We start from the raw sequence: 57671 nt of genomic DNA, 5'->3' as shown, positions 1-57671 counted from the left end.
GGTGGTAAGGTGTGGATCCGGATTTTCCCAGACAAACCGGTCACGAAGAAGCCGGCGGAAACCCGCATGGGCAAGGGCAAGGGATCGCCGGAGCTGTGGGTGGCGGTGGTGAAGCCGGGTCGTGTGATGTTTGAGATCGAGGGCGTGCCGAAGGACATTGCCCAGAAGGCGCTGGGGCTGGCTGCGGCCAAGCTTGGCGTGAAGACCAAGTTTGTGTCCCGCGAGGAGGCGCACACCGAATGACGAAGGCCACGAATATGCGCGAGTTGAGTGCGCAGGAAGTCTCGGCGCGGATTGCCGAGTTACAGGAAGAGCAGTTTCGCCTGCGGTTTCGTGGGGCGACGGAAGTATTGAGCGATCCGCTGCGCCTGCGGGTGATTCGCCGCGACATCGCGCGGCTGAACACGGTGCTGCGCGAGCAGAAGGCGCAGCCGGCGACGGCTGGCAAGGCGGGGAAATAAATCATGGCTGAAACGACACAACCCGGCTCGGCGCTGTCGCGGAATACGCGGAAGACGCGTATGGGCGTAGTGGTGAGCGACAAAATGGAAAAGACGGTGGTCGTCGCGATTGAACGTCGCGTGGCGCACCCGGTGTATGGCAAGATGATGACGCGCACCAAGCGGTTGAAGGCGCATGATGAAGAGAACAGCGCCAAGGCCGGTGACACCGTGCGGATCGTGGAGACTCGTCCGCTGTCGAAGGACAAGCGGTGGCGTGTGGTCGAGATCGTTGAACGCGCGCGCTAAGGGGAACCGACAATGATCCAGCAGGAATCGGTAGTCAAGGTAGCGGACAACTCAGGCGCGAAGACCGCCCTGGTGATCCGCGTACTCGGTGGAACGCGTCGTCGGTATGCGCGCCTCGGTGACGTCGTGATTGTCGCCGTGAAGAATGCGCTCCCGAACGGTGCGGTCAAGAAGTCGGACGTCGCGCGCGCCGTGGTGGTGCGCACGGTGAAGGAGACGCGGCGCAAGGACGGGTCGTATATCCGATTCGACGAGAACGCCGTCGTAATCATCGACGACAAGGGCGAGCCGCGGTCGACCCGTATTTTCGGGCCGGTGGCGCGCGAGCTGCGAGAGAAGAAATACATGAAGATCGTATCGCTGGCGCCGGAGGTCATCTAACATGCGGATCCTGACTCATCGCAAGACGCGCGGCAAGCGGAATCGCACGCGTCATGAGATCAATGCTGAGCGCCAGCCGTTGCACGTGCTCAAGGGCGACGTCGTGCGCGTGGTGCGCGGCGACGACAAGGGCAAGGAAGGCAAGGTGATTCACGTCTACCCGAAGACGGGGCGCGTGACTATCGAAGGCATCAATATTGTGAAGAAGCACCGTAAGGCGCGTCGTGCGGAAGAGACCTCCGGGATCATTGAGATGCCGGCGCCGATGGACGCTTCGAACGTGATGTTGCTCGACCCCAAGTCGGGCGCCCCGACGCGCACTCGCGCGCGGATCGACACCGATGGCACGAAGGAGCGTATCAGCACGAAGTCGGGCGACGCAATCGCTCGGCCGAAGCGCTGATCGAGGACTGAGCAATGGCCACTACTGAAAAGAAAGAAAAGAAGAGCGGCGGCAAGAAAGGCGCCGACAAGCAGCAGACGCAGAAGGCGCACGCGGGTGTAGACCTGCCAGTGCCGGCTCCGCGTTTGCGCGGCTACTACACGACCACGGTGCGCGGGAATCTCGCGAAGCAGTTCGGACTGATGAACATTCATCAGATTCCGGATCTCGAGAAGATCGTGCTGAACGTGGGCCTCGGCGAAGCGATCAAGCAGCCCAAGCTGCTCGATGGCGTGGTGGACGAACTGGGGATCATCGCCGGCCAGCGCGCGACGCGAAAGAAGGCGAAGAAGTCGATCGCCAACTACGGGTTGCGTCAGGGGCAGGAGATCGGTGCTTCGGTCACACTGCGTGGCGCGCGCATGTGGGAGTTTCTCGACCGGTTTATTACGACGGCGATCCCACGCATCCGCGACTTCCGCGGGCTGAGCACGCGGTCGTTTGACGGCCGCGGCAACTACAGCATGGGCGTGAAGGAACAAATGATCTTCCCGGAAATCGAGTACGATCAGGTCGAGCAGATTCACGGCATGGACATCACGTTCGTGACGACGACCGAGAAGGATGATCAGGCGTTCGCGCTGCTGCGCGAGCTAGGCATGCCGTTCCGCGGGGACGACAAGCCGATCGTGGTGCAGGCGAGCTGACCGAACCGACTTCACGAGACTAATAACGATGGCCAAGAAAAGCAGCATTGAGAAGAACGAGCGTCGGAAGAAGCTGGTCGCGAAGTTTGCGGTCAAGCGCGCCGCGCTTAAGGTCGTGATGGTGAGCACCAAGGCCAGTGACGCAGAGAAGCGTGCGGCGCAGGTGGCGCTGCAGAAGCTTCCGCGGAACTCGGCGGCGGAGCGTGTGCGCAATCGTTGCTCGATGAGCGGCCGGTCGCGTGCCTACATCTCCCACTTCGGATTGAGCCGCATCGCGTTCCGGGACATGGCGCTGATGGGACTGATTCCGGGCGTGCGCAAGGCGAGCTGGTAGTAGGGCAGTTGGTCGTCGGTCGTGTATGGTTGACCGTTCACGGTTATCCGTCACCCGTATTCGACGGAGCAGGATGTGTGACGCAGGACGCACCACCCGCAGGTCCATTCACTCCTAGAAGTCCAGCCAAACGTTGGCTGGAAACCATAGGACCAGGGGTATCTCAATGAGCATGACTGACCCGATTGCCGATATGCTCACGCGGATTCGCAATGCTTGCGGATCGAAGCACCGTCGCGTGGACATGCCGGCATCCAAGATGAAACTCGAGATCGCACGGTTGCTGAAGGAGAACAACTTCATCACCGATTACAAGACGGTCGCGGCCGAGGACGGCAAGCCGTTGCTTCGCGTGCATTTGAAGTACGCGCAGGGCGGTCATCCGGTGATTCGAGAACTGCAGCGGGTGTCGAGCCCAGGTCTGCGTAAGTATGTCGGCGCAGCGGAAATCCCGCGTGTCCGGAACGGCCTCGGCGTGGCGATCCTCAGCACCTCCAAGGGGCTGATGACCGACCGCGAGGCACGTGCCCAACGCACCGGCGGCGAGTTGCTCGCCGTGGTTTGGTAGGGGGACGCCGCATATGTCGCGTATTGGAAAGCATCCGATTCCGATCCCAGCGGGCGTCACGGTGGCCATCAATGGTCGTATCGTGACGGTCAAGGGACCGAAGGGCGAGCTCATCCGGACGTTTCATCCGGAAGTTGGGCTTGCCGTGCAGGGGACGGAGGCGCTGGTCACGCGCCCTTCGGACGAACCGAAGCACAAGTCGTTGCATGGCCTGTCGCGCACGCTCCTTGCCAACATGGTAGAGGGGGTGACGAAGGGCTACAGCAAGACGTTGGAGATCACGGGCGTAGGCTATAAGGCGGAAGTGAAGCCGTACGGTCTGCAGCTGGCGCTCGGATTTTCGCACCTGATTGAGTTCAAGGCGCCGAAGGGGATCAAGCTGACGGCACCGGTTCCGACGCAAGTGTTGGTGGAGGGAGCGGATAAGGAGATCGTCGGTCAGGTAGCCGCCGAGATTCGCGCGCTCCGCAAGCCTGAGCCCTATAAGGGCAAGGGCGTCAAGTATGCCGGCGAAGTTGTCCGGCGGAAGGCCGGTAAGGCGGGAGGTAAGTAATGCCTGGTTTGAGAGTACCCAAGACGCGCTCCGGTCTGCGCACACGCCGGCACATTCGTGTGCGGGCGAAGGTTCACGGTACGGCGGAGCGTCCGCGCCTCGTCGTGTTCCGTTCCGACAAGCACATCTCGGCCCAACTGGTGAACGACGACGCGCAGCACACGTTGCTGACGGTCACGGACAACGGGTTTACGGGGAAGAAGTCCGAGAAGTCGGTGGAAGTCGGGAAGAAGATCGCCGAGAAGGCCAAGGCCGCCGGCATCAGCAAGGTCGTGTTCGACCGCGCTGGTTATCAGTTTCACGGCCGCGTGAAGGCGGTGGCCGATGGTGCCCGCGAAGGCGGGCTGGAGTTCTAAATGGCTGACGAAACGACGACAACGACGACGGGATCTGCCGAAGCGCCGCGCACGGGTGGTAGCGCGCGTTCGGGCGGCAGCGCGCGTAGTGGCGCCAACCGTAACGGTCCTCCGGGCCGTGGCGGACGTGGCGGCCCAGGCGGCGGCCGTGGTGGTCCTGGTGGTCCTGGTGGTGGAGCCGGCGGTCCTGGTGGCGGTCGCGGCCGTGGTGGCCCGGGTGGTGGTGCGCCGGGCGGCGGACGTGGCGGCGAGGGACGTGGCCGTGGTGGTGAGCGTGGCGGCGCCCCGGGTGCCGATCGCGGAGAAGGGAGCGATCTCGTTGAGAACGTGATCGCGATCAACCGCGTGGCCAAAGTGGTGAAGGGCGGCCGTCGCTTTTCGTTCAACGCGCTGGTGGCGGTGGGCGATGGGCAGGGCAAGGTCGGCATCGCAACGGGCAAGGCGAACGAAGTGTCGGAAGCGGTCCGTAAGGCCGTGGACGGGGCGCGTCGCCATATGGTGTCGGTGCCGATGACGGGCTCGACGATTCCTCACGAAATCGTGGGCAAGCATGGCGCGGGCAGCGTTTTGATGAAGCCCGCCGCTCCTGGCGCCGGCGTGATTGCCGGTGGTGCGGTGCGCGCGGTGATGGAGTGCGTGGGGATCAGCGACATTCTGACGAAGTCGCTGGGCTCGACGAACCCGCACAACATGGTGTTGGCGGCGATGAACGGACTATTGTCGTTGACGACGGTCGAGCAGATCGCGCGTGAGCGCGGTGTAGAAGTGTCGTCGCTCGGCTACCGGTCGCGCGCTAAGGTGAAGGAGGCTTCGCATGCCTAGGACATTTGTGTGGCACCGCCAGCGCGGTCCCAAGACGACCCCGCCCAATACCCTCACGGAGGGGAAGGTGCGGATTAAGCAGGTGAAGAGCGGCATCGGACAGACGGCGCGTATGCGCGCGAATCTGGAAGCGATCGGTCTCCGGCACCATCAGTCGGAGGTCGTGCACCCGGATTCGCCGGCGCTTCGCGGCATGATCAAGCGGGTCCGTCACCTGGTGACGGTCACCCCGGTCGAGGACTAACCACGTGACGACAGAGAAAATTGGTCTCCACAACCTGATGCCGGCTCCGGGTTCGCACCGGAACCGCAAGCGTCTTGGCCGCGGCCCGGGTTCGGGCACGGGTAAGACGTCGGGCAAGGGACATAAGGGTATCAAGGCGCGTTCGGGCCACCACGGTCACGGTGGTAACAAGCCGCATTTCGAAGGCGGCCAGATGCCGATGACGCGTCGCGTGCCGAAGCGCGGCTTTACGAATCCGTTCCGCGTTGAATCGCAGATCGTCAAGCTGTCGGATCTCACGCTGCTGCCGCAGGGTGCTGAGGTGACGCAGGAGACGTTGGCGACGGCGGGACTGATCAAGGCGTCGAAGGGTCCGGCGAAGTTGCTCGCGACTGGCGAGTTGACGCATGCGGTGACGGTGCGTGGAATCAAAATGAGCGCCACCGCTCGCGAGAAGGTTCTCGCGGCCGGCGGACGCGTCGAGGAGTAACATGGCGCAGGCCAATCCCGCTTCGGCGCTGACGAATATCTATCGCACGCCGGAGCTCTGGCAGAAGATCACCTTCACGTTCCTGTGCTTGGTTGTCTACCGCATCGGGTCGCACGTGGCGGCGCCGGGCGTGGACGTGCAGGCGATGGTGGACTTCTTCCTCAATCAGCAGAAGGGCGGGGCCGGCGGTTTCTTCGGCCTGTATGACATGTTCGTCGGCGGCAACCTGAGCCGTGCGCAGATCTTTGCGCTCGGCATCATGCCGTACATCTCGGCCAGCATCTTTGCGCAGATCGCGGGCGCGGTGTTGCCGCAGGTGGACAAGATGCAGAAGGACGAAGAGGGTCGGAAAAAGATCACGCAGGGGACGCGCTACGCGACCGTCGTATTGGCGCTGGTGCAGGCGTGGGGCTTCTCGCTGTTCACGGAAAGTGTGCAGGGTGCCGTGAGCACGCCGGGCTTTGGCTTCAAGTTGCAGATGACGCTGGTGTTGACGACGGGTGCGATTTTCGTGATGTGGCTTGGTGAGCAGATCACGGAACGCGGGCTCGGCAACGGCGCGTCGCTCCTCATCTTCTTCTCGATCGTCGAACGCTTCTGGCCGGGCATTGGGCAGACGGTTGGCTTTGTGAGCACGGGCGCGGTGAACGTGCTTGGGCTGATTGCCATTGGCTTCCTGATGTTGGGTGTGGTGGCCGGCGTCGTCATGATCACGCTCGCTGCGCGCCGCATTGCCATCCAGATTCCGCAGCGCACGATGGCCCGTGGCCGTCAGCGCGAGGCGGCGAAGAACTTCATTCCGCTCCGCATCAATAGTGCCGGCGTGATGCCGATCATCTTCGCGCAGTCGTTGATCGTGGTGCCGGGCGCGTTGGCCCAGTTCAGCGGCAACGAACGCCTCAAGGATTTCTCCGATTACTTCCAGCCGGGGACGTGGCTGTATTTCGCCCTGTCCGCCGTGCTGATTCTGTTCTTCACGTACTTCTACACGTCGATCATTTTCAACCCGATCGATTTGGCGGAAAACCTGAAGAAGCAGGGCGGCTTCATTCCGGGCATCAAGCCGGGGTCGAAGACGGCCGAATACATCGATCAGGTGGTGAGCCGCATTACGTTCCCGGGCGCCATCTTCCTCACGATCATCGCGCTCCTGCCGATCTGGATTGCGGATCTCGTGAACGTGCCCTTCAAGTTCGGCGGCACATCGCTGCTGATCGTGGTGGGCGTGGCACTCGATACGATGGCGCAGATGCAGCAGCACTTGTTGCTGCGCAAGTATGACGGGTTCATGAAGAAGGGACGTGTCCGGTTCCGTGGCCGTCAGGCCGACGGGTCCTGGCAGTAGGAACGACACTATGATCGTCGTGCTGCTCGGACCTCCGGGCGCCGGCAAGGGGACGCAGGGGGAGCGCATTGCCGCTGCCCTCGGCGTCCCCAAGATCGCTACGGGAGACGTGTTGCGCGCCGCCGTGAAGGCGGGGACGCCCCTTGGGCTCGAAGCCAAGGGCTACATGGACCGTGGCGATCTGGTGCCCGATGTGGTGATTCTCGGGATCATGAAGCAGGCCTTGGCGGCGCCGGAGCAGGCGCGCGGCGTGGTGCTCGACGGCGTGGTGCGCACGGTGCCGCAGGCCGAGGGACTCACGGCGGTACTCGCCGAGCTGAACCGACCGCTCGACGTCGTGATGTTGTTCACGATTGCCGAAGATGCGTTGGTGGCCCGGTTGTCAGGCCGTACGGTGTGCGACGGCTGTCAGACGCCGTTCACGGGACGTGCGCCTGGTGAGACGCACGCCGAGTGCGCGCAGTCGCCCAAGGGGACGCTGGTGCGTCGCAAGGACGACGAACCCGATGCCGTGCGGAACCGAATGCGTGTGTATGAAGCGCAAACGGCGCCGGTGGTAGCGTGGTATCGCGCGCACGGCGCCAACATCGCCGAGATCAATGCGCTGGGCGCGTTGGAAGAGGTGCAAGCGCGTGCCCTGAAGGCTGTCGGCAAGGGCTGAGTGATGGTCCAGCTAAAAAGCCCACGCGAGCTCGAGACGATGGCCGCGGGCGGCAAGATCATGTTCGCCGCGCATGAAGCGGTGCGCGCTGCGGTGCGCCCAGGGGTGAGCACGCTCGACCTCGACCGCGTGTGTGAAAACTTCATTCGCTCGCACGAAGGGGCGACGCCGTCATTCAAGGGACTCTACGGGTTTCCGGCATCGATTTGCGCGTCCATCAACGAAGAGATTGTGCACGGGATTCCGTCGGCCAAGCGCGTGCTGCGCGAGGGCGACATTATCTCGGTGGACATCGGCGTGTTCTTTGGCGGCATGCACACGGATTCGGCGCGCACGTGGCCAGTGGGACCGGTGGATGCTGACACCGAGCGGTTGCTGCGCGTGACGGAGGCAAGTTTGGAAGCGGGAATCGAGGCCTGCGTGATTGGAAATCACATTGGCGACATTGGCGCGGCGATCGAGGGGCTAGTGGTGAAGGGGCGCCTTACGGTGGTGCGCGAGCTCGTGGGGCACGGTGTTGGTTTTCAGATGCATGAAGAGCCGCAGGTGCCCAATCACGGAAAACCGAAGCGCGGCATGAAGCTGGTGGCTGGGCTGACGCTGGCGATTGAGCCGATGGTGAATCTCGGCACGGCGGCCACGCGCACGTTGTCGGACAAGTGGACGGTGGTGACCGCTGACGGCAAGCGCAGCGCGCACTTCGAACACACGGTCGCGATTACCGAGCAGGGGCCGCGGGTTCTCACTCGCTAGTTGCTGCGCGGCGCCAGCCGCACGGTGTCGCGGTGGTTGCGTGCGTCAGGACGACTGCGAGCGGCGGTCGAGGATGGCGAACGGCACATACAAAATGATGCAGTTCAGAATGCCGATGCCGATCATCGGTACTAGGTAGAACGGCCATGGCCCCAGCGCATCGAGTAGGCTCGCGGTAGGCGGCTTGTGCAGCGTGAACATGTAGTTGCTACCGACGGCGACGTTCACCACGGTCACGAGCGCCATGTACATCACTGCGCCGGTCACGACGCGTCGCACGGAACCCGGTCGTGGGCGGAGCCCTTCGACGAAGGTGAGGTAGAGTGCCGTGATGATGATGAGGCCGTGCGATGCCATGGTTTGCACGGCGCGGAAGTGCGGAAGCCCATAGGCGCCGGCGTCAGGCGTGAGGATGCCTTGTAAAGGCCCGCCGATCCCAAGGAAATAGACAAACTCGTACGCGACGACGTCGAGCGAGAGCAGCGCGTACACCGACAGCCAGATGAGCGCGGTGCAGAGATGCAGCGGGAGGTTTGCGTCGAGTGTCCATTGCGCATACTCGAGGCTCCACCAATGCCACGAGAGCTCGGCGACCGCCAAGGAGAGGGCGAGGCCGACGCGCACCCGTCGGCGTGTGATGTGATGGCTGCCGCGGAGACTGATGAGCGCGATGGCCAGTGCCGCGAGGAGGGCGAGCGAGAGCAGGTGGGCTCGTCCGAAGAGTTCGAACGGGGCCCCGTGATAGTCGGCGACGAAGTAGTCGCGGAGGTTCACTGCGCGCGCTCAGTCACCGATGGCGCGCTCCACGGCAGCGGTCGCGGTCGCGGCTGCGGCGGCCGTCTCGGCCACGAGGCGCGCGGCCTCGGCCGCGAGCGCGGTGCCGGCCGATTTGTCGGACATGGCGGCAACGTTGATGCGCACGTTGTACGCGGCGCCGCGGCACGCGGCATCAGCGAGGAGCGCGGCCACACCGGCGTCACTTACGGCGTTCGTATTGCCCTTGGTGGCGCAGGTGACCGCGAGTGCGGCGACGGCGGCGCAGGCGCGCGCGGTCTCGAGTGGCACCTCGGCGGCGGTGATGAGTGCACGCAAGATGGCAGCGTCGCGTGCCGCCTGCTCGCTCGGCGTTTCCTTGGGAAGCTTGTACGCGTTGCTGACGAGCGCGTAGGCGTCGGAGTCTTTGGTGACGAGCGCGGAGAGTTGGTTGCCTAGGGTAACGGCGGCGAGCGCGAGCTCTTTCATTTCTGGCTCGACGGCCGCGTACTTTTTTCGCCCCACGGTGAGTCCGGCGACCATCTGCGCGAGCGCGGCGGCAAGTTGACCGGCGAGCGCGCTGACGGATCCGCCCCCTGGGACGGGCGCACCGCTGGCGACGGCGGCGACGAATCCGCTGAGTGATTCGCCTCCACCGATGGCGGCGCGCACTTTGTGCTCGAGCACCATCGCCGTGCTGAAGTTTGGCAGGCGAATGTAGCGCGCTGCGGTTTCGAAGAGGACGCGTTCGGGGACCAGTCCGATGAGTTCGCTCTTGGTGGGCGTGACGCCGCGCGCTTCGGCTTCGGTGCGCACGGCGTCGTAGGCGCGGTAGAGCGGGGTTTTGTCGGTGTCCACGAGATTCATGGAGACCTGCGCCTGGCCATCGACCTCGAGGCCAAGGCCTTTGACGTAGCGCAGTCCACCGCTGGAGCCGCGCACGGCTTTGGCGACGTCCTTGGCCACCTGCACGTTTTCCTTGCCGCCGAGATAGACGTTGTACGCCACCAGAAATGGACGCGCGCCAATGACGGTGGCGCCAGCGGTTTTGTGAATGGCGTTGGGGCCGAAGTCGGGAACGCGGTTGGTGTTCTGCCCGATTTCCTGTTTGGCCAGTTCGAACTCACCACGGCGCACGTCGGCGAGATTTTCGCGATCCGGGCGCGTGGCGGCGCGTTCGTAGAGGAAGACGGGGATGCCGAGTTCTGTGCCGACGCGTGCGCCGAGTTCGCGTGCGAGGGCGATGCAGTCGTCCATAGTGGCGCCGTCGAGCGGAATGAAGGGGCAGACGTCGGTGGCGCCGATGCGGGGGTGTTCGCCGCTGTGGGTATTGAGGTCGATCAGCTCGCAGGCTTTGGCGATGCCGCGGAAGGCCGCATCGACGGCGCGGTCGGCTGGGGCGACGGCGGTAAGGACGGTGCGGTTGTGACTCGGGTCGCTGCTGACGTCGAGAATGGCGACTCCTTCGACGGCGGCGATAGCGTCGCGGATTTGGGCGACGATCTCAGGGCGGCGGCCTTCGGAGAAGTTGGGGACGAACTCGACGAGTTTCATTGGAAAGGCTGGGGCGAGTAGACGGTGGACCTATAGACGGTCGACGGTACGCGTTTGGTGGCTGAAGGGAGAGCTGCCGGCACGGTACCGCCTCTAAACGTGGACGGTCTACGGTCTACCGTCTACTGCCTACTCGTTATTGCTGTCAGTCGGCGGCTATCGTCGCTGTGAGCCACTGGTGCATAGCCGCGTTCCCCGCGATCACCCCCGTGTGCGCCACGGGGCAGGGCTCCCCCTGCAGGTTGGTGGCGATGCCACCGGCCTCGCGGACAAGGAGGATGCCGGCGGCGATGTCCCACGGCGAGAGGATGTTCTCCCAAAAGGCGTCGAACCGTCCGCAGGCCACGCTGGCGAGGTCGATGGAGGCGGCGCCGGGGCGCCGGACGCCGCTTACGCCGGCCATCACGCGGCTCATTTGGGCTTGGTAGGGGGCGATTTCGGCGTGGACCTTGAAGGGGAATCCCGTGCCAATGAGTGTCCGCTGCGGGTTGCTGGTGGCCGACACGTGGCAGGGCTCGCCATTGAGCCGAGTGCCGCCTCCGAGGGTGGCGGTAAACTCCTCGCCGCCTGGGATGTCGATGACGACGCCGGCGACGAGGATGCCGTCGCGGAGGACGCCAATGGAAACGGCGTACTCGGGGTAGCCGTGCAGGAAGTTGGTGGTGCCGTCGAGGGGATCCGCGACAAAAACGAGCCCGCTCGCCTGCTCGTCCGGCCCGATCTGGTTGGCGGTTTCTTCGGCGAGGAAACGGGCCTGTGGGGCGTGGGCACGAACGGTGTCGAAAATTCGCTTTTCCGCCGCGAGGTCGACTTCACTCACAAAATCGGTGGCGGATTTCTCCTGCCAGACGATCGCCCCGCGGCGTGGCGTGGCGTCCCGAATGACCGAGGCGGCGTCACGCGCGGCGGCGACGGCAATGGCGAGCAGGGACGCAGGTGATTGATCGGTCATTGAACGATGCCTAGGTTTCACGTATGTCACGGATCTTCAGCGGTATTCAGCCTTCGGGCGAACTGCACATCGGAAACTATCTCGGCGCCGTCAAGAACTGGGTGGCGCTGCAGGATCAATTTGAGTCGTTCTTCTGCGTTGTGAATTATCACGCCATCATCGCGCCGTACGCGCGGGAAGATCTGGAGCGGCGCACGCACGAAATGGCGGTCGGTCTGTTGGCGTCGGGGCTCGATCCGGCGCGATGCACGATCTTTGTGCAGTCGCAGGTACCGGAGCATACCGAGCTCGCGTGGATTTTCAATACGGTGACGCCGTTGGGGGAGTTGGAGCGCCAAACCCAGTACAAGGACAAGGCCAGTCGGCAGGAGCAGGTGATGGCTGGTCTGTTGAACTATCCGGTGTTGCAGGCTGCGGACATTCTCCTGTATCGTGCGGACATCGTGCCGGTGGGGGAAGATCAGGTGCAGCATCTCGAGCTGTCGCGTGTTGTGGCGCGCAACTGGAACTCGCGATTCTCGCCAGCCACGCCGTACTTTCCCGAGCCGCAGCCCCGTCTCACGGCGACGCGTCGCATTGTGGGGCTGGATGGGCAGGCCAAGATGTCGAAGTCGATTGGCAATACGGTCGGGCTGCTGGAGACGCCCGAACAGATCTGGGACAAGTTGCGCGGAGCCGTCACGGATCCAACGCGCCAGCGGAAAACTGACGCGGGCGAGCCTGAGCGTTGCGCGACGATTTATCAGTTACACCGCGCGTTTTCGCCTGCAGAGACCGTGGCGGAAGTTGAGGAGAACTGCCGGGGCGCCAAGTGGGGATGCATTGATTGTAAGAAGTCGTTGCATCAGCACATGGTCGCCGAGCTGACGCCGATTCGTGAGCGCGCGGCGGAACTGGCGAGTGCGCCGGCCCAGGTGACGGCGCTGCTCGATGCTGGCGCACAAAAGGCGCGGGCGGTGGCGCAGGAGACGATTGGCGTGGTGAAGGATCTGATGGGATTGCCTCGCGCGGTATAGCTCACCGAGCGGCCACGCCGCTCACGGGGAGGCGACATGTTCATACTGGACCCGCAGCTCCCATCAGTGGACACGATGGTGTCAGCGTTTCGCCTGGATTTGGCAATGCGGCTCGGCTTGGCGGTTCTCGCCGGCGGCGCCATTGGGTTGGAGCGTCAGATTGCGGGGAAACCCGCTGGACTACGCACAAACATTCTGATTTGTCTGGGTTCGGCGTTGTTGATGGATTTGTCGATTCACCTCGGCGATGCGGTGGGCGGCGTTCGAATTGGTGATCCGGGGCGAATCGCGGCGCAGGTGGTGACCGGCATCGGTTTCATTGGTGCGGGAACGATCATGCAGGCGCGCGGCACGATCACCGGGCTGACGTCGGCGGCGACGATCTGGGTGGTGGCGGCGATCGGCTTGGCTATTGGCGCTGGGTTTTATGTGGAAGCGCTCGGCGCCACGGCGATGGTGATGCTTGTGCTGATGGGGCTCGGGCGCGTGGAGCATTTGTTGCTACGCACGCGGCGATCGATTTCGGCCACGATTCGCACACGCAAGACGTTGTCGCTCGACTGGATGACGCGGACGCTGGCGGATGACGGCATCCGGATTCGCTCGGCCGAAGTCTTTGACCACGCCGATGACCGGGTGTTTGAGCTGTGGCTGCATGGTCCCGCTCGGCAGTTTGAGGTGATTCGCGGGTCGTTGCCGAAGCACGCGGACGTGCTACACGTGCATCTCGACTAGTGGTGTCGGCCGACCCCGGCGATGGTGATTTCCCTCGTGAAACGCTGGCGCCGTGGTGTCGTTTGTGGCACTTTCCATTGATGTTCCCCCTCGTAGCCGGACCGGCTGGACCCTAATGGAAAAAATCATCAAAGCGGCGGTGGATCGCGGTGCCAGCGACCTGCACATTAAGGCAGGCGATGTGTTCCGCGCGCGCATCGACGGCAAGTTGGTGCCGCTGACGAAGCAGGCGCTGACGCCGGAGCAGACCAAGTCCATCGCGCTACGGCTGATTCCGAACGACGAAGACCGTGCGCGCATTGAAAAAATTCAGGACTACGACTGCTCGTGGGGCGCGCCAGGCATTGGTCGGTTTCGGGTCAACATCCTGCGGCAGCGATCGAGCTTCATGATCGTGATGCGGGTGATTCCCTTTGAGGTGCCGACGATTGAGAAGCTGGGGCTTCCGTCGGTGCTGCAAACCATTGCGGACGCCGATCGTGGCATGGTGCTGGTGACTGGCGTGACGGGCTCGGGCAAGTCGAGCACGATGGCCGCGCTGATCAATCACATCAACGCCACCAAGCACAAGCACATTGTGACGCTCGAGAATCCGCTGGAGTTTTTGCATCGCGACATTCAGTGCTCGGTGACGCAGCGCGAGATTGGCGTAGACACCGAGAGTTTTCGCATGGGCCTCCGTGCCGCCCTGCGCCAAGATCCGGACGTGATTCTCATTGGCGAAATGCGCGACCCGGAAACGATCGATACCGCGATGAAAGCGGCGGAGACGGGCCATCTGCTGATCTCGACATTGCACACGCCGGATGCGCAAAGCACCGTGCTGCGCTTGCTTGCGATGTTCCCGCCGGAGGAGCAGGATGTGGTGCGGATTCGGCTCGCCGAGTCGTTGCACGCCGTGGTCTCGCAGCGATTGGTCCCGCGCAAGGACGGCCATGGTCGCGTGGCCGCGCTCGAAGTGATGATCGTGACTCCTGCCATTCGCGAGTTGATTTTGGACAAAGATCGCACGGGCGAAATTCGCGACGCGATCGCTGAGGGGCGCGAGCAGTACGGGATGCAGACGTTCGATCAGCATCTTGCTGATTTGGTGCAGGCCGATTTGGTGGAGTTCGAGGTCGCCGCGACGGCGGCGGCCAAGCCAACAGAATTTGAATCGAAGATGAAGACGTTCCGCCGCCGGCCGGCTCCGAAGCGCAAAGGCGCCAAGGAAGCCCCGGATGCCGCCCCGATAGACACTACACTGGACGATTGATTCCATGATTGCTCTTCGCGGGGTCTTCGGACCCGTGGTGTCGAATTTCGTGCATGGGTCGGAAGATCTCGATGTGGCAGCCTTCCGCTCGAATATTCGCGCGCACATGTCGGCGGGGCTCGCGGGGGTGCTGGTGTGCGGCTCCACGGGCGAGGCGACGTTGCTCTCTGAGGATGAGCGTCGCGCGGTGCTCGATGCGGCGCGCGCGGAGACGCCTGCGGGCCGGCTGGTGTTGATGGGGGTTGGCGCAGAGTCCACGCGCCTGACGATTCAGCGATCGAAAGACGCGAAGCGCGGCGGTGCCGACGCGGTGTTGGTGGTGGCGCCGCACTACTACTCCAACGCGATGTCGCCCGAGGCGCTGCGTACGCATTATCGACGTGTGGCGGACGCGAGCCCCCTGCCGGTTGCGCTGTACAACATTCCCAAGTACATGCACTTCAAGCTGCTGCCGGAGCTCGTGGCGGAGTTGGCGCAGCACGAGAACATCATCGGGATTAAGGACAGTTCTGGTGATCTGGAGCTGTTGGCCGGTTACCTGCAGTCGAAGAGCGAGACGTTTGCCGTGCTGACGGGCAATGCGGGGCAGATCGCGCCGGCGATTGCGGCTGGTGCTGGCGGGGGGATTGTGGCGGTGTCGCTGTTTGCCGGGGCGCAGTGCGTGGCCGTCTATGAGGCGGCGGCTCGTGGCGATGCGGCGGCCGCTGACGCGCTGCAGGCGCCGCTCAAGGGCGTTGCCGCGCAAATCGTGGGTGAGTTGGGCGTTCCCGGCGTCAAAGCCGCTCTGGAGGCCGTGGGGCTCGCCGGCGGCACGGTGCGTGGGCCGTTGCTGAATCTCGACGCCGAGCGCGTGGCCAAGGTGCGTAGCGTATTGACGGAGGCGGGGATCGCGGTTCGTTCGTAGGCGCTCGGCCGGTTGTTACAATGGCGGCTGGAGGAGGGGTTCCAGTCGCCACGCGGAGGAGGGAGCCGACGTTGCGTTGCGTTCGCGATGGTGGAGACTAGATTTCTGCAACGCCCCGCGGATTGCGCCGGGGCGTTTTTTTGTGCCCGCCAGCGCGCACTGCGCCGACGCTCTCTAGCCAGCCAGGTCCATGTTCGATTCCAAAATCCGCACGCTCGTGGTGGTCGGCGCCCAATGGGGCGACGAGGGAAAAGGCAAGTTGGTGGACGTGCTGGCGCAGGGCGCCGACTGGGTGGTGCGGTATCAGGGTGGCGCGAATGCGGGCCACACGGTGCACGTCGGCGACAAGTCGATGGTGTTGCGTCAAATTCCGAGCGGAATTCTGCACCCCGGCGTGCGATGCGCAATTGGCAACGGCGTGGTGCTCGACCCCGAGACCATGTTTGCTGAAGTCGATGACATGGTGAAGGGTGGCGTGGATGTGCAGGGGCGCTTGTACATCAGCGACCGCACCCACCTCGTGATGCCCTACCACAAGCTGGTGGACAAAGAGAGTGCCGCGAGCAAAGCGATTGGCACCACGGGGCGCGGTATTGGCCCTGCGTACGAAGACAAGATTGCGCGGCGCGGAGTGCGCGTGCTCGACCTGCGGCACCCGGCGCGGTTGCGGGCGCTCGTGGAGAAGGGATGCGAGCACGCGAATCATCAACTGGCGTCGTTTGGGTCCGCGAAGCGCGCCGATGTAGAGTTCACGATTGCGGCGCTGCAGAACATTGCGCCGCGCGTGCTGGGCATTGCCGAGGATGTTGGGCTCGCGGTGCATAAGGCGATTCAGCGTGGCGCGGCCGTGCTGCTCGAAGGGGCGCAGGGCTCGCTGCTCGACGTGGATCACGGCACGTATCCGTATGTGACGTCGAGCAACACGACGGCGGGCGGCGCGAGCACGGGCATCGGCATTGGTCCGCGCGCCATCGACGCCGCGCTCGGCGTGGTCAAAGCGTATACCACGCGCGTGGGGGCCGGTCCGTTGCCCACCGAGTTCGACGAGGCGATGAGCGAGCATATCCGGACCCTTGGCAACGAGTTTGGCGCTGTGACCGGCCGACCGCGTCGGTGTGGATGGTTTGACGCGGTGGTCGTGCGCTACGCGGTGCGGGTGAACGGGTTGTCGGCGTTGGCCATCACGAAGCTCGACGTGCTCGACACGTTGGAGAAGATTGGTCTGTGCACGGGCTATGAGATCAACGGGGAGATGGTTGAGGAATTCCCTGGTGATATTGCGGATCTTGATGACATCAAGCCCCGCTACGAGTGGTTTGACGGATGGCGGAGCTCCACGGCCGATGCGCGTCAGCTGTCGGATTTGCCGTCGGGTGCGCGTGCGTACCTCGACCGAATTCAGGAGTTAGTGGAATGCCGCGCACGGTACGTGTCGGTCGGCACACGACGCGACCAGATTCTCGAAACGGCGTGAGGCGCATGGCGCGGCAGCGCGTCGCGTTGAGCTGCGCGTGTCGGTGCGCGCTGGAGTGCGCGCGGCGATGAGCGCCGCGCAGATGGAGTCGCGGGAGCGATGGCCCGTGTGCATTATCGGCGCCGGGCCGTGCGGTTTGGCGGCCGCGGTCGCGATGCACGCCGCGGGGATTCCCGCGGTGGTCTTTGACGCCGGCTCGGTGTGCAGTTCCATCGCCGGCTACCCGACGTACCTCTCGTTCTTTTCCACCGCCGAGAAGATCTCTGTTGGCGGGCTGCCATTTCCGGTGGCCACGGAGAAGCCCACGCGCCGCGATGCGCTGGCCTATTACCGCGCGGTGGTGACGCACTTTGGTTTACGGGTGCGGCAGTACGAGCCCGTGGAGCGCGTTTCGCATGATGGGGCGCAGTTCGTGGTACGCGCGCGGCCGCGCGGCGGCGAACCGACCGAGGCGTGCGCGTCGGCGGTGGTGGTGGCGACCGGATACTTTGGCACCCCGAACCGGATTGGCGTGCCCGGTGAGGATTTGCCGCACGTGACGCACACGTTTCTTGAGGGGCACGAAGCCTTTCAGCGAACCGCGCTGGTGATCGGGGGCGGCAACTCCGCCGTGGAGACGGCGCTCGATTTGTATCGCGCTGGCGCCGCAGTGACGGTGGTCCACTTTGGCCCAACGTTCGACAAGAACATCAAGCCGTGGGTGCTGCCGGATTTTGAAGGGCGCGTGCGAGAGGGGAGCATTCGCGTGCTGTGGAACGCGCGCGTGGAGTCTATTGCGCACGCGTCGGCGCAGGTGCGCGTGGAGGGGGCGGTGACCACGGTCGATGCACAGCACGTGTACGTGATGACCGGCTACACGCCTCGCCCGGAGTTGCTCGAGGGCCTCGGTGTGACGGTTGACGCCACGACCGGCGTGCCGGTGCATGATGCCGCGACCATGGAGACGCCCACGCGTGGCGTGTTCATTGCAGGGGTATTGGCGAGTGGTTTTGACGCCAACAAGATCTTCATTGAGAACGGACGCGATCACGGAACCTTGATTGCGCGTGCGCTGGTGGCACGCGCTGCGGCGCAGGCGTAGCATGAGCGCCACGCCTAAGCTGTCGATAGGTATTCCGGCCTATAATCAGGGGGAATATCTGCGCGAGACGCTGGCGTCGCTCGTGCATCAGGTTGACGCGTCCACCGAGATTGTGGTGTCGGAGAATCATTCGACCGACAATACCCCCGCGGTGCTTGAGGAGTTTGCGGGGCGTGTGCGCGTGGTGCGTCCGCCGGTGCATATGCCGATGATGGCGCACTGGAACTATCTCGTGCCGCAACTCGAAGGGGACTGGTTTGCGCTATTGTCGAGCGATGATCGGGCGACGCCGTCGTATGTGCGCGCGCTTCGCAGTGGCATTGCGCTCGATCCCTCGGCGGTGCTGGTGCGAGGCGCCTTTGACGTGATTGATGGCGTAGGGGCGCGACTCAAGCGCCAGCGCATTCTGAGCAATCGAGCCGTGGCGCATCCGCCGCGCACCTTCCTTGAGCAGGTGGCGATCAATAAGACGAGCTTTGCGGCGTTCGCGTTCAAGCGTGCGGCCTATGACCAGCTGGGCGGCTTTGATGCGTCGTTCCACCTGTGGGGCGATTGGGCGCTCTGGCTCAAGGCGAGTCCGTTGGGGGCGTTCGTGTACGTGCCGGAGGTGATCGCGGAATACCGCGTAAACCATCGCCCTGGTCAGTTGAACGCGCGTATCCGGCTTGAGCTGGAAGACGAAATGGGGATCTGCCTTCGGGTGGAGCCTGAGGTGGCCGCATTGCTGGGTTCACACGCGGCGGCGGCGCAGCGGGCGGTGGCAGTGTCTTCGCGCCGGCGGTTCGATGTTCGGCTCGACCAGATCAGTCGGTGGATTGGTTCGGAGCGGTGGGCCGAGCTCGCCGCGCTTGTGCGGCCGTGGGCGGCGTCGGTGGGGGGGGAGGATCGGCTCGCGATGCTGGAGTCTGGGCGACCGGTGTTGCGCCGCGATCTGCTCGGCGCGTTGCGGTCGCGGGTGCGCGACGTGATCGGGCGCTGGATCGACTGAGTCGGGCGCGTTGCGGCGGCGCCTGGCGTCGTGCGGTGATCGCTTTCTGTTGCGCGACTCGTTGAGCGGTTACCACACCACGTGTCGTGAGTGCTAGCCGACAGTGACGTAGGAGTCATAGTTTCTAATGTCTCTTACGGAGTCGCCGATGCGCCGATCAATTGCGCTGCTCGCTGTCCTCTTGCTGTCCGCCGCTGCTCTGCCTGCTCAGGCACCGCCCGGTCCCGACCCTACACTCGCTGCGCGCATCAAGGAGCGCTACGTGAAGCGCGAAGTGCGCATTCGCGTGCGCGACGGGGCGCAGCTCTTCACGTCGATCTATGTGCCGCGCGACACGACGCGCCGGTATCCGGTGCTGATGTCGCGGACGCCGTACTCGGTGAGTCCGTATGGTGCGGATTACAAAGCGGCGCTCGGACCGTCCGGCAATACGAAGTGGGTGGATGACGGCTACATCTTTGTGTATCAGGATGTGCGCGGCCGGAATTTTTCCGAAGGCGTGTTTCGCGACATGACGCCGATTCTGGAGAAGCACGACAAGCCGACCGATGTGGACGAAGGCACCGATGCGTTTGATAGCATCGACTGGCTCGTTAAGAATCTTCCCACCAATGGGAAGGTCGGGTTGTACGGCACGTCGTACCCCGGGTTCTATACCAGCGCCAGCTGTTTGTCCCGCCATCCGGCGCTGGTGGCCTGCTCACCGCAGGCGCCGATGACCGACATCTGGATGGGCGACGACAACTTTCACGGCGGCGCGTTTCTGCTGGCGCACAACTTCGGGTTCTACACCGGCTTTGGCCGTACGCCGCGCAATGAGCCTGGCCCCGATGCGCGTTACCCGTTCTCAATGGGAACACGCGACGCGTACCAGTTCTACTTGGGTCTTGGACCGCTCGGCCCGGGAACACGAAAGACGTTGGACTCTGCGACGGCACCGCTCTGGCAGAGCATTATCACGCATCCGTCGTACGATGCGTTCTGGAAAGAGCGCGACGTGCGGCCGCATTTGAAGGATGTGAGAGCTGCCGTACTCACGGTGGGCGGATTTTACGACACCGAAGATCTGCACGGTCCGTGGTGGGTCTATGGCAGCATCGCGAAGCAGAGCCCCAGCACCAGCAATCGCCTCGTGGTGGGACCGTGGTCGCACGGCGGGTGGAGTCGCGGCGACGATGACGTGCTCGGCACGTTGCGGTGGAAGTACAAGACCGGCCCCTACTATCGCGATTCGGTGGAGTATCCGTTTTTCGCGCACTATTTGGCGGGGGCGCCGGATCCCAAACTGCCGAACGTGCTCGTGTTCCGCACGGGTGGCGACAAGTGGGACGGCTACGATACGTGGCCGCCCAAGAGTTCGAAGCCGTCCGCGCTCTATCTGCACCCCGGTGGCAAGCTGGCTTTTACGCCGCCCGCTGCCGGTGCGGCGTTTGATGAATACGTGAGCGATCCGGCCAAGCCGGTGCCGCTCGTGGAGCGCATTGAGAACAACGGCATGCCGCGCGACTACATCACGGCCGACCAGCGCTTTGCGTCGCGGCGTCCTGATGTGCTCACGTATCAGACCGACGTGCTCACCGAGGACGTCACGCTCACAGGGCCCGTAAGCCCAGTGCTACATGTGAGCACGACGGGAACCGATGCCGATTTCATTGTGAAGCTCATTGACGTCTTTCCTGATTCGGCGGCGAACTGGCCTGGCGACGTGAGTGGCTTCACCGTGGGTGGGTACCAGCAGTTGGTGCGCGGCGAGCCGTTCCGTGCGCGTTACCGCCGCTCGTGGGAGAAGCCGTCGGCGATGGTGCCGAACGCGGCCGACTCGGTGAAGTTCGAGATGCCGTCGATCCACCACACGTTCAAGAAGGGGCATCGGATCATGGTGCAGGTGCAGAGCACCTGGTTCCCGCATATCGATCGCAATCCGCAGAAGTTTGTGCCGAATATCTTCGAGGCCAAGGCGAGCGATTTCCAAAAGGCGACGATGCGCGTGTATCACACGCCGAAGCAGCCGACGCGACTGGAGCTGCGCACGCTGCCGTAGGCAACGCCTTGTACGCAGCTCACGCTGCGAGCGCGACGTACAACGAGAAAACTGCCCGCGGTGCCGTCCTGGCACCGCGGGCAGTTTTTGTTTCGGACGGTAACGACTACTTCTTGGGGTCGAGGATCTCGGTGATGCGATCGACGACATCCGACCAGTGTGCCTTTTCCACGGCGGCGGTCGCAGTGGTGGCCGACGCACGCGCGTCGCGCTGAATCTCACGCAGCTGCGCCCGGGCGAGGGCGGGCAAGTCGCTCGTCGGGACATTTGGCGCGGTCACAAATGGAATGACGCGTGCTGGGGCACCACCACCTGCGCCACCGCCGCGTCCGCCCTCTGCGCCACCAGCGGTCGCCGCCGGCGGATTGATAAGTGCGCCGAGTCGTGCGAGGTACACGCGCTGCAGTTGACGCCGGTTGGCATCGGGGTTTGCGGCGCCCCACACCACTTTTTTGAGATCGCTCAGATACTCTGGGAGCGGATAAGCATTGACGACGTCGTACCGCTCAGATTCGGCGAGTCGTCCGAGGCGTGTGGTGCTCAACAGCGACGTGATGAATCCCGCTTGCCGTGTGGCGAGCGTACCGTTGGGGCCAATACGTGTGATGATTTCCTTTGGTGCGAGCCAACCCTGCGTCGCAATGGCGTTCTCGGCGAGGAAGGCGAGCGCGGCCTTTTGCTTGGCCTTGGGGACCACGCTGAAGACGGCGCCGGCAATGTCAGCCGTCTTGAGGTCGACGTTCACGCCGCCGATGACCGTGGTGACGTGCCCCATCATGCCGGCCCAGCGGCCGACGGACTCTTCGTACAGCTCCTGCAGGTCATCGTAATCTTCGCCGGGCTTGGTCGTCCAGTTTACCAACTGCGGGATCATTTTCTTGTAGTTCATCACGCCGTAGTTCGTGGCTTTTACCGGATCGTCGCCGAGGTCCTCGGTTTGATTGCGCGGATCGCCGCTGCCGAGTTGCTGTGCGACATAGCGATACGGAAACGGTCCCGACTGATTGGTGAGCCAGCGATTAAGCGTGGGCTTTTCGGCCTCGGCCGACGGCGCGGCGATCACGCGGTAGCCCCAGTTAATGGCGAAGTTGTCGAACGGTCCGACGCGGCGAATGAAATCGTTGGTCTTGAGTCCGTCGCCGGGTTGCGCAACGTAGTTCTGTCGTGCGTAGTCCATAATCGTGGCGCTCACACCGTACACGCTCGTGAAGCTGGGCGAACGCAGTGAGTCCACCGGGAATGATGCGGACGCGATCATGTTGTGCTGCAGGCCGAGGGCGTGGCCAATTTCGTGCGTGATCACTTGGCGCATCGTCTCGCCTATCAGCTCTTCGGGAATGTCGAGCGAGCGGGCGGCCGGGTTGGCGGCGCCGGTTTCCATCATCAACCAGTTGCGGTACGAGCGCATGTGGTTGTGATACCAGGTGATCTCGGAGTTGATGATTTCGCCGGAGCGTGGGTCGTGCGTGTGCGGTCCCGTGGCATCGCGGACGAGTGATGCGGCCCACCGCACCATTGAGTAGCGCGCGTCGTCTGGATCGAAGTCGGGGTCCTGCGCTTTGGTGGGCGCGTCCTTGGCGAGAATCGCGTTTTTGAAACCGGCCTTCTCAAATACCTTTTGCCAGTTCTCCACGCCTTCGCGTACGTAGCGCCGCCACCGTAGCGGCGTGGCCGGATCGAGATAGTATACAATCGGCTTGACCGGCTCCACGAGCTCGCCGCGCGCATAAGCAGCAGGATCCTTGGGTTCGAGGCGCCAGCGCGTGATGAACTCCTGCGAGGCGGCTTTTTGTTCGTCGAGTCCGTAGTTCACGCGCCCGACGGTAAAGAAGCCAACGCGCGCATCGAAGTTGCGCGGACGCATCGGTTCCTTGGGGAGGAGGACGATCGACTGCCGCGTCTCCATGGTGAGCGTGCCGCTGTTGGCGTCGGTGGGCGGCGTGGCCGCGTCGAACGTCTGCACCTGCCGCACTTCGATGTTGATCGGGAAGCCGCGCATGCCGCTGATGTAGCTCCGCGCCGGATCGAAGCGCCGAACGCCATAGGTGCGGCGCTGGTTCGCGTTCAGCCCCGAGGTGGCGGGGTTGTCGGTGGCAAAGAAGTCGGTGACGTCCACCACGTACGACGTGCTGTCCTTGCCGAACGCCGCAATGGGGAAGGCGCCGAGGATAGCGCCGTAGTTGTTTTGCGCAACGGACTTAGCGATGGGGAGTCCTTCGGCCGCGACGGCTTCATGGGTCTGCGTCTTGATCAGGATGCGATCTGCGGCGCGTTCCCACCGGACCATACGCTCGTTGAGCGAGCTGCCGGCACTTTGAAAGCCGCCGGCCCCGGCGGGCACGCCTGCGACGCGCGTGACCATCAGGAAATCGCGGCCCATCAACGAGTCGGGCACTTCAAAAAAGTACCGGTCGTCCACGCGGTGCACGGTGACGCCGCCCTTTTCCGTGTGCGCACGGGCGGTGATCACCTGTGCGTAGGGGCGTGGTCCCGCGCGTCGTGCTGCGGCTCCACCGGCTGGGGCCGGTGTGTCGCCGGCGGCCGCGGCCTGTGCGGCGGGTGGAGTGACGGGAGGGTTCTGTGCGACGGCCGTCGAAGCGGCGGCCATCAGCGCGAGCGTAAGGTGGGGAAGGCGCATCAGGGACATCTCGGCTCCAAAAAGAGGGAGAAGCTGTGTTTGTCGAGAGTACGGGCGGGCCGCGGCGTTCGCTGAACGGGAACGCCGCGGCGGGGCGGGGATTACGCGCCCAGATTTCGCAGCGACAACACGCCGGGAATGGCGCGTAGGGTGTCGGTCATCGCGGCCGGAATCGCGCCGTCAATGTCAATGATGGTGTAAGCGAGATCGCCGCGCGATTTGTTGAGCAAATTGGCGATGTTGAGCTGCGCCGACGCAACAGCGGAGGTGATCTGCCCGACCATATTGGGCACGTTCTCCGTAGCGAGCGTGAGGCGCGTGGCGCTGGCGGTGCGCGGCATGGACGCTTCGGGGAAGTTCACGGAGTGTCGAATATTGCCGTGTTCGAGGAACTCACGCAGCGTGTCGGCGACCATAATGGCGCAGTTCTCCTCGGCTTCCTCGGTTGAGGCCCCAAGGTGTGGCAATGCAATCACGCGCGCGTGGTTTCTAACGGCGTTCGTGGGAAAATCGCAGATGTAGCTCGCCAACGTGCCGCGATCGAGCGCCTCGAGTAACGCAGCGGTGTCCACAATGCCGGCGCGCGCGAAGTTGAGAATAGCGCCGCCGTCGCGCATCAACTTAAGGCGCGCCGCGTTCACGAGGTTCTTGGTGCCTTCCACCAGCGGCACGTGCAGTGTGATCATGTCGGACCGGGCGAAGAGATCGTCGATCGACGAGGTGCGCTCGACCGCCGACGACAGCTGCATCGCACGCTGCACGGTGAGTTCGGGGTCAAAGCCGATGACGTGCATGCCGAGTCGGTGCGCGGCGTTTGCCACTTCCACGCCGATGGCCCCGAGTCCCACCACGCCGAGCACGCGGCCCGGGAGTTCGTGTCCGGCAAATTTCTTTTTCCCTTTCTCCACCGCTTTTTCGAGCGTCTCGTCGTCGCCCTCGAGCGCTTTGACGTAGCCCCACGCCTGGCAAATGTCGCGTTGTGCGAGAAAGAGACTGGCGATGACCAGTTCCTTCACGGCGTTCGCATTCGCGCCCGGTGCGTTGAATACCGGCACGCCCCGCTTGGAGAGCTTTGCGACGGGCACGTTATTCGTTCCCGCTCCCGCGCGGCCAATGGCGCGCACGGAATCGGGAATGACCACCTCGTGCAGATCTGCCGAGCGCAACATGATCGCGTCCGGTGTGGCGGCATCCGGCGCGGTGACGTAGCGGTCGGTGGGGAGTCGGCTGAGGCCGCGCGCGGAAATGTTGTTGAGCGTCTGGATCGTGAATGCGGTCATGCGTGAGTCCGTTCGAATTGTTGCATGAGGGTGATCAACGCATCGACGCCCGCGACGGGCATGGCGTTGTAGATACTCGCGCGCATGCCACCAACAGAACGGTGGCCTTCGAGCGTGACGAGGCCCGCCGTCTTGGCTTCGGCAAGGAAGGTCTTGTCGAGGTCGGGCTTGGCGAGCGTGAACGGGACGTTCATCCAGGAGCGTGCATTCTTGGCGACCGGATTGGCATAGAACGACGACCCGTCGATGGCCGCGTAGAGTTTGGCCGCCTTGGCGCGGTTGACCTCACCCATCGCGGCGAGTCCCCCGTGCCGTTTGATCCACTGAAACACGAGCCCTGCGAGATACCACGTGTACGTGGGCGGCGTGTTGAGCATCGAGCCTTCCTTAGCCATCGCCGCATAGTCGAGCACGCCAGGAATGTCGGCGCGCGCGCGGCCGAGGAGGTCGTCGCGGACTATGACCACGGTGAGTCCGGCGGGACCGATGTTCTTCTGCGCGCCGGCATAGATCACGCCGAACTTCGACACGTCGATCGGGCGCGAGAGCAGCGTGGACGACATGTCGGCCACCAGCGGCACGTCGCCGCTATTGGGGATGTCGTGGAACTCCACGCCCCCGATGGTTTCGTTGGGCGTGTAGTGCAGGTACGCGGCATCAGGCGACCGCGACCACGAGGCGACGTCGGGAATCGACGCGTACGGTTCGCCCGCGTCGGCGGCAACATGCACCGCCGCGTAGCGCTTGGCCTCGCTCATCGCCTTCTTCGACCACGCGCCCGTGTTGACGTAGTCCACCGTCTGACCGGCCGCCGAGAGATTCAGCGGCACGGCGGCGAATTGCATGGTGGCGCCGCCCTGCACGAACAACACTTTGTAGTTCGCCGGCACCGCGAGCAGTTCGCGCAGATCGGCTTCCGCTTGTTCGGCAATCGAAATAAACGCCTTGCCGCGGTGACTCATTTCCATGACGGACATGCCGGTGCCATGCCAGTCGAGCATTTCGGCACGGGCCTGTTCCAGCACCTCGACGGGCAACGCTGCGGGGCCGGGACTGAAGTTGAAGACGCGCATTACCAGATCCTCGCGCGAATCAATTCGGGCCGCACCATCGCGTCGCCGTCTTTGCACCCAAATGCCGCCTTGAACTCCGGCATGTTGGCCAGCGGGCCGTCCACACGCCATTTGCCAGGCGAGTGCGGGTTGGTCTTGAGGTTCTGCAACTCGGCTTCGGGGCGCTGCAGTCCGCGCCAGATTTGCGCCCACGCGAGGAAGAAGCGCTGTTCCTGGGTAAAGCCGTCGATCTTTGCTTTGGGCTTGTTCCCGTTGGCTTTCTGCATGGCAAAGTACGCGACCGTGAGTCCGCCGAGGTCGGCAATGTTCTCGCCGAGGGTGAGGCGACCGTTCACGTGGGACTGATCGTCGACCACGGTATAGCCGTTGAACTGTTCCACCACGAGCTGCGCTGCCGATTTGTATTTGGCCGCATCTTCTGGCGTCCACCAATCGCGGAGATTGCCGGTGGCATCGAACTGCCGGCCGGAGTCGTCGAAGCCGTGGGTCATTTCGTGGCCGATCACGGCGCCGATGGCGCCGTAGTTGACGGCATCGTCGGCTTTGGCGTCAAAGAATGGCGGCTGCAGAATGCCCGCAGGGAACTGAATCTGATTGAGCGACGAGCTGTAGCTCGCGTTCACAGTCGGCGGCGTCATACTCCACTCGGCGCGATCCGGCGCGTGCCCTACGCGCTTCCAGCTGCGCTCGGAGTTCCACTCGCCCACGACTTTTTGATTGTCGTAGTACGAGCCTGTTTTAATCTCGAGCGTCGAGTAATCGCGCCACTTGTCGGGATACGCAATCTTCCGCAGGAAGGCGTCGAGTTTGGCGACCGCCTGCACCTTGGTGACTTCGCTCATCCAATCGAGCCCCTTGATGCGGTCACGCAGGGCGGAGACGAGGTTGTCCACCATCTTGGTGGCGCGTGCCTTGGCCTCGGGGGTGAAGTTGCGCTTGATCCAGTCCTGCCCCACGGCCTCTCCGAGCGCGCCGCTGGTGGCGGCGGCGCACATCTTCACGCGCGATTCCTGCTGGAGGACGCCGCTCGTGATTTGTTGCCAATGGAACGCTTCAGCGCGGAAGGCGCCGCTGAGCGAGGCCATCGCACTGTTGGTGGCATGCCAGCGGAGATACGCTTTCCAGTCCTCCACGCCAGTGGCGGGGAGGAGCGAGTCGAGCGCGGTAAAGAAGGTGGGGGTGCGCACGTTCACGTCGCCGACGTTCTTGCCGCCCTGCTGCTTGATATAGCGCGCCCAATCCAGATGCGGCGTCATCTTGCCGAACTCGGCGAGCGCCATCTTGTGATAGGTGGAGTTGGGGTCGCGCATGTCGGCCTGCGGAATCGAGATTTTCGCGAGCGATGTCTCGAGCGCGAGGATCGAGGCCGCGCTGGCCTTCGATTGGGCGTCATTCTCGCCCAGCAGTTTGAGCGTACGCGCAACGTGCTCGACGTAATCGGCGCGGCGCTTGACGGCCCGCTCGTTGGTGCCGAGGTAGTCTTCGCGATTGAGGACGAGACCGCCCTGATTGGCGGAGACGATCACCATCTTGCTGTTGCGGGGATCGGTGGACGGCCCGAGGGAGAAGGGCGCGAGTCCGCCGCCGCCCCCACGTCCGCCACCACCACCCGCGCCGCGGAGGCCGAAGGTCTTCACCACGTCATCGGTACTTTTGATGGCCGCGATGGCATCGAGGTGCGCCTTGATCGGCTTGAAGCCGGCCTTTTCCATGGCCACGGTGTCGAGGCAGCTCATGTAGAAAGTGCCGATTTTCCATTCGTTGGTGCCGGCTTTGGTCTCGCCGCCGCGCACCAGCTTGGCGTCGTCATCCACAATGTGCTGGACGACCTCCTGATTTTTGTCGCCGAGCATGCCAAAGGCCCCAAGCCCCGACTTGTCGGGAGGGATCGTCTGTTTGCCCAGCCAGCTGCCATTGGCAAACTGGTAGAAGTCGGTGCAGGGGGCGCAGGTGGTGTCGAGGTTGGCGCGGTCGAGGGGCTTAGACTGCGCCCGCTGGGCCAGAGCCACGGAGGAGAGCACGGCCGCGAGGGTGGCGGCGGCGAAAAAGCGACGGAACAGCATAGTCGGACTCACACGTTGGAGGCGGGTGAACGGCTGGTTACCAGCCTGAAGCTGGTGCAGGCCGGGGATGCGCGCAAACCCGAGGGCTTCCGGGGTGGTCAGAACCCCCCTCCCGGAGCGAGATTTCAGCTATGTCTTCCTACCCAGATGTGATGGACAAACTCGTGTCGCTGGCCAAGCGACGCGGCTTCATTTTTCAATCCTCCGAGATCTACGGCGGCACCGGGTCCGTGTGGGACTACGGCCCGCTCGGCGTCGAGCTCAAGAACAACGTCAAAGCGCGCTGGTGGCAGGCGATGGTGCGCGAGCGCGACGACGTCGAAGGGCTCGACGCGTCGATCCTCATGCATCCCAAGGTGTGGGAGGCCAGCGGTCACGTGAGCGGCTTCTCGGACCCGCTGGTGGACTGCAAGGCGTGCAAAGCGCGATTCCGTGCCGACAAAATCGGTGACGCCGTGTGCCCGCGAAAGCCGAGCAAGAAACCCGGCGAGCACGGCGACTGCCAACTCACCGAGCCGCGGCAGTTCAACCTGATGTTCAAGACGTTCATGGGACCGGTGGAAGAGTCGGCGTCCACCGTCTACCTGCGGCCGGAAACGGCGCAGGGAATTTTTGTGAACTTCCTGAACGTGCAGCAGGCGACGCGCCAGAAGGTGCCGTTTGGCATTGCGCAGATTGGCAAGGCGTTCCGCAATGAAATCACGCCCGGAAACTTCACCTTCCGCACGCGCGAGTTCGAGCAGATGGAGATGCAGTTCTTCGTCGACCCGGTCGCCGCAGAAGGCAAGCAGACGGATATGGAGTGGTTCGAGTACTGGAAGGCTCAGCGCATGGAGTGGCACCTCTCGCTCGGACTGACGCGCGACCGGCTGCACTTCCATCAGCACACCGAACAAGAACTCGCGCACTACGCCAAGGCCGCGTTCGACATTGAGTTCGACTTTGGTGGCTCGCTCGGCTTTCAGGAAATCGAAGGCGTGCACCACCGCTCGGACTTTGACTTGGGTCGCCATCAGGAAGCCTCTGGAAAGAGGCTCGAATACGTGGATCAGGTCGCGAACCGCAAGTACATCCCGCACGTGGTGGAAACGTCGGTGGGCGCCGATCGCGTGACGCTGGCGATTCTCGTGAATGCGATGCGCGAAGAAGCGGTGCCAGGCGAAACCGAAGGACGCACCGTACTTGGCTTTCACCCGGCGCTCGCCCCGATCAAAGCCGGCGTCTTTCCGCTCACCAAGAAAGACGGGCAGCCCGAGATGGCCGAGAAGCTGGCGGCCTCGCTACGCAAGAAGTTCCCTGTGTTCTACGACGACGCTGGCGCCATTGGCCGCCGGTACCGCCGGCAGGACGAAGCGGGCACGCCGTTCGGCATTACGATCGATCCGGAATCGGCGACGAACGATTCGGTGACCATCCGCTTCCGCGACGATATGGGGCAGATTCGCGTCGGCACGGGGCAGGTGGCGGAAGTGATTGGGCGGTACCTCGCGTCGGATATTTCGACGGCGGAAAGCACAAAGGTGCCGGCGGCGTGACGCACGCCGACCCGCTGCGTACGCGCGCCGAGGCGTTCCTCGAGGACGTCTCGCGCGAGTATCACGCGGCGCATGCGGGGCACAAGTCTGGGGCGGATCTCCAGCCGATCTACGAGCGTCACAAGGATGCCTTCGGTGACGAAGCGTGGGCGGACGCAGTGGCGCAGTGGCGCGAGGCCACGCCCGGTAGCGAGGAGCATCGGTCCGCGCGGATGATTGTGGACTGGCTGCTCGAGTCGCGCGTGGGTCGTGCGATGGCGCCGCTGGAAGAAAAAGAATTCGCGTGGGAAGCTGCGGCCATCGTGCGCCTTCCTGATGGCACCGAGGAGCCGTACTCGCGCGTGGCGATCACCATCGCCAACACGCGCGAGACGGACGCTCGACGCGCGCTCGATGACGCGCGCGCGAAACTGGTGCTCGCCGAGTTTGCGCCGATGCGGCGGGAGCGCATGGCGCGCGAGAAAGGGCTGATTGAAGATGCCCGCCTCGTGGACGGTTACACGCCGACGCTCGAAGCGCTCTCCGGCACGTCGATTTCCGCATTGCGTGCCGAGTGCGAGCAGTTTCTGCGCGATACGCAGTCTATGTGGGACGACGTCCTCCCCGAGTTTCTGAAACGTGTGCTCGGTATTGCGCCGGGCGAGGCGACGCGTGCCGATGCCGTGGCGCTGATGCGCGCGCCTGAGTTTGACGGTGCGTTTCCGGCTGACGCCATGGAAACAGAAGTGCGCCGCCACGTTACGGAAATGGGGATCAGTCCCGACGCGCATGGGCGTGTGCGTTTTGATACGGCGGAGCGGCCGGGGAAGCGGGCGCGCGCCTTTTGTTCGCCCGTGCAGATCCCCGACGAAGTGCACCTCGTGATTCGTCCGCACGGTGGCCAGAACGATTGGCAGACGCTTATGCACGAACTGGGGCACGCGCTGCACTTTGCGAATATGAGCCGAGAGCTCCCCTTTGAGTTTCGCTGGTTGGGAGACAACTCAATCACCGAAGGGTACGCGATGCTGTTTGACCACCGGCTGCAGGATCGAGGGTGGTTGCTGCGCTATTCGCGTCTCGAGAAGTCCGATCTTCCTCGCTATCTACGTTCGGCGGGTTTTGAGGAACTGCAGTTCTTGCGCCGCTACTGCGCCAAGCTGATTTACGAAACGCAGATTTATGACGGTAGCGTGCCCTGGAGCGCGCTTCCTGATCTGTATGTGGAAACGCTGAGCGGTGCCACGGGCTTTCGGTATCAGGCGTCGGACGCGTTTCTCGACGTGGATCCGCGGTTCTATGCGGCGCGTTACCTCCGTGCTTGGCAGCTACAGGCGTTGTTGAATGAATCGCTGATTGGGCGCTTTGACGCTGATTGGTGGCGCAATCCGCGCACCGGACCGTATCTGGTGGGCGAATTGTTTGGCTGGGGCCAGCGAGAGCTAGCCGAAGAACAGGCGCAGCGCGTGACCGGCAAGCGGTTGAGCTTTGCGCCACTCGTTCGCGCGATTGAGCAGATGCTGGGCTGATTTTCGAAACACACACCACACGTTCACCACGTAGCTCAACACGTCAGGAGCAGGCGATGACGACGTTTTACTTGAATGGCCAGTACGTGCCACGCGAACAGGCGCTGATTCCCGTGGAGGATCGCGGGTTCATTTTTGGCGACGGCATTTATGAAGGCGTGCGTTACGCGGCCGGCCGACTGTTTGAGTGGGACGCGCACGCGGAGCGTATGGTGAACGGGCTCGCCGGATTGCGCATTCCGTTTGGCGCGGAGCAGGTGGCCGCGCTGAAGGGTGTGCAGGAGAAGCTGGTGCGCGACAACGGTCTCCAAGACGGCGAAGCGTTTTTGTATCTCGAGGTGACGCGCGGTGCAGCGCCACGCACGCACAACTTCCCCACGGCAACGGTCTCTCCGACGGTTTTCGTGTCCGCGTCGAAGTTTGCGGTGTCGCGTCCGCTACGCGAGCAGGGCGGCAAGGCCATCAGCTATCCCGATCTCCGCTGGAAGCGGCGCGACTGGAAGACGGTGAACCTGCTCGGCAATGTGCTGGCGCGTCAGGCCGCGGCTGAGGCTGGTGCCTACGAAGCGATTCTCAACGAAGACGGCATTATCACTGAGGGCGCGGCGACGAACGTCTTTGCCATGCTCGACGGCACGTTGCGTACGCATCCGTTGTCGCAGCGCATTCTCCCAGGGATCACCCGCCAGGTGATTTTGGAGCTGCTGGCCGAACGCGGGGTCGCGCTCGACGAGACGCCCATTCCGGCCGACCGTCTGGCGAGTGCCAGCGAAATCTTTGTGTGCGGTTCGACCACCGACGTCACGCCCATTGTGACGCTGGACGGAAAGCCGGTGGGCAATGGGCAGCCGGGGGCGCTGACGGTGAAGCTGCGCGACGCCTTCGAGGCGCGATTGTATCAGGCGGCCGGAAGCGTGCGGTGAATGTGACGCGCTCCCCCCGGACGCCCGTTCCGTCGATTCGGCGCTGATGCCACGCCGTCGGTACGTCTCGCGCACGCCCCCCGCGCCGCCGAAGGTCGAATCGGCGGGACATCGCGAGCTCGTCGCGGTGCGCGAGATTGTGCACGCGTTCTTACGTGCGGACCGACCGGAAGAAGTATTTCAGTTCGCGCTCGATCGCGTGAGCCCGGTGGTGGGCGCGGCGTTTGCGTCGGTGTACCTCGTGGATGGCGCCTCAGAACTCATGCGCCTTGCGGCCGCTTACAAATGGCCGGAGCGCATGCGCCCGTGGCTCAGTCAGATGCGCGTCCGCGTGGGATTCGGGCCAAGCGGCGAGGCCGCCAGCGAGCGCCGCGCGATTGAGATTCCCGATGTGTTTTCGGATCAGGATCTCGAAGACTGGCACGAAGTGGCGCGCGAGATGGGCTTTCGTGCGATCGTGGCCTTGCCCCTCCAAACCTCCACGCGCGTGCTCGGCGCGGTCACGTTTTACTTTGCCGACACCGGCGACTTTACGCCGGACAAGCGCGGCCTGCTCCGTATTGTGGCCGATCAAATGGCCGCCACGGCGGAGAAGGCGGAGCTAGTGGACGAGTTGCGTCGCACGAATGCCGCCCTGGTGGAATCCAATGCGGAGTTGGAGCGACAGTACCTCGCGGTCGTGGACGCGCGTCGGGTAAAGGACGAGTTTCTCGCCAACGTGTCGCTTGAGTTGCGCGCGCCGCTGACGTCTGTGATGAGTTATCTCTCGTCGCTGCGGGAGCAAATTCCAGAGGCCAGCGCGGCTGAGCAGCTCGCCGAAATCGACATCGCCCGTGCCGCGAGTGCGCGCCTGCTAGAAGTGGTGGATGCGTTGCTCGACTACACCGCGCTGCAACGCGGCACGATCGAGATTGCCGTTGAGGAATTCGACCCGCGGGTGCCGTTGCGCGAGGCCTGCCGTGCGGCGCGTGGGCACGCCGAGGGGGTGCAGTTGATTGCCGAGGAGCCAGTACTGGCACTTCCGCTCATGCGGAGCGACCGCAAGAAAATCACCCGCATTCTCGTTAGTTTACTGAGTAATGCGTTCAAGTTTACCGCGCAGGGCGAGGTGCGGGTCTCTGTAGGTGTGGCCAACGGACGGACAGAATACCGCGTACAGGACACCGGCATCGGCATCGATCCGGCCGATCACGCGACGGTCTTCGACGAGTTCCGCCAGTTAGATGGCTCCACATCGCGTCGCTTCGGCGGGTCTGGGCTCGGACTCGCCCTGTCGCGAGGACTGGCTCGACTGCTCGGCGGTGACGTGACACTGGAATCCGTACCTGGCGATGGCTCCACTTTTATTGTTGTCCTTCCGCTCGAAACCGTCGCGACCGTCAATCCGCTGGCGACGGATGCACTCTGATCACTTGGGGACTTTGTGAAGAATCATCAGCGTAATCGCACGATGCAGCAGGCGGACACCACGCTGAGTGGCGCCGCCGTTCTCACCGCGGCGAAGGAGTTCTTTGGCTCGCGGTCCGGGATCTACACGGCGTTTCTCGAAAAAGAGGGGCCCACGCATCTCGTGTTGCGCGGGCAGGGCGGCGAAGAGATCGTGCTTGGCGTCGCCGAGTCGGCGGGGCGCACGCAGGTCACGGGCTCGTCGTATCTGTTTGACCAGCAGGTCGCGCGCTTTCTCTCGACGCTGCCGCCCGCTGCGGTGGAGCAGTCCGCATGAGCGCCGCTCAGACGCAACGTCCATTCGTGACACAGCTGCGTAGCCGAGTGGGGATCGTGTCGGTCGCTGGCGGCACCGGTGCTCGCCTGACGGTGCGCGTGGAACTGCAGGATCAGTGGGACACCGTCGCATTTGACGTGGCCTCCGATGCCCCTGTGACGGCGCTCAAGCGCAGCGCACTCGCGGCGTTCGGGTTGCCCGGCGTGCCAGCCGAAGATTACGTGCTCAAGCTCCGCGGCGTAGAGGTGTTGGCCGAGGGCGAGTCGCTCGAGGAGAATACGGCGCGCGACGGGTCGTCGTTCCTGCTCAGTCACCGGCGTCGTCGCCCCGTCCGCTGAGCGCCGCCGCAATGACTGCCACCGCTGCCGAACGTGAGGCGCTGCTCGCTGCGGCGAAGCGACTGCGCGCCGAGGTGGCGAAGCGCATTGTCGGACAGGGGGATGTGCTCGACGAAATCCTCATGGCGATGGTGGCGGGCGGTCATGCGTTGCTCGTCGGCGTGCCGGGGCTCGCCAAGACGATGATGATCCGCTCGGTGGCCGAGGCCATGCACCTCGACTTCCGACGCATTCAGTTCACGCCGGATCTCGTGCCAAGCGACATCACTGGTACCGAGATTCTCGAGGAAGACTCGGCGACCGGACAACGGTCATTTCGGTTTGTGCGCGGCCCAGTGTTTGCCAACATTGTGCTTGCCGACGAAATCAATCGCGCGCCGCCGCGCACGCAGGCGGCGTTGCTCGAAGCGATGCAGGAACACCGCGTGACGGCCGCCGGCACCTCCATGGCGTTGCCGGAACCGTTTTTTGTGCTGGCCACGCAAAATCCCATTGAGCAAGAAGGGACGTATCCGTTGCCCGAAGCGCAACTCGATCGCTTTCTCTTTGATATTCGCATTGGCTATCCCAGCGAAGAAGATGAAGTGGCGATTTTGCGCGCGACCACGGGCGTGGAACGTGAAGCGCTGAAGCCCGTGATCAACGCCGACGAGGCGCGAGCGCTGCAGCGGCTTGCGCGCGAGGTGCCGGCGGCGGATGCGGCGCTCCGCTTTGCAGCGGCGCTCGCGCGTGCAACGCGCCCCGACTCGCCCGATGCGACCGATCTCGTGCGCAAGTATGTGCGCTGGGGTGCCGGCCCGCGCGCGGGGCAGGCGTTGATCCTCGGGGCGAAGGCCTCTGCGCTGCTCGCGGGGCGCATGGCGGTAGCGCCAGAAGATATTCGTCGCGTGGCGCGGCCCGTGTTGCGACACCGTGTGCTCCCGAACTTTGCCGCTGAGGCTGAGGGGATCACGTCGGAGCGCATCGTGGAGGATCTGCTCGCGCGCGTGAGCGCACCGCGCAGCGACATCCGGGTGTAGCGATGGCCGTCGGTCCGTACGGCGCGCTGCTCGAGGCAGTGCGCGGTGTGAAATGGCCGGCTCGGCGTGCCGTGGCGGGAGGCGCGCCCGGTGTGCATCCTGCGCGCACGCGCGGCGTGGCGAGTGAGTTCGCGGAATATCGTCCGTATCGGCAAGGCGACGATCCTCGTCGCCTCGACTGGAAGCTCCTCGCGCGCAGCGATCGCGCCTTCGTGCGACTCGCGCCTGACCGGGCGGTGTTCCCTACGCTCATCGTGGTGGACGGTTCGGCGTCGATGGCATTTCCCGCGGTTGAAATGGGGAAGTGGAGCGCGGCGCGCCGTCTCGCGGTTGCCTGTGCCGCGATTGTGCACAGCAGTGGCGATCCCGTAGGATTGGCGGTCGCCGGCGCGCACGGAACCACTCGATTAGCTGCGCGCACGCGACGTGGCGTCGTGGCGGAGATCGCGCGCACACTCGACGCGATTGTGCCTGGAGGCGCGTTGCCGCTCGCGGAGTCGCTGAGTGGTGCGAGCCCACGCGTGGTGTTGATTACCGATTGCCTTGGCGATCTCGACGCCATACGCGCGGCGGCCCGTGCGCACGTGGCGCGCGGTGGCGAGGTTCACGTCATTCACGTGGTGGCGCGTGGGGAACTTGAGCCGCCGAGCGGCGCCGTACTCGCGACCGATCCAGAGGACGCGTCTGTTGCGCGTCCGCTCACCGACGCCACGCGCCCGCGATACCTCGCAGCCTTTAGCGAGTGGTGCGAGGACACCGCGCGGCGTTGGCGCGACGACGGAGTGTCGTATCATCGCTGCGTTGACGATGAACCAAGCGAAGTCGTCGTGCGGCGAGTGGTGGCGGCGCCGCAAGCGGGAGCGCGTTCGTGAGCTGGCTTTCGCCGCTCTGGTTGGTGGTGGGCGCCGCAGGCGCTCTCGCCACGGTCGCGCTGCATTTCATTACGACATCGCGAGCGCCTGCGGTGCTGCTACCCACCGCGCGGTTTGTGCCGCGTGGCGAGGCCAGTGCCGTGGCGCGGTCGCGGCGGCCAGCAGACTTGGTGCGCTTGGCGGTTCGCGTATTGGCCGTGATGCTACTCGCCGCCGCCTTTGCGCAGCCGGTGGTGCATACGCGTGGCGGTGGCGTGCGGCGCGTGCTTGTGGCCGATCGTTCGCGGGGCGCAGGCACGGAGTTGCGTGAGCGTGTTCGCGGTGAATGGCGCACGGGCGATGCGCTCGTGCTCCTCGATTCCACAGCGCGAGTCGTGACAGGGGGAGCGGAGGACACCATCTCGAAGATGGTGCCCACGCCGGTGCCGGGCCTGTTGAGCGCGGGGGTTATTGCCGCGCGCCGCGCCGCGAGTGTGCTGGCGCAGCATGCGGATTCGGTTGAACTCGTCGTGATCTCGCCTCTGACGGCTGATGAGTTCGATAGTGCGACGTCGCCACTGCTGCGCGCGTGGCCGGGGCGCGTGCGCGTAGTGCGCGTGGCCGCGTCGCCGACCTATTGGCCAAGCGTTGCCGTTGCAGGCGGTGTGATGGACGCTCCGCTTGCCGCGACTGCGGTGCTGATATCGCGCGCCGCGCCTCCAGCTGTGCAAAGGACGACGGTGCGCGTCACGCGGCTTTCGTTCACGGCAGCCGACAGTGCCGCCGCTCGCGATGGCGCCGCGCTCGTTCACTGGGAGCAGTTCCCAGCGAGCGCATCAATCCCAGCGAAGATCCCAGCAAGCTCAGCCAACGCGCTCCCAGCAAGCACCCCCTCGCCCGCTGGGCTCACAGACAACCGCGCGACGGTGGTGGCCACGTTCGGACGAGTGCCCATCGACACCGCCGGCACCGTCATCGCTCGCTGGGCCGATGGCGCACCAGCCGCCGTGGAGCAGTCGCTGGGTCAAGGCTGTCTCCGCCACGTTGGTGTTGCACTTCCCTCGGCCGGCGATGCCGCCATTCAGCCAGCCTTCGTCGCGCTTTCTCACACGCTCCTTGGCCCCTGCATTGCGCGCAGCGCATGGCCGGCGATCAGTGATTCGTTGTTCGCCACTCTGCAGCAGGGCGGCCCGGCGGCACGTGCGAGCGCGTTGCTCACTGGGCACGACGAATCGCCGCTTGCACCATGGTTGCTCGCGGCCGCGCTGGTCGCACTGCTCGCCGAGTATGGACTGCGCGCTGGAGTGCGCAGCTGATGCGCACTCCAGACGTCACGCCTACGGCGGAGGCCAGACCGGTGCCTCCCGCTGACCAGTCGCTCCGCCAGCGTGTGGAGCGGGCCGACCAGCTCCTCCGGCACGCGGTGCTCGCCTCGGCGCTTTTGCGCGGAAGTGCGTTCGCACTGTTTGTGTTGTTGCTCGCCACCTTCGCCGATGCCGCCTTTGCGCTCTCGGCGGACGCTCGCATGGCCGTACCGCTCAGCGCGCTCGGTGTGGGGCTCGCCGAAGTCCTGCGCCGATTGCGCCGCCGCGGATGGCGCGCGCCTGCGGATCACGCCGCATTGTGGATTGAGTCTCGCTTTCCCTCGCTGCGCTATGCGATGGTCACCGCCGTTGACGCGCAATACGGCGGCGCTGTGCCCGAACTTGAGCGTGCAGCCGCGCAGGTGCCATTCGAGTCGGAAATCCGCCGTGTCACGCTGCGCGCGCTTCGCTGGCCAGCGCTGGTGGTCATCGTGTTCGTCACCGTGCTCGCGATATTGCCGAGTGGCTCGGTGACGCGCGTGACTTGGCCGCACGCGGGCGATGCGCTGGACCGCCCCGTGCTGAACGCGCGACGCGTGAATCCGCTCGAAACGATCGTCGTGCGCGTGTCGCCTCCTGCTTACGCGCACACTGTCGCGCAGACGGTGGAAAACCCTGCGGTCGTCCGCGCTCTAGTGGGAAGCAGCGTTGATATTGAAGGGCGCGGCGAGGCACCACTCGTGCGCGTGGTGCTGGCGGCCGACACACTCACGGCTCGCGTCATCAACGGCCGCTGGCGCATCGAACTTCCCATGCTCGCCGCTTCGGGCGCGGTGCGCTTCCTCGCCGGCACGCACGAGCGGCTACTGGCGCTCGATCCGGTGCGCGACTCGGTTCCGGTACTCGCGCTCACCACGCCGGCACGTGACAGCATTCTCCGCAGCGGCGTTGGACGCGTGCCGCTCACGGCCACGGTCACCGACGACATTGGTCTCACGAGCGGCGCTTGGGAGTTAGTGGTGAGTTCCGGTGCAGGGGAGAACTTTACCTTCCGCACCTCGACCATCGGCGCCACCGCGCTCAGTGGGAAAGCGGCCACGTTAACCGCTTCTCTCAACCTCGACGCACTCAAGCTCGAACCGGGCGACGTGCTTCACCTGCGCGCCGTGGCGCGTGACGGCAACACGGTGAGCGGTATTGGTATGGGCGCGTCGGAAACGCGTACCTGGCGCATGGCGCGCGCCGACGAGTACGACTCCGTGGCCGTAGACGCCGCTCCACCCGCTGAGGCGGAGAAGAACGCGCTCAGTCAGCGGATGCTCTTAATGTTGGCGCAGGCCCTCGACCGGCGACGCGGATCGCTGGCGCACAACACATTCGTGAATGAATCTCGTGCCATTGCCGTGGATCAAACGCGACTGCGCCAGCGCGTGGGGCAAATTGTCTTTCAACGGCTCGGCGAGAATGAGGGCGAAGAAGGCGATGCCTTCCAGCGCCGCCTCGATCGGCCCGTGAACGCCGATTCCGTGCTCGCGGCCGCTGCGCGGGCCAACGATGCGGCCGCGGCCGCGGCCGGCGCGCCCATTGAAGGGAATAGCGACGAAACGCCGGTGATGGCCGTGAGCAAGCCGCTGCTCGAGGCGTACAACGCCATGTGGCTTGCCTCGTCGTCGCTGGAGATTGGTGAGCCGCGGCAGGCCATTCCGTTCATGCAAAAAGCGTTGGATGCGTTGCAGCGCGCCCGCTCTGCCGAACGCATCTATTTGCGCGGCAAGAGTCGTGCGGTGGTGGTGGATGTGGCGCGCGCGCGGATGCAAGGCAAAGAACGCGGTATCCCCACCGCGCGTACGCCTCGCGACGCGGCCGACCCTACGCGCGCCGCTCGGCTCGCGCGGTTTGACGCGGCCGTGCGTCTCGCGGCCACCGCACCACTCGCCGCGGCCGACACACTACTCCTGCTTCGCATTGACCTGCTGGAGCGCGCGAGCGCTGCGGGCGACGCACTCGGTGCCGCGGCGAACGCGCTCCGCGGCAGCGGCAACGCGACGTCCACACTCGTGATGGCGCGGCGCGCGCTCGTGGGCGTGGCGCCTCGCCGGGCCGCGCTTGGCACGTGGGGGGCGCCCTGGTGAGCGACTTCACATTCTGCACCGTGCAGTACGACTCCGGCGACTGGGACTCCGCCCCCCTCGTGCCAGCCAATCTCATTGATTCGGTGGCGCGCTACACGAGCATTCGCGTCGCGCCCACCGGCGTGATTGTGCCGCTCTCGTCGCCAGATCTGTTTAAGTATCCGCTGGCATATCTCACTGGTCACTTACCAGTGAGATTTTCCGACGCGGAACGCCGCACGCTCGCGGAGTACTGCCGACGCGGTGGGTTGTTGTTTGTGGACGACCATAATCATGACATTGACGGCGTCTTTCACAAAACGTGCACCGAAGAACTCACGCGCGCGTTAGGGCCGATGCACGCGGTGCCGAACACGCACCCGTTGTACGATTGCTTCTTCAAGTTTGAGGACGGCCCGCCCGCCACGAGTCACGAACTCAATGGCTGGGGCGACAACCTCGTGCATAAGCAACTGCTCGCCATTGAACGCAACGGGCGGCTCGCGGTGCTGTACAGCAATAAGGACTACAGTTCGGAGTGGAGTTTCCATCCCGACAACAAGCGATTCTATTCGGTCGACAACACACGCTTTGGCGTCAACGTGGTGGTGTATGCCCTCACGCGCTGACGCCTCTCGCGTGTGGATCGAGCGAGCGCTCCGCACCGCTGCCATCGGCGGAATTGCGCTGGCCGTCTGGCTGAGCGCGCGAGCGCACGGGCCGTCGGGTGCGGTGATCACCGTGGCCTTTGATGCGTCGCCGAGTGCCGTCGTGCGCGACTCGCTGGCTGCGCAGCGCAAGGCGGGCACGGACGTGCGGTGGAGCGCGCGAACGAACCAACCGCTCGCCGCGAGCGCGGAACGCCGCGCCTCGCCCGACGGTGCCGCCACGCTCGCGGTCATCGCGCCCCTCGACGCGGTGTTGCACGACGGCGCAGCGGCCGACACGCTGCGCAACACTGCCACCGGCGCGCGATTTGAGATGGCCGCACCGTCGAGCGATTTCGAAATCAGCTCCGGTGGTATGCGCGCCTACGTCACCGTGCCTGCCGCCGCGCCACCACGCGGCGTGCTCGTGTTGGGCCACGCGTCGTGGGAATCGAAGTTCACGGTTGCGGCGCTCGAGGAAGACGGCTGGCACGTGGACGCACGGATCACCGTGGCGCCCGGGGCCGATGTGCGGCAGGGGACGATGGCATCGCTTGATACGTCGCGCTACGCGGCCGTGGTGCTGCTCGACTCCACGGTGTCGCTCGACGGTGCCGCACTCGAGCGTTTTGTACGGAGCGGTGGGGGCGTGGTGATGGCCGCCGATGCGGCGCCGGCGCGCAGCGTGACCACACTCGCCGTGGGCGCGGTCGGAGCGCTCCAGCGCGCGTCCATCACCTTTGATGCCGCCAATCCTCTCGCCTCGCTCGCATTTCGGCCACTCACGGTGGCGCGCGCGGACGCATCCATCCTGGAGCGGCGTGGCACCATGACGGCGGTGGCCGCACGGCGCGTGGGCCTCGGACGCGTACTGCAGATTGGCTATACCGACCTCTGGCGTTGGCGCTTGCAAGGTGGCGACGATGCCCTCGTCGCTCATCGTGCGTGGTGGACGCGCGCCGTGAGTGCGGTGTCATCCCCACCGGCGCCGCGCCCCTTTACGGCACGCTCCCCAGAGGGCGCACCGCTCGCCAGACTCGCCAGCGCGCTCGGCGCGCCGACCGTAGGCGGGGCAATTCGCAGCAGCTCCCACACGCTCCCCCCTTGGCTGATGCCACTCCTCCTGCTGATCTTGCTCGGTGAGTGGGGATCACGACGACTTCGCGGGGCTCGATGACCACAGCTTTTATTTCGCACGCCGACTGCGGCCGACACGACACCGGGTGGAACCATCCGGAGCACGTTGGTCGTATCCGTGCCGTGTTGCGCGGCGTGGGGCGCGACCCCGCGCTCTTTATGGCACTCGACCACCGCGAAGGACGGCACGCGACCGCCGGCGAACTCGCCCTCGCCCATGACGTGCGCTACATCGAACGGGTGCGCGCCGCCGCCGCGAAAGGCGGGGAACGGTTGGACGCCGACACCGTCGCCAGCGAAGGCTCGTGGGATGCGGCCACCGCCGGCGTGGGGAGTGTTCTCGATGGCGTGGACCTCGCGCTCAACGACACCGCCGTCCGGAGTTTCTGCGCCGTGCGTCCCCCTGGGCACCACGCCCTCTACGATTCGGCCATGGGCTTCTGTTTGTTCGGCAACGTGGCCGTGGCCGCGCACTATGCGCGCAAAACGAAAAAGCTCGACCGCGTGTTGATTGTGGATTGGGATGTGCATCATGGCAACGGCACGCAGGCGCTCGTGGAGCATGATCGCAACATTCGCTTTGTGTCGATGCACCAGTGGCCCTGGTATCCCGGCACCGGCGCGCGCGACGACCGCGGCCCGCACGGCAACGTGTGGAACCTCCCCATGGCGCCAGCGCTCGACCGCGAGGTGTATGTGAGCACCCTGCTCGGCGCCGTGGACGAAGCGACCCGCAACTTTACCCCCGACCTCGTATTTATTTCAGCCGGTTTCGACTCGATGGCTGGGGATCCGCTCGGCGGTTTTACCTTGGAGATTGACGATTTCTCGCGACTGACCAAGGAGCTGGTGTCGCGCGCCGAACAATGGTGCGGCGGACGGTTGGTGAGCGCGCTCGAAGGCGGCTACGCCCCGGAACGGCTCGGGGATGTATCCGTCGCACATCTCAAAGCGTTACTCTAAGCGTCAGTCACACGGCGCCTCTTCCACTCAGGACCCCAGCGATGGATCGCAGAGATTTTCTCGTCACTTCCACGCTCGGTTCGCTGAGCGTCGGCGCCACGAACCTTAGCCTGCCTACCATGAACGCCACGTCAGCGGCCTCCACGTCATCGAGCAAACGCGCCACGCGCAAGATTCTTATTGCCGGCGGCGGATTCAACACGGCATTCATCCGCTACATGGCCACCCTGACCGGCAAGAAACGTCCGCGCATTTGCTATCTCCCCACGGCGTCTGCCGACAGTGCCGAAGCCAAGCTCGGCTTCTACCACGACTGTGCGCCGCTCGACGTGGAGCCGCACGTGCAGGACTGCTTCATTGAGAGCCTCACCCAGCCACAGGGGTGGGACGAAGTGCTGCTCTCGATGGACGCCATCGTTGTGTCCGGCGGCAACACGCTCAATCAGCAGGCCATCTGGAAGGCGCAGGGCATCGACGCCGTGCTGCGGCAAGCGTGGGATCGCGGCATCGTGCTCGGCGGTGCCAGTGCCGGTTCGCTCTGCTGGTTCGAAGAAGGCACCACCGACTCGCGCCCCAAAGCGCTCTCCATTGTGAAGTGCCTAGGCTTTATTGCCGGCAGCCACTCGCCGCACTATGACGCGGAGTCGGGGCGTCGGCCGCTCTATCACAAGCTGATTGGCTCGGGCGAAATGAAACCCGGCTTTGCCTGTGACAACGACGCCGGCATCTATTTTGAAGACAACGAGGTCAAACGCGTGGTGGCGTCGCGCGCCGGGGCCAAGGTGTACCGCGTGGGCCTCGCTGGCGGGAAGGTGGTGGAGACCGCGATTCAGCCCGAGCCGATCGCGTAAGCCGTTACCGTTGGGCGCGATGCGGGGCGTTGTGCCGCGCGCCGCGCCCAACGCATGGTGATGCCGGTCACAGGGCACCAACGCGCCGAGTGTTTCCGGCGCCTCGGTCGGGCGCTAACTTTCGGGTAGTCCTGCCACCCGGAGCGCTCGCCCTGTTCTGTCCATCCTGCGGCACCTGGAATCGCGGTACCGCGCGCGACTGCACGCGGTGTCAGGGCGCGCTGCCGGAAGTGAAAGCGGCGGCGCAGGCGCCCGACGCGCTGATCACCGCACTGCGGCAGGCCACGGGCAATCGCTACCGCATTGTGCGCCGCCTCGGCAGTGGCGGCATGGCCGATGTGTACGAAGCAGAGCACGAGGTGCTCGGCCGTCCGCTGGCGGTGAAGGTGATGCACGCGCATCTCGCGCGCGATGCCGAAATGCGCGAACGCTTTCGGCGCGAGGCCGAAGCCGCGAGCCGTCTCGTGCATCCGCTCATTTGTACGCCACTCGATTTTGGCGAAGTGGGTGAGGTGGTGTATCTCGTGATGCCGCTGTTGAACGGCGGATGTTTGGCCACGGAGCTGGAGCAGGGGCGCACGGTCGCCGCTGATCGGCTCGCCGCCGTGGTGAGTCAGGTGGCCACCGCGCTCGACTATGCGCACCGTCACGGCGTGGTGCATCGCGACGTCAAACCCGACAACGTGCTCTTTGATGATGACGGCAACGCCTTCATCACCGATTTTGGCATTGCCACCGCGCGCTTTCATGGCCGCCTCACGGCCGGTGGCCGAGCGATGGGCACGCCGCATTACATGGCGCCCGAGCAGGCCATGGGCAAAACCATCGACGGTCGCGCCGACCTCTATGCTGCCGGCGTGATGCTCTATGAATGTCTTATCGGTGCGCCGCCCTTTGATGGTGCCGATGGCTATTCCATTGGCTACAAGCATGTGCACGAGCAGCCGACGCCCGTGAACGAAAAAGATTCGCGCGTGCCACAGCGGCTCGCGAGCATCGTGATGCGTTGTCTCGAAAAAAATCCAGACGACCGCTTTCAGCGCGGCCACGATCTGAGCGACGCGCTCCTCGACTACCTGCATGCCGTGCGTTCCGCGACGCCGACGCACGTGCGTGCGGTGCGCAATAGCGGCAAGCCCGGCGCGCTGCGGCCGCCCAGCGCGTGACACGCGGGGGCGACGCCGCCGGTTCGCTGGCGCCAGATACCGATGTGCCTGCCCTGTTGCCCGCAACGGACGCGGGGGAGCAGAGTGCTGTGCCAAACGCACGGCGTTTGATCGACGTCGCACTACCGATGCCTCTGTTCCGCGCCTTCACCTATGCGGTGGTGGGCAACCCGCGGCATCCGATTGTTGCCGGCTCGCGCGTGGTGGTACCCGTGCGCAACACGCGCGAAGTGGGCTACTGCCTCGGCGAGAGCGATGGTCGCCTGCTCGGCGACGCGGTGCCCAAGGCTGTGGTGGATGTGCCCGACGCCGAGCCCGCGTTCCGCCCCGACCTACTCGCGGTGTGTCGATGGATTTCGGAGTACTACGTGGCGCCGCTCGGCCTGGTGTTGCGCGCGGCACTGCCCGCCGCGCTCGGCGCCAAAAAGCGTCCCGAGCCCGCCGTAAAATCGCGGCGCGTACTCGTGCAGGCACGCGACGTTGAGTCGTTGATGGAACGCGACCGCCTCTTTGCCCGCGCGCCGCAACAGCGCGCATTGTTTGAGTTGCTCGAGAGCGCGGGCGGGCGCGCTGCGGTCGATTGGCTTCTCGAACGACTCGGCTGCGGCGACGCCGTGGTGCAGGGGCTCGTCAAACGCGGCGTAGCGCGCATCGAAAAAGAAGCGGTGTCACGCGATCCCTTTGCTGGGCGCAGTGGCACGTCGTCGGGGCATCTTGTGCCGACACCGGCGCAGCGTGCGGCCATCGACGCGCTGGCGGTTGGAGCCCCTGGTGAGACCTTTCTGCTCCACGGCATCACCGGAAGCGGCAAGACACTCGTCTATCTCGAACTGTTGCAGGCCGTGCTCGCGCGCGGACGCACGGCCATTGTGCTCGTGCCAGAGATTGCGCTTACCCCGCAGACGGTAGACCGTTTTCGCGGCGTCTTTGGTGATCAAGTGGCGGTGTTGCACTCCGGGTTGAGCGACGGCGAGCGCTACGACGCCTGGCTCGCGTTGCGTCGCGGTGATAAACGCATTGCTGTAGGTGCTCGCTCCGCAGTGTTTGCGCCGCTCGACAATCTCGGCGCCATCATTGTGGACGAAGAGCACGAGGCGAGTTACAAGCAGGGCGAATCGCCGCGCTATCACGCGCGCGAAGTGGCCATTGTGCGCGCGCGCGAGGCCGGCGCGGTGTGCGTCCTGGGGAGCGCCACGCCGAGCCTTGAGAGCTGGGAGAATGCGCGCACCGGGAAATATCGGCGCCTGCATCTGCCAGACCGTGTGGGCGGTGGCGCATTGCCAGCGGTGGATGTGGTGGACCTCCGCGCCACCGCACGTATGACGTATCGCACCGCCGCCGAGCGGGCGGTGCGCGCGGTGCTCAGCGCGGAACTCGAAAGCGCGCTCCGCGACCGCCTCGAGCGCGGTGAGCAGAGCATTCTGCTGCTCAATCGCAGGGGTTATTCGAGTTTTGTGCAGTGCTCGTCGTGTGAATGGGTGGCCGCGTGTCCGGACTGCTCTATTTCACTCACGTACCATCAAGCGCCCGAGCGGCTCGTCTGTCACTACTGCCTGCATCAGCAGCCGACGCGCAACGCCTGCCCGCAGTGCGGCGCCGAAACTCTGCGTCAGCGCGGCTTGGGCACGCAGCAGGTGGAGCGACTCGTCGCTGAACAGTTGCCCACGGCGCGCATCGCGCGCATGGATGTCGACACGACGAGCGGCAAATGGGCGCACACCGAAATTCTGGAGCGCGTGGGCCGAGGCGAAGTGGACATTCTCCTCGGCACGCAGATGATTGCCAAGGGGCTCGATTTTCCCAACGTGACATTGGTGGGTGTGATTGATGCCGACGTGGGAATCAATCTTCCGGATTTCCGCGCCTCAGAGCGCACCTTTCAGTTGCTGAGTCAGGTGGCAGGGCGCGCAGGGCGCGGGCCCAAGGGCGGTCGCGTCATCATTCAGACGCGCGTGCCCGCGCATCACGCGGTGCGCTGCGCGGTGACGCACGACGTGCATGGCTTTATTGCCGAAGAGTTGCCGGGGCGGGTGAGTCCCGCGTGGCCGCCCACGGTGCGGTTGGCGAACGTGGTGTTCAGCGGGGCGGAGGAACAGGCAACCATGGAGCTCGCCGAATCGGCGTCGGCGTGGTTTGCGAACGCGCTCCTGCAAGCGCCTCCGGGCGCAGTAGAGGTGATCGGCCCCGCGCCGTGCGCCATTGAGCGCATCAAGCAGCGGTGGCGCTGGCATCTGGTGCTGCGCACCTCGCAGTCTGGCGTGCTCACGCGACTGGCGCGTCGGTTTCTCACGAGCTTCGAGGTCCCCGGCCGGGGCGATCTGCGGGTGACGTTTGACCGGGACCCCGTCTCGCTGCTGTAGCACGGGAGGGCGTTAGGAACTTGCGAATCGTAAGAGCGTGCCACAACAAAAAGCAGCACGCCGCCGCTGAACCTGAGATCACGAACCCTCCGAGGCTACGAGGCCAAGCATGGCTACGTCCTCTCCACTGCTCGTCCTGACGCTGTTGATGGCCGTTATCGATGTATCTCCACGGCCGAACGCAGGTAGCGTACGCATCGCCGAAGACAATGCTTCGTTCATCTCGTCGGTCGCCGATGTGCTTCGCGGATCGTATCGCCCCGAGGAGTTATACACGCCAATCGTGTCATGCGTCGGCAACGCTGGTCGACTCCCGCACCATACATTTCCTTGAGTGCGCGGCAGAAAGTATAAGAATCGGGAATCCTGGCGGGCCGCCGCGCGCCAAGGATGACGAATGCACGAATCGAGCGTGGTGGCCCGGTTGAGCCGGCGCGACATGGTGAGCGTTGGCGCGTGGGCGCTCGCGTATTTCGTTGCTCACGTTCTCGCGTTCTACATTCCGGACGCCCGCCAGATCATCATGGTCGTGTGGCCGGCCGCCGGCATCGGGCTGGCCGCGCTGCTCCTGAGTCCGCGCGCGTGGTGGCCCTGGTTGCTGTCGGCCTTCGTAGTGGTTGGTGTCGGCGCCGACGTCGCCATCGCGCACCGGCCGTTTGCGGCCTCCGTCGGCTACATGGCCGCCAACGTCGCGGAGGCGATTGGCTGTGCGCTGCTGATCACCCGCGTGAGTGGCCGGGACGTCCGCTTCGACCGCGTCGCCGAAGTGGCTGCCCTGCTGGTCAGCGCCTTGGGCATCAATGCCATTACTGCGTGCATCGGCGCCGGCGCGGCGCTGCTCGCGCCGCACGGTGCGTTCAGCGATGCCTGGTGGGTCTGGTATGTCGCCGACGGACTCGGCATCCTGCTTGTCACCCCGCTAATCATCGCCTGGAGGCACGCGAGGGAGGCCGACGTGCCGGCGCGCGCAGCCTGCCTCGCCGAATCGGTCCTCTTCTTCGGGGTCTTGAGTGCGGTGACATGGTTGGCGCTCAACCCGCCCAATGGGAGCGGGATGCGCCCGTATCTGGTGATCGCCTTACTCGCATGGCCGGCATTCCGGCTGCGACGGCCCGTGTTGCCCACGGCGCTCGCCCTGCTGGCACTTATCGCCATCGGCGACGCCGTCTTCCATTCGCGGTCAAACGCGCTGACGGGAAGTACGGTCGAAGAGACGCTGCGCAACACCCAGATCTTCCTTGGTGCCGCCACCACGGTGGGTCTTTTGCTGGCGGCGTCGTATGCGGAAACGCGTGCCGCGGCCCAAGTCGCGCTGGCGGGCGAAGCGCGCTATCGCGCGCTCTTCGATCAGGCGGGCGACCACATCCTCCTGCTGGAGCTCATGCCGGACGGTCCACCGGTCATCCGGGATGCCAACGATGCCGCGCTACTGGCGCTCGGCTACACGCACGCCGAACTCATCGGCGCGCCGGTTTCGATTCTGGAGCCGGATCTCACGGCGGATGTGAACCGACAACGGGAGCAGTCAGCCGCGAGACTCGGAAGTGGCATCTTCGAGGTGCAACAGCGATGCAAGGACGGATCGGTCATTGAAGTGGAGGTGCGGGCCGCCGAGTTCACGATGCAGGGCCGGCGCATGGTGATCACCAGCGAGCGCGACTCAACCGAGCGCAAGGCGGCGGCGGAAGCCCTTCGCGCCGTCACCAACCGTATGACGCTTGCGACGGCGGCCGGCCGCGTGGCGATTTGGGAGTACGACGTGGTGCACGGCACGCTCGTCTGGGACGACGCGATGTTCGCGCTCTATGGAATCCGCCAGGACCAGTTCAGCGGGGCTTACGAGGCGTGGCAGGCGGGGCTTCACCCAGACGACCGGGTGCGCGGCGACGACGAGATCCAGCGCGCGGTGCGCGGAGAGCAGGACTTTGATACCGAGTTCCGCGTGGTCTGGCCGGACCGAAGCATCCATCACGTCCGCGCCCTGGCCCAGGTGCAGCGCGACGATACCGGCCGTGCGATCCGCATGATCGGCACGAACTGGGACATCACCGACCGGAAACAAGCGGAGGCCGAGCGGGCCGCTCTCCAGTCGGAGCTGCAGCAGGCCCAGAAGATGGAAACCGTGGGTCGCCTGGCTGGCGGCGTGGCGCATGACTACAACAACATGCTCGCCGTGATCCTCGGCAACGCCGACATGGCCCTGCGGTCATCGAACGTGCCGCCCGCGCTGCGCGCCGACCTCGAGGAAATTCAGCGAGCCGCCACGCACTCCGCGGAGATCACGCAGCAGCTGCTCACGTTCGCGCGCAAGCAACGCATCAGGCCGCGACAGCTCGACCTGAATGCCACCGTATCGAGCGCTCTCCAGCTACTGCGCCCGCTGATCGGTGAGCAGGTGCGTTTCACGTGGCACCCGGTCGTGGACCCGTGGCCGGTCACGATGGACGCCACCCAAGTGCAGCAGATTCTCACTAACCTGTGCCTCAACGCGCGCGATGCCATCACCGGCGTTGGGACGCTGGCCATCTCGACCGCGAACCGCGTGATCGACGCGACGCAGTGCGAAACACACATCGATGCGGTGGCGGGAGACTACGTCCAACTCACCGTGACCGACAGCGGTCGCGGCATGAGCGACGCCGTGCTCTCGCACATCTTCGAACCATTCTACACGACGAAGGGCGTCGGCGAGGGGAGCGGCCTTGGGCTGGCCTCAGTCTATGGCGCCGTCCGGCAGAATGGCGGCTTCATTGCCGTGTCGAGTGCCGAGGGCAAAGGCACGACCTTCGACATCTATTTTCCCCGTGAGATGGGACCGCTGGCGGCGCCGGCGGGGTCGCCGCCGGTCGCTCCCCTGTTGCGGGGTCACGAGACCATCCTCGTGGTGGAGGATGAGGACGCGGTGCGTCGCATGACCGTGCGGGCGCTCGAGGCGCAGGGCTACACCGTGTTCGCGGCCGACGGTCCGAGCGCAGCGCTGCGCCTGGTGCAGGACCGCGGCGGCGACGTCGCCGTAGTGCTGACTGATGTGCAGTTGCCCGAGATGAGCGGCCCGGAGCTGGTCGAGACGTTGCGCAAAGACTTTCCCCACGTGAAGCATCTCTTCATGTCGGCGCACCCCTTCGGCGGCGGTGAGGGCGATGCCGCGCGGGAGGACGCGGCACACTTCCTTGCGAAGCCGTTCACGCTTGAGGCGTTGACAACGAAAGTGCATGAGGTGCTGCATCGCGCCTAGCAGGTCGCTCGGCTCGCCGGCGGCGCCGAAGCGTGGGAGACGGGGTTCAACTCGGGCGCGGGGCACCCCCTCCGAAACTGTGACAAAACAGATAGTGGACAGGTAAACAATAAATGAGTATACTAAAGTAACCTGCTCCCCTTTCTCCCCCCCCGGAGGGTCTATGACTTGGAAAATGACGCGTGTGGTGTCGGTGTTGGCGTTGGGCAGTGCAGTGGCATGCGGCGGCGGCGGCAACTCCGCCTCCACGCCTACCTCGCCTACCGGCAGCAACATCGCCCCGGTGACCGTGCCGCCCAATACCGTGCTGGCCACCGACAATAACCAGTTCAATCCCACCTCCCTCACTGTGTCAAAGGGAACGCAGGTCACCTTCACCTTCGGCACGATCTCGCACAACGTCATTTTCTCCGCCGCCTCTGGCGTACCGGCCAATATCGACGTGGTGGCCAACACCTCCGTGACGCGCACCTTCTCCTCCGTTGGCTCTTTTGGCTTTGACTGCACCCTTCACTCCGGCATGCACGGTACCGTCGTCGTGAACTGAGTTCCCCCCGGTCCTGCGTCCGCGGGCGGTGGGTGTGCAGGCGGTCGGCCCTGGGGGGGCGCCGTCGGTAGCTCACTGTCCCGCGGCGTAGGGGGTGCACCGCTCCCGCCACTACCCTCCGCGCGGGTATCTTTCAGTTATGAATGAAGTCCGCGCCCGATTCCTAAAAAGCATCCTCGAGCAGCTTCCCGCGGAACGCATCGTGGAGCTGCATTTTTTTGCCCCTATTCGACAGGGGCAAATCGAAACCGGCGTGGCCGTGATCGCCGCCGAGCCCGAACGACCGCTCCCCGTGGCCGAGCCGCTGGTGGAGTCCGCCTCGGCCTACGAGGCCGCTGACGAGCTGGAGGAGGCCATCACCGACGACGGTGATGCGGACGCTGATGACTTCGACGACGACGTGATCGCCGAACTCGAGGAATCGGACGACGTGATCGCCGAGCTCGAGGAGCCTGATGGCGAAGCGCCCGACGACGACGTGATTACCGAGGAAGAGGCGGACGACTCGCTCGCCCCATCGCCGTACGCCGAAGATGCGGAGGTAACGGCGCAGGCGCTGGCCGATGGTGAACTCGTCGCGATTCTCGATGAGCACGCTCCGGTGCCTGACTTCGACGACGCCCGTCCACGCTTTGAAATCATAACGGCAGCCTATCGCTGGACGCGCAAAGGCCCTGAGCGCGGCAAGTGGGAAGTAGACGTGACCACCGAAGCCGAGGCGCCATTTCCAACCGTCGGTACGGTGGTCAAAGGCGTGCACGATCGTGCCGGTGAAGAGCTCGAACCTATGCGCCTCACCGCCGCAGAACTGCAAACGCTGCTGAGCGAACCGCAGTGGCTGACGCCGGCGTAACCGACCGCTTTCGCACGTGGCTCCGGGAGCGAAATCTCCCGGTGACCGCGCCGCGATTGGCGGTGGCCGAACTGCTCCTCACGGCCGACCGACATCTCTCCGCCGAAGAAGTGGGCGACGAACTCAGCGCACTCGGCACCAGAGTGGGCACCGCCACGATCTACCGTACGCTGGATGTGCTGGTGGAAAGCGGATTGGTTGTGGAACGCGATTTTGGTGAAGGGTTTAAACGCTTTGAGCCCGCGCGCGACATTCCGCATCACGAACATCTCCTCTGCACCTCGTGCGGCCACGTCGAGGAGTTTCAGGACGAACGGCTCGAACGTATGACCACGCTCGTCGCCGAGTCGCGCGGGTTCGCCCGTCAGCGGCACCGGCTTGTCATCTATGGCGTGTGCCGCGATTGTCAGCGCGGCTCCGTCTCATGAGGTGCTCCCTGTGACCGATCCCTCCGGCGGTATGGGACTCGCCATCGCCTTTGGCGCTGGCCTGCTCTCGTTCTTATCGCCTTGTGTGCTGCCGCTCATTCCGAGCTACGTGACGTTCATCACCGGGCTCTCGCTCGAGGACGTCACCAAGGCGCGCCGCACCGCGCTCATTCATTCGTTGCTGTTCATTGCTGGTTTCACGCTCATCTTCCTGGCGCTTGGCGCCACGGCGACGACCGTTGGGCGGTTGCTGCTCTCGCAGCGGTTCTGGCTGAGTCGCATTGGCGGCGGGCTGGTGATTGTATTTGGGCTCTACCTGCTCGGCGTGCTCAACATCACGGCGTTCATGCGCGAGCGGCGCGTGCACTTGCACGACAAACCGGTGGGGTATCTCGGCTCCGTGCTCGTGGGCATCGCCTTTGGCGCCGGGTGGAGCCCGTGCATCGGGCCCATCCTCGGCGCGATTCTCACCTTCACGGCGAGTGAGGCGGACTACAAGCGCGGGCTGTTGCTGTTGCTTGCGTATTCCATGGGACTCGCCGTGCCGTTCTTGGTGGCGGCGCTTGCGGTGGAGCGCTTTCTGGCGCTCTTCAAGCGGCTCAAGTCGCAGATGGTGTGGGTGCAGCGGATTGCCGGCGTGTTGCTGATTGCCGTTGGTCTGCTGATGATCACCAACTATCTCACGATTTTGAGTTCGTGGATGCAGAACTTTACACCGGATTGGATCAAGAGCCGGTTGTAATAGCGGCGCGCTACGCGCGCTTCGCGCGCTTGCGTTGGTGGCGCCGCGTGGCCCTGTGGGCTGCGCGGCGCTGCTGTTAGAAGTGTCCGCCGGTGCGGATCACGAACCAGGGAGTGTTGCTCCCCGAGGTGAATAGGTTCGTCGCGCCAAACTCGACGAACGGTTGGTACTTGGATTCCCACACGTAGCCTACGCCGCCCTGCACGCCGAAGTTGGTGCCGCGGCGCGAATAGCGGTCGCTCCGTGACGCCGTGGAGTTGTAGATGCCGGGGCCGGCGAACTCGTACAACGTGAGCGATGGGCGGTGCATGAGATTGAACGACACGCTCTGGAATTCCATGGATGGCGTGCTACCGCGTTTGGCAAAGTGGGTGAAGTCCACGTCGAGGCGATACGCCATCTGTGCCCAGCGTTGCGTGACCCAGCCGAGCTCGCCTTCGTCGCGAAGCGCTACACTGAAACCGCTGCCGGCGACATCGGCAAAGCCACCAACGGGCACGTTGATGCCGATGGCGAGCGACGGCCCCTGCGCACGGGCCGCAGCGGCAGAGGCGAGCAACAGCAGGGCTATGATGCGCAATCGACGCACGGGTACCTCCTAGGCCGCTTCCACGGCTTCTTCGAGTTGCTGTCGGTTGAGCAGCGTCCAGTACTTACCCCGCAGCGCGAGCAACGATTCGTGGGTGCCCGACTCCACAATGCGTCCGTCGTCGAGCACAATGATATGGGTGGCCTCGCGAATGGCGGTAATGCGATGCGAGGCAATCACGGCGGTGCGGGCGGTGAGCGCGCTGCGCAGGCCGTGCAAAATGGCGGCTTCGGTTTGCGTGTCTACGGCAGAGAGCGCATCGTCGAGCACCACAATCGACGGGCGTCGCGCCAACGCGCGCGCGATGGCCGCGCGTTGCTTTTGCCCGCCCGAGAGATTGATGCCGCGCTCGCCGAGCATGGTGTCGAGTCCGGCGGGGAGCTCGGCAATGGTCTCGGTGAGTTGCGCAACGTCGGCGGCCCAGCGGATGGTTTCGTCGGACGTATCGGTGGCGGGTGTGCCCGTCGCGTTCGTCGCGTCAGTCTCTCCGTAGGCGAGGTTCATGCCAATCGTTTCGCCAAAGAGCAGGCTCTCCTGCGGCACAAAACCAATCTCCTGACGGAGCGCGGCAAGATCCAACTCGCGCACCGGCACGCCGTCCACGAGCACCTCGCCGCTCGTGGCGTCGTATACACGCGTGAGCAGTTCGAGCAACGCCGTCTTGCCGCTCCCCGTTGCGCCGACCACGCCGAGTGTGCCGCCGGCGGGAATGGTGAAGGAAATGTCGCGGAGGATGTCGCGGCCAGCGTCGCCGTTGGCCGTGGGGTAGGCAAACGTCACGTGGCGATACTCAATCGCGCGACCGCCACTCGTGACTGGCAACGCGCGCGGCGAGGCAGGGGAGACGATGGTCGGTTGCGCGTTGAACAAATCGTTGAGGCGCGCCATGGATGCGGCGCCGCGCTGAAAGAGGTTCGTCACCCAGCCAAGCGCAATCAGCGGCCACGTAAGGTTGGAGAGATAAAAGCCGAACGCCACAAACGCGCCCACGCTGATGGTGCCATCAATCACCATGCCGCCGCCAACCCAGAGCACGGCCGCGGTGCCGAGGCCCGCGAGCACGGTGAAGGCCGGATTCATGAGGCCATACAGCTTGGCGAGGCGCACGTTCATTCGCACGTAGTCCACGCTCATCGCCCCAAAGCGCTGCGATTCGGCGTGCTCCTGCCGGTAGGCGCGCACGATGCGCACGCCGGAGAGATTTTCCTGCGCGCGGGTGGTGAGTTCGCCAAAGTGCTTCTGCACCGCCTCAAAGCGATCGTGCACGGCGCGGCCGAGTTTCATCATCACGAGCGGCAGCGCGATCATCGGCAGCACCGCCACGGCGGTAAGGCGCGGACTGATGCGCATCATGAACACAAAAGCCAGCACGCCGCCAAAGATCGTGTTGGTGAGGTACATAATGGCCGGGCCGGCGGCGAGGCGCACGGCGCCGAGGTCGTTGGTGAGGCGCGCCATGATCTCGCCGGTGCGGGTGCGGCCAAACCAAGCGGCGTCGAGGGTGGCGAGATGCGCAAAGAGATCGTTGCGCAAGTCATTCTCAATGCGGCGGCTGAGGCCGTTGAGCAACTCCCGCATGAGGTAGCGGAACACCATCGTCACGAGGCTCAGCCCGACCATGGTGCCGGCAATGCGAATGGCCACGGACGGGCCGTTGGGATCACGAAAGCCGTCGATGGCGGAGCGCAGAAACCCCGGGATGGTGTTCTGCAATACCACCGACACCATCACACTGGTCAGCCCCCATGCAACTTGTGCGCGGTAGGGGCGGTAGTATGGAAGAAGACGGAGCAGTGCCCTCAAGGGGCGCTCCGTGCGGTGTGCGGTGCGCCGCGGTGTGGTGAGGCGCCGTGCAAAACTCTCGAGGAGTGCATATGCGGTTCAAAGATATCGGACTTACGCTGTCGGTGCTCGGCGTGCTAATGGTGACCGCTGCCTGCAAAGGCGACGAGACGCAGCAGAATGGCGCGCAGAATGCGCGACAGATTGAACTCCCGCCGGTGGCCGCGTCGCAGCCGCAGTTGAATGACGCGCCCAAGCCTGAGCCTGCCGCTGAGAAGCCAGCGCCGAAGCCGGCACCCACACCAAAACCAAAGGCCCCCGAGCCGACGACTGTTACGGTGCGGAAGATCGCGCCGCCCGAGGCCGCGCCGGCCGCGCCCGCCGCGGCGGCTGCGACGGCTGCCGCTCCCAGCGCCACCGTGGCCGCAGCGCCCGCTGCGGCTGAGCCGGCCTTTGGGACTATTGCCACCGGAACGGCGCTCAAAGTGTCGCCAGCGATGCGCATCTGCACCAACACGCACGCCGTGGGTGATCGCGTCACCGCCACGCTCGACGAGTCGGTGGTGGGAAGCAATGGTGCGCTCCTGCCCATGGGTTCGACGGTCATGCTACGCGTCACCGAATCCGGGCGCGGCAAGGGGAGCGAGGCCGATGCGCGCATTGCCTTTGAGGTGATGTCCGTGCGCGTGGGCGACACCACGTATCAGGCGTGGGGACACCTCGCACAGATTGCATCGCTCGAAAAGGTGCGCGCGCAGAGCACGGCTGACCAAGCCAAAAAGATTGGCGCCGGCGCCGCCATTGGCGCGCTCGCCGGTCAGCTCCTTGGCAAGAACACCAAGTCCACTGTTATTGGCGCGGCCGTTGGCGCCGCGGCAGGCACCGCCGTGGCCGCAGGCACAGCCGACTACGATGCCTGCGTGCCACAGGGCGCGCGTTTTTCTATTCTGCTCGACCGCGCCATGAATGTGCGCGCGGTGATGCTGAAATAGCCGCTAGTACCCGACCGCGCCGCCCACCGACCGTGGCTCAAAGACGCCGTGCCAACCACCGGGCACGCGCAGAATCGAGTTCACGTTCGCAATGCCGCCCTGCGAGCGGATGGTATGCCCCATCGCCTTGAGTGAGTCGAGCACGGCGGGGGCAAAGCCATTGTTCTCCACGCGGATTTCGTCCGGCAACGACTGATGGTGCAGGCGCGGCGCGCGCATCGCGTCGGCGAGCGACATGTGATGCTCAATCACGTTGAGGATCACTTCCATCGTGGCGGTGATGATCGTCGGGCCGCCGGCGGCACCGGTGACCATCAGCACCTGCCCCTTTGCGTCGAGCACAATCGTCGGCGACATCGCCGAGAGCATGCGCTTGCCAGGCTGAATGGCGTTGGCTTCGCCCTGCACGAGCCCAAACATGTTGGGGCTGCCAGGCTGCGCGGCAAAGTCGTCCATCTCGTTGTTCATAAAGAAGCCGCCGCCGCGCACCCACACCGCGCTGCCAAAGCCGCCATTGAGCGTGGTCGTGGTAGCCACCGCGTTCCCCTGGCCATCCACCACCGAGTAGTGCGTGGTGTGCTCCGGTTCGCGACCGGCGTTGAACGCGGGCGTCTTGCTCGCGGCGGTGCGGCTGATCTGCTTGGCCAACGACGCAGCGTACGTTTTGCTCGTGAGTTCCTCCATCGGAACTTTCACGAACGCCGGATCGGCGAGCTTCTGATTGCGATCAATAAAGGTGCGGCGATACGTCTCGGCGAGCAGATGCGCGTACTGCGTGCTGCCAAAGGGCGGCAGCGGCGCAAAGGTTTCGAGAATGTTGAGCGACTCGGTCATCGTAATGCCGCCCGAGCTGGCCGGCGGCATCGTCAACAGCGTGTAGCCGCGATAGGTGCTCTGCACAGGGACGCGCCACTCGGGCTTATAGCGGCGCAAATCTTCCTTGGTAATAATGCCGCCGCCGCGCTTCATCTCGGCGACGAGCGAGTCACCCACTTCGCCGTCGTAGAACGCCTGCGGGCCCTTGCCGGCAATGAGCTTGAGCGAGCGCGCCAGCTCCGCTTGCACAAAGCGCGAGCCCGGCGCGGGTGCTTCGCCGCCGGGGAAGAACAGTGCCGCCCCTTCGAACTGCGTGATGTTGCGCTTGTCGGCGGCCACGCCTCGCGAGAACGCCGAGTCCACTACAAAGCCCTGCGCCGCCAGACGAATGGCCGGCGCCATCACTTCGGCGAGCGACTTGGTGCCGTACTTGGCTAGCGCCGCCGACATGCCCGCGACTGCGCCGGGAACGCCGCTCGCCAAATGCCCGAGCGTGCTCTTGTTGGTGAGCTTGCCGTTGGCGTCCACGTACATGTTGCGCGTGGCAGCGAGCGGTGCAACTTCGCGGTAATCAATGACCGCGGTGCGCCCGTCGGCCATGCGAATATTCATAAACCCGCCGCCGCCAATGTTGCCGGCAAAGGGATAGGTCACGGCTAAGGCGAACCCGGTGGCCACGGCGGCATCTACCGCATTGCCGCCGGCCCGCAGAATCTCCACGCCGGCCTCGCTGGCCAGCGCGGAGTTGCTCACGACCATGGCGTGCTCGCCAAAGCTGGGCGCTACCGACTTAGGAAAACGCCATCCCTGCGGGAAGGCGGCGTCCACGGTCGCCTGCGCGGCGGCTGGGCGGTCGCGGCGGTCCACCTGGGCGGCGGGCGCGGCGACACCGGGAGCAGCGGCGCCGGGCGCGCTTGGGGCGGGCACCGGAGCGGGCGCAGACTGCGGGCGGCACGCCACGAGCAACGTGGCGGCAAGGACGGAGCGGGGGAAGCGAAACGCCACGGGAGACTCCTCTGGGAGACGTGCAGGCGGTAAGTTAGCAATATCTCACCCCGCAACGTCAGGGCTGCCATACCGTGATCGTGGATCCGCGCGTTACCGAGCGCCGCAACCCGCG

General features: G+C 64.8%; 58 protein-coding genes (2 of these 58 cut by a window edge). 48 read left to right on the top strand and 10 right to left on the bottom strand.

Annotation, left to right across the window (positions count from 1 at the left end; translation table 11 throughout):
- The 16 genes from rplP to map all read left to right on the top strand — a co-directional run.
- On the top strand, positions 1–243 hold the 3' portion of the coding sequence (rplP, locus tag NTZ43_01785; protein MCX5765944.1) for a 50S ribosomal protein L16. Its footprint begins 180 nt before the window's first position; only the last 243 of its 423 coding nucleotides appear in the window; its start codon lies beyond the left edge, outside the window; its stop codon occupies positions 241–243.
- Positions 240–461, top strand: coding sequence for a 50S ribosomal protein L29 (gene rpmC / locus NTZ43_01780; GenBank protein ID MCX5765943.1), 222 nt, complete (start codon positions 240–242; stop codon positions 459–461). The genes rplP and rpmC overlap by 4 nt, the downstream gene beginning before the upstream one ends.
- A 3-nt stretch (positions 462–464) precedes the next feature.
- Complete coding sequence (rpsQ, locus tag NTZ43_01775; GenBank protein ID MCX5765942.1) at positions 465–749, top strand: 30S ribosomal protein S17; 285 nt, start codon at positions 465–467, stop codon at positions 747–749.
- A 12-nt stretch (positions 750–761) separates the two neighbouring features.
- A complete protein-coding gene (gene rplN / locus NTZ43_01770; protein MCX5765941.1) occupies positions 762–1130 on the top strand; it encodes a 50S ribosomal protein L14 in 369 nt (122 codons plus the stop codon).
- A gap of 79 nt (positions 1131–1209) precedes the next feature.
- Positions 1210–1533, top strand: a complete 324-nt coding sequence (gene rplX / locus NTZ43_01765) for a 50S ribosomal protein L24 (protein ID MCX5765940.1) — start codon at positions 1210–1212, stop codon at positions 1531–1533.
- Between the two features lie 14 nt (positions 1534–1547).
- Positions 1548–2219 carry a 50S ribosomal protein L5 gene (rplE, locus tag NTZ43_01760; protein ID MCX5765939.1) on the top strand — a complete coding sequence of 224 codons (672 nt, stop codon included), beginning with the start codon at positions 1548–1550 and terminating at the stop codon, positions 2217–2219.
- Between the two features lie 28 nt (positions 2220–2247).
- Positions 2248–2553 (top strand): 30S ribosomal protein S14, encoded by a 306-nt coding sequence (gene rpsN, locus NTZ43_01755; protein MCX5765938.1) that lies wholly within the window; start codon positions 2248–2250, stop codon positions 2551–2553.
- A 166-nt stretch (positions 2554–2719) separates the two neighbouring features.
- On the top strand, positions 2720–3121 hold the full coding sequence (gene rpsH, locus NTZ43_01750) for a 30S ribosomal protein S8 (protein ID MCX5765937.1): 402 nt from the start codon (positions 2720–2722) through the stop codon (positions 3119–3121).
- Positions 3122–3134: 13 nt separating this feature from the next.
- Positions 3135–3674, top strand: a complete 540-nt coding sequence (gene rplF / locus NTZ43_01745) for a 50S ribosomal protein L6 (GenBank protein MCX5765936.1) — start codon at positions 3135–3137, stop codon at positions 3672–3674.
- Positions 3674–4030 (top strand): 50S ribosomal protein L18, encoded by a 357-nt coding sequence (gene rplR, locus NTZ43_01740; protein MCX5765935.1) that lies wholly within the window; start codon positions 3674–3676, stop codon positions 4028–4030. The genes rplF and rplR overlap by 1 nt, the downstream gene beginning before the upstream one ends.
- Positions 4031–4357: 327 nt before the next feature.
- On the top strand, positions 4358–4852 hold the full coding sequence (rpsE, locus tag NTZ43_01735) for a 30S ribosomal protein S5 (GenBank protein MCX5765934.1): 495 nt from the start codon (positions 4358–4360) through the stop codon (positions 4850–4852).
- Positions 4853–4919: 67 nt separating this feature from the next.
- Complete coding sequence (gene rpmD, locus NTZ43_01730) at positions 4920–5096, top strand: 50S ribosomal protein L30 (protein MCX5765933.1); 177 nt, start codon at positions 4920–4922, stop codon at positions 5094–5096.
- A gap of 19 nt (positions 5097–5115) precedes the next feature.
- Positions 5116–5565, top strand: a complete 450-nt coding sequence (rplO, locus tag NTZ43_01725) for a 50S ribosomal protein L15 (protein MCX5765932.1) — start codon at positions 5116–5118, stop codon at positions 5563–5565.
- A gap of 1 nt (position 5566) precedes the next feature.
- Positions 5567–6910 carry a preprotein translocase subunit SecY gene (gene secY, locus NTZ43_01720; protein ID MCX5765931.1) on the top strand — a complete coding sequence of 448 codons (1344 nt, stop codon included), beginning with the start codon at positions 5567–5569 and terminating at the stop codon, positions 6908–6910.
- Positions 6911–6920: 10 nt separating this feature from the next.
- Positions 6921–7571, top strand: a complete 651-nt coding sequence (locus NTZ43_01715; protein ID MCX5765930.1) for an adenylate kinase — start codon at positions 6921–6923, stop codon at positions 7569–7571.
- Positions 7572–7574: 3 nt separating this feature from the next.
- Positions 7575–8324, top strand: coding sequence for a type I methionyl aminopeptidase (map, locus tag NTZ43_01710; protein ID MCX5765929.1), 750 nt, complete (start codon positions 7575–7577; stop codon positions 8322–8324).
- A gap of 45 nt (positions 8325–8369) precedes the next feature.
- Here map and NTZ43_01705 read toward each other — a convergent pair whose 3' ends face one another.
- From NTZ43_01705 to NTZ43_01695, 3 genes are all read right to left on the bottom strand, one after another.
- On the bottom strand, positions 8370–9098 hold the full coding sequence (locus NTZ43_01705; protein MCX5765928.1) for a TIGR02206 family membrane protein: 729 nt from the start codon (positions 9096–9098) through the stop codon (positions 8370–8372).
- Between the two features lie 9 nt (positions 9099–9107).
- Complete coding sequence (ftcD, locus tag NTZ43_01700; protein ID MCX5765927.1) at positions 9108–10631, bottom strand: glutamate formimidoyltransferase; 1524 nt, start codon at positions 10629–10631, stop codon at positions 9108–9110.
- Positions 10632–10776: 145 nt separating this feature from the next.
- Positions 10777–11583, bottom strand: a complete 807-nt coding sequence (locus tag NTZ43_01695) for an inositol monophosphatase family protein (protein MCX5765926.1) — start codon at positions 11581–11583, stop codon at positions 10777–10779.
- A 23-nt stretch (positions 11584–11606) separates the two neighbouring features.
- On the opposite strand from NTZ43_01695, the gene trpS reads away from it, so the two are divergent.
- From trpS to NTZ43_01655, 8 genes are all read left to right on the top strand, one after another.
- The gene (gene trpS / locus NTZ43_01690; GenBank protein MCX5765925.1) at positions 11607–12599 is read left to right on the top strand and encodes a tryptophan--tRNA ligase; all 993 of its coding nucleotides are present in this window, start codon (positions 11607–11609) and stop codon (positions 12597–12599) included.
- 36 nt (positions 12600–12635) lie between these two features.
- Entirely contained in the window at positions 12636–13334 is a 699-nt protein-coding gene (locus NTZ43_01685; GenBank protein MCX5765924.1) for an MgtC/SapB family protein, read from the top strand.
- Between the two features lie 115 nt (positions 13335–13449).
- A complete protein-coding gene (locus tag NTZ43_01680) occupies positions 13450–14589 on the top strand; it encodes a PilT/PilU family type 4a pilus ATPase (protein MCX5765923.1) in 1140 nt (379 codons plus the stop codon).
- A gap of 4 nt (positions 14590–14593) precedes the next feature.
- Positions 14594–15493 carry a dihydrodipicolinate synthase family protein gene (locus NTZ43_01675; protein ID MCX5765922.1) on the top strand — a complete coding sequence of 300 codons (900 nt, stop codon included), beginning with the start codon at positions 14594–14596 and terminating at the stop codon, positions 15491–15493.
- Between the two features lie 205 nt (positions 15494–15698).
- The gene (locus NTZ43_01670; protein ID MCX5765921.1) at positions 15699–16967 is read left to right on the top strand and encodes an adenylosuccinate synthase; all 1269 of its coding nucleotides are present in this window, start codon (positions 15699–15701) and stop codon (positions 16965–16967) included.
- Between the two features lie 37 nt (positions 16968–17004).
- Positions 17005–18048, top strand: a complete 1044-nt coding sequence (locus tag NTZ43_01665; GenBank protein ID MCX5765920.1) for a YpdA family putative bacillithiol disulfide reductase — start codon at positions 17005–17007, stop codon at positions 18046–18048.
- A gap of 1 nt (position 18049) precedes the next feature.
- A complete protein-coding gene (locus tag NTZ43_01660) occupies positions 18050–19036 on the top strand; it encodes a glycosyltransferase (protein ID MCX5765919.1) in 987 nt (328 codons plus the stop codon).
- Positions 19037–19184: 148 nt separating this feature from the next.
- Positions 19185–21077 carry a CocE/NonD family hydrolase gene (locus tag NTZ43_01655; protein MCX5765918.1) on the top strand — a complete coding sequence of 631 codons (1893 nt, stop codon included), beginning with the start codon at positions 19185–19187 and terminating at the stop codon, positions 21075–21077.
- Between the two features lie 106 nt (positions 21078–21183).
- Here NTZ43_01655 and NTZ43_01650 read toward each other — a convergent pair whose 3' ends face one another.
- The 4 genes from NTZ43_01650 to NTZ43_01635 form a co-directional block, all read right to left on the bottom strand.
- Positions 21184–23715: a zinc-dependent metalloprotease gene (locus NTZ43_01650; GenBank protein MCX5765917.1), complete on the bottom strand. Its 2532-nt coding sequence runs from the start codon at positions 23713–23715 to the stop codon at positions 21184–21186.
- 101 nt (positions 23716–23816) lie between these two features.
- Positions 23817–24995: a phosphoglycerate dehydrogenase gene (locus NTZ43_01645; protein MCX5765916.1), complete on the bottom strand. Its 1179-nt coding sequence runs from the start codon at positions 24993–24995 to the stop codon at positions 23817–23819.
- Positions 24992–26068: a 3-phosphoserine/phosphohydroxythreonine transaminase gene (gene serC / locus NTZ43_01640; GenBank protein ID MCX5765915.1), complete on the bottom strand. Its 1077-nt coding sequence runs from the start codon at positions 26066–26068 to the stop codon at positions 24992–24994. The genes NTZ43_01645 and serC overlap by 4 nt, the downstream gene beginning before the upstream one ends.
- Positions 26068–28131 carry a M13 family metallopeptidase gene (locus NTZ43_01635; GenBank protein ID MCX5765914.1) on the bottom strand — a complete coding sequence of 688 codons (2064 nt, stop codon included), beginning with the start codon at positions 28129–28131 and terminating at the stop codon, positions 26068–26070. Before NTZ43_01635 ends, serC begins: the two co-directional genes overlap by 1 nt.
- 131 nt (positions 28132–28262) lie before the next feature.
- On the opposite strand from NTZ43_01635, the gene NTZ43_01630 reads away from it, so the two are divergent.
- The 22 genes from NTZ43_01630 (at position 28263) to NTZ43_01525 (ending at position 52372) form a co-directional block, all read left to right on the top strand.
- Positions 28263–29666: a glycine--tRNA ligase gene (locus tag NTZ43_01630; GenBank protein MCX5765913.1), complete on the top strand. Its 1404-nt coding sequence runs from the start codon at positions 28263–28265 to the stop codon at positions 29664–29666.
- A complete protein-coding gene (locus NTZ43_01625; GenBank protein ID MCX5765912.1) occupies positions 29663–31174 on the top strand; it encodes a hypothetical protein in 1512 nt (503 codons plus the stop codon). The genes NTZ43_01630 and NTZ43_01625 overlap by 4 nt, the downstream gene beginning before the upstream one ends.
- A 56-nt stretch (positions 31175–31230) precedes the next feature.
- Positions 31231–32097, top strand: a complete 867-nt coding sequence (locus NTZ43_01620) for an aminotransferase class IV (GenBank protein ID MCX5765911.1) — start codon at positions 31231–31233, stop codon at positions 32095–32097.
- A 46-nt stretch (positions 32098–32143) separates the two neighbouring features.
- Complete coding sequence (locus NTZ43_01615) at positions 32144–33505, top strand: GAF domain-containing sensor histidine kinase (GenBank protein MCX5765910.1); 1362 nt, start codon at positions 32144–32146, stop codon at positions 33503–33505.
- A gap of 15 nt (positions 33506–33520) precedes the next feature.
- Positions 33521–33820: a hypothetical protein gene (locus NTZ43_01610; protein ID MCX5765909.1), complete on the top strand. Its 300-nt coding sequence runs from the start codon at positions 33521–33523 to the stop codon at positions 33818–33820.
- On the top strand, positions 33817–34158 hold the full coding sequence (locus tag NTZ43_01605; GenBank protein ID MCX5765908.1) for a hypothetical protein: 342 nt from the start codon (positions 33817–33819) through the stop codon (positions 34156–34158). Before NTZ43_01610 ends, NTZ43_01605 begins: the two co-directional genes overlap by 4 nt.
- An 11-nt stretch (positions 34159–34169) precedes the next feature.
- A complete protein-coding gene (locus tag NTZ43_01600) occupies positions 34170–35177 on the top strand; it encodes a MoxR family ATPase (GenBank protein ID MCX5765907.1) in 1008 nt (335 codons plus the stop codon).
- A gap of 2 nt (positions 35178–35179) precedes the next feature.
- Entirely contained in the window at positions 35180–36049 is an 870-nt protein-coding gene (locus NTZ43_01595) for a DUF58 domain-containing protein (GenBank protein MCX5765906.1), read from the top strand.
- Positions 36046–37344 carry a BatA domain-containing protein gene (locus NTZ43_01590; GenBank protein MCX5765905.1) on the top strand — a complete coding sequence of 433 codons (1299 nt, stop codon included), beginning with the start codon at positions 36046–36048 and terminating at the stop codon, positions 37342–37344. The genes NTZ43_01595 and NTZ43_01590 overlap by 4 nt, the downstream gene beginning before the upstream one ends.
- 41 nt (positions 37345–37385) lie before the next feature.
- Entirely contained in the window at positions 37386–39464 is a 2079-nt protein-coding gene (locus tag NTZ43_01585; protein MCX5765904.1) for a hypothetical protein, read from the top strand.
- Positions 39461–40072: a DUF4159 domain-containing protein gene (locus NTZ43_01580; protein MCX5765903.1), complete on the top strand. Its 612-nt coding sequence runs from the start codon at positions 39461–39463 to the stop codon at positions 40070–40072. Before NTZ43_01585 ends, NTZ43_01580 begins: the two co-directional genes overlap by 4 nt.
- The gene (locus NTZ43_01575; GenBank protein MCX5765902.1) at positions 40056–41267 is read left to right on the top strand and encodes a hypothetical protein; all 1212 of its coding nucleotides are present in this window, start codon (positions 40056–40058) and stop codon (positions 41265–41267) included. The genes NTZ43_01580 and NTZ43_01575 overlap by 17 nt, the downstream gene beginning before the upstream one ends.
- Complete coding sequence (locus tag NTZ43_01570) at positions 41264–42190, top strand: histone deacetylase (GenBank protein ID MCX5765901.1); 927 nt, start codon at positions 41264–41266, stop codon at positions 42188–42190. The genes NTZ43_01575 and NTZ43_01570 overlap by 4 nt, the downstream gene beginning before the upstream one ends.
- Before the next feature lie 41 nt (positions 42191–42231).
- The gene (locus tag NTZ43_01565; protein MCX5765900.1) at positions 42232–43041 is read left to right on the top strand and encodes a peptidase E; all 810 of its coding nucleotides are present in this window, start codon (positions 42232–42234) and stop codon (positions 43039–43041) included.
- A gap of 230 nt (positions 43042–43271) precedes the next feature.
- Positions 43272–44207: a serine/threonine-protein kinase gene (locus tag NTZ43_01560; GenBank protein MCX5765899.1), complete on the top strand. Its 936-nt coding sequence runs from the start codon at positions 43272–43274 to the stop codon at positions 44205–44207.
- Positions 44208–44296: 89 nt separating this feature from the next.
- Positions 44297–46567 (top strand): primosomal protein N', encoded by a 2271-nt coding sequence (gene priA, locus NTZ43_01555; GenBank protein ID MCX5765898.1) that lies wholly within the window; start codon positions 44297–44299, stop codon positions 46565–46567.
- Between the two features lie 109 nt (positions 46568–46676).
- The gene (locus NTZ43_01550; protein ID MCX5765897.1) at positions 46677–46901 is read left to right on the top strand and encodes a hypothetical protein; all 225 of its coding nucleotides are present in this window, start codon (positions 46677–46679) and stop codon (positions 46899–46901) included.
- Between the two features lie 63 nt (positions 46902–46964).
- Complete coding sequence (locus tag NTZ43_01545; protein ID MCX5765896.1) at positions 46965–49802, top strand: PAS domain-containing protein; 2838 nt, start codon at positions 46965–46967, stop codon at positions 49800–49802.
- Positions 49803–49965: 163 nt separating this feature from the next.
- The gene (locus tag NTZ43_01540) at positions 49966–50349 is read left to right on the top strand and encodes a plastocyanin/azurin family copper-binding protein (protein ID MCX5765895.1); all 384 of its coding nucleotides are present in this window, start codon (positions 49966–49968) and stop codon (positions 50347–50349) included.
- Between the two features lie 139 nt (positions 50350–50488).
- On the top strand, positions 50489–51202 hold the full coding sequence (locus NTZ43_01535; GenBank protein MCX5765894.1) for a hypothetical protein: 714 nt from the start codon (positions 50489–50491) through the stop codon (positions 51200–51202).
- Between the two features lie 41 nt (positions 51203–51243).
- On the top strand, positions 51244–51630 hold the full coding sequence (locus NTZ43_01530; GenBank protein ID MCX5765893.1) for a Fur family transcriptional regulator: 387 nt from the start codon (positions 51244–51246) through the stop codon (positions 51628–51630).
- 10 nt (positions 51631–51640) lie between these two features.
- Positions 51641–52372 carry a cytochrome c biogenesis protein CcdA gene (locus NTZ43_01525; protein ID MCX5765892.1) on the top strand — a complete coding sequence of 244 codons (732 nt, stop codon included), beginning with the start codon at positions 51641–51643 and terminating at the stop codon, positions 52370–52372.
- Between the two features lie 76 nt (positions 52373–52448).
- Here the strand turns inward: NTZ43_01525 and NTZ43_01520 are convergent, their stop codons facing one another.
- Both NTZ43_01520 and NTZ43_01515 read right to left on the bottom strand, forming a co-directional pair.
- Positions 52449–52961, bottom strand: coding sequence for a hypothetical protein (locus tag NTZ43_01520; GenBank protein MCX5765891.1), 513 nt, complete (start codon positions 52959–52961; stop codon positions 52449–52451).
- A gap of 9 nt (positions 52962–52970) precedes the next feature.
- The gene (locus NTZ43_01515) at positions 52971–54689 is read right to left on the bottom strand and encodes an ABC transporter ATP-binding protein (GenBank protein MCX5765890.1); all 1719 of its coding nucleotides are present in this window, start codon (positions 54687–54689) and stop codon (positions 52971–52973) included.
- Positions 54690–54835: 146 nt separating this feature from the next.
- On the opposite strand from NTZ43_01515, the gene NTZ43_01510 reads away from it, so the two are divergent.
- A complete protein-coding gene (locus tag NTZ43_01510) occupies positions 54836–55735 on the top strand; it encodes a hypothetical protein (protein ID MCX5765889.1) in 900 nt (299 codons plus the stop codon).
- A 3-nt stretch (positions 55736–55738) separates the two neighbouring features.
- On the opposite strand, the gene ggt is transcribed toward NTZ43_01510, so the two are convergent.
- Positions 55739–57556, bottom strand: coding sequence for a gamma-glutamyltransferase (ggt, locus tag NTZ43_01505; GenBank protein ID MCX5765888.1), 1818 nt, complete (start codon positions 57554–57556; stop codon positions 55739–55741).
- A gap of 74 nt (positions 57557–57630) precedes the next feature.
- Here ggt and murQ point away from each other — a divergent pair, with 74 nt between their 5' ends.
- Positions 57631–57671, top strand: partial view of an N-acetylmuramic acid 6-phosphate etherase gene (gene murQ / locus NTZ43_01500; GenBank protein ID MCX5765887.1) — the 5' end (the start) only. Its footprint extends 874 nt past the window's final position; the window shows 41 of its 915 coding nt (coding positions 1–41); it begins with the start codon at positions 57631–57633; its stop codon lies beyond the right edge, outside the window.

Source organism: Gemmatimonadota bacterium (assembly GCA_026387915.1).
Lineage (GTDB): Bacteria > Gemmatimonadota > Gemmatimonadetes > Gemmatimonadales > Gemmatimonadaceae > Fen-1231.
This window is presented reverse-complemented; position numbering and strand designations above follow the sequence as displayed.

What these genes read in the sequence shown, in the direction of transcription:
- rpmC (MCX5765943.1), top strand. Translation starts at nt 240, where the DNA reads ATGACGAAGGCCACGAATATGCGCGAGTTGAGTGCGCAGGAAGTCTCG.
- rpsQ (MCX5765942.1), top strand. Translation starts at nt 465, where the DNA reads ATGGCTGAAACGACACAACCCGGCTCGGCGCTGTCGCGGAATACGCGG.
- rplN (MCX5765941.1), top strand. Translation starts at nt 762, where the DNA reads ATGATCCAGCAGGAATCGGTAGTCAAGGTAGCGGACAACTCAGGCGCG.
- rplE (MCX5765939.1), top strand. Translation starts at nt 1,548, where the DNA reads ATGGCCACTACTGAAAAGAAAGAAAAGAAGAGCGGCGGCAAGAAAGGC.
- rpsN (MCX5765938.1), top strand. Translation starts at nt 2,248, where the DNA reads ATGGCCAAGAAAAGCAGCATTGAGAAGAACGAGCGTCGGAAGAAGCTG.
- rpsH (MCX5765937.1), top strand. Translation starts at nt 2,720, where the DNA reads ATGAGCATGACTGACCCGATTGCCGATATGCTCACGCGGATTCGCAAT.
- rplF (MCX5765936.1), top strand. Translation starts at nt 3,135, where the DNA reads ATGTCGCGTATTGGAAAGCATCCGATTCCGATCCCAGCGGGCGTCACG.
- rplR (MCX5765935.1), top strand. Translation starts at nt 3,674, where the DNA reads ATGCCTGGTTTGAGAGTACCCAAGACGCGCTCCGGTCTGCGCACACGC.
- secY (MCX5765931.1), top strand. Translation starts at nt 5,567, where the DNA reads ATGGCGCAGGCCAATCCCGCTTCGGCGCTGACGAATATCTATCGCACG.
- NTZ43_01715 (MCX5765930.1), top strand. Translation starts at nt 6,921, where the DNA reads ATGATCGTCGTGCTGCTCGGACCTCCGGGCGCCGGCAAGGGGACGCAG.
- map (MCX5765929.1), top strand. Translation starts at nt 7,575, where the DNA reads ATGGTCCAGCTAAAAAGCCCACGCGAGCTCGAGACGATGGCCGCGGGC.
- ftcD (MCX5765927.1), bottom strand. Translation starts at nt 10,631, where the DNA reads ATGAAACTCGTCGAGTTCGTCCCCAACTTCTCCGAAGGCCGCCGCCCT.
- NTZ43_01695 (MCX5765926.1), bottom strand. Translation starts at nt 11,583, where the DNA reads ATGACCGATCAATCACCTGCGTCCCTGCTCGCCATTGCCGTCGCCGCC.
- trpS (MCX5765925.1), top strand. Translation starts at nt 11,607, where the DNA reads ATGTCACGGATCTTCAGCGGTATTCAGCCTTCGGGCGAACTGCACATC.
- NTZ43_01685 (MCX5765924.1), top strand. Translation starts at nt 12,636, where the DNA reads ATGTTCATACTGGACCCGCAGCTCCCATCAGTGGACACGATGGTGTCA.
- NTZ43_01680 (MCX5765923.1), top strand. Translation starts at nt 13,450, where the DNA reads ATGGAAAAAATCATCAAAGCGGCGGTGGATCGCGGTGCCAGCGACCTG.
- NTZ43_01675 (MCX5765922.1), top strand. Translation starts at nt 14,594, where the DNA reads ATGATTGCTCTTCGCGGGGTCTTCGGACCCGTGGTGTCGAATTTCGTG.
- NTZ43_01660 (MCX5765919.1), top strand. Translation starts at nt 18,050, where the DNA reads ATGAGCGCCACGCCTAAGCTGTCGATAGGTATTCCGGCCTATAATCAG.
- NTZ43_01655 (MCX5765918.1), top strand. Translation starts at nt 19,185, where the DNA reads ATGCGCCGATCAATTGCGCTGCTCGCTGTCCTCTTGCTGTCCGCCGCT.
- NTZ43_01650 (MCX5765917.1), bottom strand. Translation starts at nt 23,715, where the DNA reads ATGCGCCTTCCCCACCTTACGCTCGCGCTGATGGCCGCCGCTTCGACG.
- NTZ43_01645 (MCX5765916.1), bottom strand. Translation starts at nt 24,995, where the DNA reads ATGACCGCATTCACGATCCAGACGCTCAACAACATTTCCGCGCGCGGC.
- serC (MCX5765915.1), bottom strand. Translation starts at nt 26,068, where the DNA reads ATGCGCGTCTTCAACTTCAGTCCCGGCCCCGCAGCGTTGCCCGTCGAG.
- NTZ43_01635 (MCX5765914.1), bottom strand. Translation starts at nt 28,131, where the DNA reads ATGCTGTTCCGTCGCTTTTTCGCCGCCGCCACCCTCGCGGCCGTGCTC.
- NTZ43_01630 (MCX5765913.1), top strand. Translation starts at nt 28,263, where the DNA reads ATGTCTTCCTACCCAGATGTGATGGACAAACTCGTGTCGCTGGCCAAG.
- NTZ43_01620 (MCX5765911.1), top strand. Translation starts at nt 31,231, where the DNA reads ATGACGACGTTTTACTTGAATGGCCAGTACGTGCCACGCGAACAGGCG.
- NTZ43_01615 (MCX5765910.1), top strand. Translation starts at nt 32,144, where the DNA reads ATGCCACGCCGTCGGTACGTCTCGCGCACGCCCCCCGCGCCGCCGAAG.
- NTZ43_01605 (MCX5765908.1), top strand. Translation starts at nt 33,817, where the DNA reads ATGAGCGCCGCTCAGACGCAACGTCCATTCGTGACACAGCTGCGTAGC.
- NTZ43_01600 (MCX5765907.1), top strand. Translation starts at nt 34,170, where the DNA reads ATGACTGCCACCGCTGCCGAACGTGAGGCGCTGCTCGCTGCGGCGAAG.
- NTZ43_01595 (MCX5765906.1), top strand. Translation starts at nt 35,180, where the DNA reads ATGGCCGTCGGTCCGTACGGCGCGCTGCTCGAGGCAGTGCGCGGTGTG.
- NTZ43_01575 (MCX5765902.1), top strand. Translation starts at nt 40,056, where the DNA reads ATGCCCTCACGCGCTGACGCCTCTCGCGTGTGGATCGAGCGAGCGCTC.
- NTZ43_01570 (MCX5765901.1), top strand. Translation starts at nt 41,264, where the DNA reads ATGACCACAGCTTTTATTTCGCACGCCGACTGCGGCCGACACGACACC.
- NTZ43_01565 (MCX5765900.1), top strand. Translation starts at nt 42,232, where the DNA reads ATGGATCGCAGAGATTTTCTCGTCACTTCCACGCTCGGTTCGCTGAGC.
- NTZ43_01550 (MCX5765897.1), top strand. Translation starts at nt 46,677, where the DNA reads ATGGCTACGTCCTCTCCACTGCTCGTCCTGACGCTGTTGATGGCCGTT.
- NTZ43_01545 (MCX5765896.1), top strand. Translation starts at nt 46,965, where the DNA reads ATGCACGAATCGAGCGTGGTGGCCCGGTTGAGCCGGCGCGACATGGTG.
- NTZ43_01540 (MCX5765895.1), top strand. Translation starts at nt 49,966, where the DNA reads ATGACTTGGAAAATGACGCGTGTGGTGTCGGTGTTGGCGTTGGGCAGT.
- NTZ43_01535 (MCX5765894.1), top strand. Translation starts at nt 50,489, where the DNA reads ATGAATGAAGTCCGCGCCCGATTCCTAAAAAGCATCCTCGAGCAGCTT.
- NTZ43_01515 (MCX5765890.1), bottom strand. Translation starts at nt 54,689, where the DNA reads ATGGTGTCGGTGGTATTGCAGAACACCATCCCGGGGTTTCTGCGCTCC.
- NTZ43_01510 (MCX5765889.1), top strand. Translation starts at nt 54,836, where the DNA reads ATGCGGTTCAAAGATATCGGACTTACGCTGTCGGTGCTCGGCGTGCTA.